53 protein-coding genes, 1 tRNA gene and 1 other RNA gene (1 of these 55 running past the window's edge) are annotated in these 57671 nt (G+C 52.2%); 7 read left to right on the top strand and 48 right to left on the bottom strand.

The genetic code is table 11. The features are described from left to right. Nucleotides 1-1130 carry the 5' portion of a SulP family inorganic anion transporter gene (locus tag KNP86_RS03845; protein ID WP_214752958.1) on the bottom strand. The gene continues 427 nt to the left of window position 1, outside the view, so only the first 1130 of its 1557 coding nucleotides appear in the window; it begins with the start codon at nt 1128-1130; the stop codon falls past the left edge of the window. 132 nt (nt 1131-1262) lie between these two features. Continuing rightward, nucleotides 1263-2675 (bottom strand): NAD-dependent epimerase/dehydratase family protein, encoded by a 1413-nt coding sequence (locus KNP86_RS03840; RefSeq protein WP_214752956.1) that lies wholly within the window; start codon nt 2673-2675, stop codon nt 1263-1265. A gap of 139 nt (nt 2676-2814) precedes the next feature. Between KNP86_RS03840 and KNP86_RS03835 the strand changes: the two genes are divergently transcribed. Beyond that, entirely contained in the window at nt 2815-3006 is a 192-nt protein-coding gene (locus KNP86_RS03835) for a hypothetical protein (protein WP_214752954.1), read from the top strand. A gap of 48 nt (nt 3007-3054) precedes the next feature. Here the strand turns inward: KNP86_RS03835 and KNP86_RS03830 are convergent, their stop codons facing one another. The 25 genes from KNP86_RS03830 to KNP86_RS03710 form a co-directional block, all read right to left on the bottom strand. Further along, nucleotides 3055-3702 (bottom strand): type IV pilus modification PilV family protein, encoded by a 648-nt coding sequence (locus KNP86_RS03830; RefSeq protein WP_214752952.1) that lies wholly within the window; start codon nt 3700-3702, stop codon nt 3055-3057. Continuing rightward, nucleotides 3699-4178: a GNAT family N-acetyltransferase gene (locus KNP86_RS03825; protein ID WP_214752950.1), complete on the bottom strand. Its 480-nt coding sequence runs from the start codon at nt 4176-4178 to the stop codon at nt 3699-3701. Before KNP86_RS03825 ends, KNP86_RS03830 begins: the two co-directional genes overlap by 4 nt. Before the next feature lie 185 nt (nt 4179-4363). Further along, entirely contained in the window at nt 4364-5236 is an 873-nt protein-coding gene (locus KNP86_RS03820) for an HNH endonuclease (protein ID WP_214752948.1), read from the bottom strand. 128 nt (nt 5237-5364) lie between these two features. After that, the gene (locus tag KNP86_RS03815; protein WP_214752946.1) at nt 5365-7899 is read right to left on the bottom strand and encodes a DEAD/DEAH box helicase; all 2535 of its coding nucleotides are present in this window, start codon (nt 7897-7899) and stop codon (nt 5365-5367) included. A gap of 7 nt (nt 7900-7906) precedes the next feature. Beyond that, the gene (locus tag KNP86_RS03810; protein WP_214752944.1) at nt 7907-8830 is read right to left on the bottom strand and encodes a HamA C-terminal domain-containing protein; all 924 of its coding nucleotides are present in this window, start codon (nt 8828-8830) and stop codon (nt 7907-7909) included. 178 nt (nt 8831-9008) lie between these two features. Next, on the bottom strand, nt 9009-9170 hold the full coding sequence (locus KNP86_RS03805; protein WP_214752942.1) for a hypothetical protein: 162 nt from the start codon (nt 9168-9170) through the stop codon (nt 9009-9011). Next, the gene (locus tag KNP86_RS03800) at nt 9142-10185 is read right to left on the bottom strand and encodes a hypothetical protein (protein ID WP_214752940.1); all 1044 of its coding nucleotides are present in this window, start codon (nt 10183-10185) and stop codon (nt 9142-9144) included. Before KNP86_RS03800 ends, KNP86_RS03805 begins: the two co-directional genes overlap by 29 nt. Before the next feature lie 98 nt (nt 10186-10283). Next, nucleotides 10284-10639: a transfer-messenger RNA gene (gene ssrA / locus KNP86_RS03795) on the bottom strand. Between the two features lie 49 nt (nt 10640-10688). Next, complete coding sequence (gene smpB, locus KNP86_RS03790) at nt 10689-11159, bottom strand: SsrA-binding protein SmpB (protein WP_029595066.1); 471 nt, start codon at nt 11157-11159, stop codon at nt 10689-10691. Nucleotides 11160-11208: 49 nt separating this feature from the next. Further along, entirely contained in the window at nt 11209-13611 is a 2403-nt protein-coding gene (gene rnr / locus KNP86_RS03785; protein ID WP_214752938.1) for a ribonuclease R, read from the bottom strand. Between the two features lie 15 nt (nt 13612-13626). Continuing rightward, a complete protein-coding gene (locus tag KNP86_RS03780) occupies nt 13627-14367 on the bottom strand; it encodes an alpha/beta hydrolase (protein WP_138859079.1) in 741 nt (246 codons plus the stop codon). Nucleotides 14368-14469: 102 nt separating this feature from the next. After that, nucleotides 14470-14694, bottom strand: coding sequence for a preprotein translocase subunit SecG (secG, locus tag KNP86_RS03775; protein WP_012726902.1), 225 nt, complete (start codon nt 14692-14694; stop codon nt 14470-14472). A 73-nt stretch (nt 14695-14767) separates the two neighbouring features. Beyond that, entirely contained in the window at nt 14768-15655 is an 888-nt protein-coding gene (locus KNP86_RS03770) for a YitT family protein (RefSeq protein ID WP_128124240.1), read from the bottom strand. 55 nt (nt 15656-15710) lie between these two features. After that, nucleotides 15711-17051 (bottom strand): glycosyltransferase, encoded by a 1341-nt coding sequence (locus KNP86_RS03765; RefSeq protein WP_214752937.1) that lies wholly within the window; start codon nt 17049-17051, stop codon nt 15711-15713. After that, nucleotides 17048-18256 carry a glycosyltransferase family 4 protein gene (locus KNP86_RS03760; protein WP_251130441.1) on the bottom strand — a complete coding sequence of 403 codons (1209 nt, stop codon included), beginning with the start codon at nt 18254-18256 and terminating at the stop codon, nt 17048-17050. The genes KNP86_RS03765 and KNP86_RS03760 overlap by 4 nt, the downstream gene beginning before the upstream one ends. A 21-nt stretch (nt 18257-18277) precedes the next feature. Then, nucleotides 18278-19159 carry a UTP--glucose-1-phosphate uridylyltransferase GalU gene (gene galU / locus KNP86_RS03755; protein ID WP_214752933.1) on the bottom strand — a complete coding sequence of 294 codons (882 nt, stop codon included), beginning with the start codon at nt 19157-19159 and terminating at the stop codon, nt 18278-18280. A gap of 255 nt (nt 19160-19414) precedes the next feature. Further along, the gene (locus tag KNP86_RS03750) at nt 19415-20212 is read right to left on the bottom strand and encodes an aminoglycoside phosphotransferase family protein (RefSeq protein ID WP_214752931.1); all 798 of its coding nucleotides are present in this window, start codon (nt 20210-20212) and stop codon (nt 19415-19417) included. Between the two features lie 298 nt (nt 20213-20510). Further along, nucleotides 20511-21803, bottom strand: coding sequence for a phosphopyruvate hydratase (gene eno / locus KNP86_RS03745; RefSeq protein WP_021065450.1), 1293 nt, complete (start codon nt 21801-21803; stop codon nt 20511-20513). 37 nt (nt 21804-21840) lie between these two features. Further along, the gene (gene gpmI, locus KNP86_RS03740) at nt 21841-23379 is read right to left on the bottom strand and encodes a 2,3-bisphosphoglycerate-independent phosphoglycerate mutase (protein ID WP_214752929.1); all 1539 of its coding nucleotides are present in this window, start codon (nt 23377-23379) and stop codon (nt 21841-21843) included. Continuing rightward, the gene (tpiA, locus tag KNP86_RS03735; protein WP_034778525.1) at nt 23380-24132 is read right to left on the bottom strand and encodes a triose-phosphate isomerase; all 753 of its coding nucleotides are present in this window, start codon (nt 24130-24132) and stop codon (nt 23380-23382) included. It lies immediately after the preceding gene. An 18-nt stretch (nt 24133-24150) separates the two neighbouring features. Beyond that, complete coding sequence (locus tag KNP86_RS03730; RefSeq protein WP_214752927.1) at nt 24151-25335, bottom strand: phosphoglycerate kinase; 1185 nt, start codon at nt 25333-25335, stop codon at nt 24151-24153. Between the two features lie 98 nt (nt 25336-25433). Further along, nucleotides 25434-26441, bottom strand: a complete 1008-nt coding sequence (gap, locus tag KNP86_RS03725) for a type I glyceraldehyde-3-phosphate dehydrogenase (RefSeq protein WP_034778529.1) — start codon at nt 26439-26441, stop codon at nt 25434-25436. Nucleotides 26442-26500: 59 nt separating this feature from the next. Further along, nucleotides 26501-27529, bottom strand: coding sequence for a sugar-binding transcriptional regulator (locus KNP86_RS03720; protein ID WP_251130422.1), 1029 nt, complete (start codon nt 27527-27529; stop codon nt 26501-26503). Nucleotides 27530-27638: 109 nt separating this feature from the next. After that, on the bottom strand, nt 27639-27896 hold the full coding sequence (locus KNP86_RS03715; protein WP_034778531.1) for a glutaredoxin family protein: 258 nt from the start codon (nt 27894-27896) through the stop codon (nt 27639-27641). A gap of 1 nt (nt 27897) precedes the next feature. Further along, complete coding sequence (locus KNP86_RS03710) at nt 27898-29043, bottom strand: RNA polymerase factor sigma-54 (protein WP_214752926.1); 1146 nt, start codon at nt 29041-29043, stop codon at nt 27898-27900. A gap of 122 nt (nt 29044-29165) precedes the next feature. On the opposite strand from KNP86_RS03710, the gene KNP86_RS03705 reads away from it, so the two are divergent. Further along, nucleotides 29166-29238: transfer RNA gene (locus KNP86_RS03705), tRNA-Arg, on the top strand. A gap of 151 nt (nt 29239-29389) precedes the next feature. Continuing rightward, a complete protein-coding gene (gene clpP, locus KNP86_RS03700; RefSeq protein ID WP_138859072.1) occupies nt 29390-29965 on the top strand; it encodes an ATP-dependent Clp endopeptidase proteolytic subunit ClpP in 576 nt (191 codons plus the stop codon). A gap of 39 nt (nt 29966-30004) precedes the next feature. Here the strand turns inward: clpP and KNP86_RS03695 are convergent, their stop codons facing one another. The 12 genes from KNP86_RS03695 to hprK form a co-directional block, all read right to left on the bottom strand. Beyond that, the gene (locus KNP86_RS03695; RefSeq protein ID WP_214752924.1) at nt 30005-30445 is read right to left on the bottom strand and encodes a hypothetical protein; all 441 of its coding nucleotides are present in this window, start codon (nt 30443-30445) and stop codon (nt 30005-30007) included. 64 nt (nt 30446-30509) lie between these two features. Beyond that, complete coding sequence (locus KNP86_RS03690) at nt 30510-31025, bottom strand: DUF2179 domain-containing protein (RefSeq protein ID WP_021065440.1); 516 nt, start codon at nt 31023-31025, stop codon at nt 30510-30512. A 95-nt stretch (nt 31026-31120) separates the two neighbouring features. After that, nucleotides 31121-31357, bottom strand: a complete 237-nt coding sequence (locus KNP86_RS03685) for a hypothetical protein (protein WP_021065439.1) — start codon at nt 31355-31357, stop codon at nt 31121-31123. Between the two features lie 86 nt (nt 31358-31443). Further along, nucleotides 31444-32397, bottom strand: coding sequence for a DNA-binding protein WhiA (whiA, locus tag KNP86_RS03680; RefSeq protein ID WP_034778536.1), 954 nt, complete (start codon nt 32395-32397; stop codon nt 31444-31446). Nucleotides 32398-32428: 31 nt separating this feature from the next. After that, nucleotides 32429-33424, bottom strand: coding sequence for a gluconeogenesis factor YvcK family protein (locus KNP86_RS03675; protein WP_214752922.1), 996 nt, complete (start codon nt 33422-33424; stop codon nt 32429-32431). 1 nt (nt 33425) lies between these two features. After that, nucleotides 33426-34298 carry an RNase adapter RapZ gene (gene rapZ / locus KNP86_RS03670; protein ID WP_029595053.1) on the bottom strand — a complete coding sequence of 291 codons (873 nt, stop codon included), beginning with the start codon at nt 34296-34298 and terminating at the stop codon, nt 33426-33428. 125 nt (nt 34299-34423) lie between these two features. After that, entirely contained in the window at nt 34424-35377 is a 954-nt protein-coding gene (trxB, locus tag KNP86_RS03665; protein ID WP_029595052.1) for a thioredoxin-disulfide reductase, read from the bottom strand. Between the two features lie 68 nt (nt 35378-35445). Beyond that, complete coding sequence (locus tag KNP86_RS03660; RefSeq protein ID WP_251130421.1) at nt 35446-36918, bottom strand: tetratricopeptide repeat protein; 1473 nt, start codon at nt 36916-36918, stop codon at nt 35446-35448. Nucleotides 36919-37213: 295 nt separating this feature from the next. Further along, the gene (locus KNP86_RS03655; RefSeq protein WP_029595050.1) at nt 37214-37696 is read right to left on the bottom strand and encodes an acyltransferase; all 483 of its coding nucleotides are present in this window, start codon (nt 37694-37696) and stop codon (nt 37214-37216) included. Next, nucleotides 37689-38339, bottom strand: coding sequence for a pyrophosphatase PpaX (gene ppaX, locus KNP86_RS03650; protein ID WP_034778540.1), 651 nt, complete (start codon nt 38337-38339; stop codon nt 37689-37691). Before ppaX ends, KNP86_RS03655 begins: the two co-directional genes overlap by 8 nt. Continuing rightward, nucleotides 38339-39157 carry a prolipoprotein diacylglyceryl transferase gene (lgt, locus tag KNP86_RS03645; RefSeq protein ID WP_029595048.1) on the bottom strand — a complete coding sequence of 273 codons (819 nt, stop codon included), beginning with the start codon at nt 39155-39157 and terminating at the stop codon, nt 38339-38341. Before lgt ends, ppaX begins: the two co-directional genes overlap by 1 nt. Next, nucleotides 39157-40095: an HPr(Ser) kinase/phosphatase gene (gene hprK, locus KNP86_RS03640; RefSeq protein WP_138859069.1), complete on the bottom strand. Its 939-nt coding sequence runs from the start codon at nt 40093-40095 to the stop codon at nt 39157-39159. The genes lgt and hprK overlap by 1 nt, the downstream gene beginning before the upstream one ends. 151 nt (nt 40096-40246) lie before the next feature. On the opposite strand from hprK, the gene KNP86_RS03635 reads away from it, so the two are divergent. Continuing rightward, nucleotides 40247-40603, top strand: coding sequence for a hypothetical protein (locus tag KNP86_RS03635; protein ID WP_029595046.1), 357 nt, complete (start codon nt 40247-40249; stop codon nt 40601-40603). 136 nt (nt 40604-40739) lie between these two features. On the opposite strand, the gene KNP86_RS03630 is transcribed toward KNP86_RS03635, so the two are convergent. From KNP86_RS03630 to uvrB, 3 genes are all read right to left on the bottom strand, one after another. Next, nucleotides 40740-41918 carry a DUF4097 family beta strand repeat-containing protein gene (locus KNP86_RS03630; protein WP_214752920.1) on the bottom strand — a complete coding sequence of 393 codons (1179 nt, stop codon included), beginning with the start codon at nt 41916-41918 and terminating at the stop codon, nt 40740-40742. Between the two features lie 66 nt (nt 41919-41984). After that, entirely contained in the window at nt 41985-44858 is a 2874-nt protein-coding gene (gene uvrA, locus KNP86_RS03625) for an excinuclease ABC subunit UvrA (protein ID WP_214752918.1), read from the bottom strand. Continuing rightward, a complete protein-coding gene (gene uvrB, locus KNP86_RS03620) occupies nt 44859-46835 on the bottom strand; it encodes an excinuclease ABC subunit UvrB (protein WP_251130420.1) in 1977 nt (658 codons plus the stop codon). It abuts the gene before it with no gap. Nucleotides 46836-46979: 144 nt separating this feature from the next. On the opposite strand from uvrB, the gene KNP86_RS03615 reads away from it, so the two are divergent. The 3 genes from KNP86_RS03615 (at nt 46980) to glpK (ending at nt 50191) form a co-directional block, all read left to right on the top strand. Next, a complete protein-coding gene (locus tag KNP86_RS03615) occupies nt 46980-47834 on the top strand; it encodes a sulfite exporter TauE/SafE family protein (protein ID WP_214752917.1) in 855 nt (284 codons plus the stop codon). Between the two features lie 101 nt (nt 47835-47935). Beyond that, the gene (locus KNP86_RS03610; protein WP_034778546.1) at nt 47936-48643 is read left to right on the top strand and encodes an MIP/aquaporin family protein; all 708 of its coding nucleotides are present in this window, start codon (nt 47936-47938) and stop codon (nt 48641-48643) included. A 30-nt stretch (nt 48644-48673) separates the two neighbouring features. Then, nucleotides 48674-50191, top strand: a complete 1518-nt coding sequence (gene glpK / locus KNP86_RS03605; protein ID WP_214752915.1) for a glycerol kinase GlpK — start codon at nt 48674-48676, stop codon at nt 50189-50191. Nucleotides 50192-50232: 41 nt separating this feature from the next. On the opposite strand, the gene KNP86_RS03600 is transcribed toward glpK, so the two are convergent. The 6 genes from KNP86_RS03600 to KNP86_RS03575 form a co-directional block, all read right to left on the bottom strand. Then, nucleotides 50233-51369 carry a PDZ domain-containing protein gene (locus KNP86_RS03600; RefSeq protein ID WP_214752913.1) on the bottom strand — a complete coding sequence of 379 codons (1137 nt, stop codon included), beginning with the start codon at nt 51367-51369 and terminating at the stop codon, nt 50233-50235. Between the two features lie 40 nt (nt 51370-51409). Beyond that, entirely contained in the window at nt 51410-52813 is a 1404-nt protein-coding gene (locus KNP86_RS03595; protein WP_214752911.1) for a S41 family peptidase, read from the bottom strand. 99 nt (nt 52814-52912) lie between these two features. Continuing rightward, a complete protein-coding gene (locus tag KNP86_RS03590) occupies nt 52913-54283 on the bottom strand; it encodes a murein hydrolase activator EnvC family protein (protein WP_214752909.1) in 1371 nt (456 codons plus the stop codon). Nucleotides 54284-54313: 30 nt separating this feature from the next. Next, nucleotides 54314-55216: a permease-like cell division protein FtsX gene (ftsX, locus tag KNP86_RS03585; protein ID WP_034778552.1), complete on the bottom strand. Its 903-nt coding sequence runs from the start codon at nt 55214-55216 to the stop codon at nt 54314-54316. Then, nucleotides 55206-55892, bottom strand: coding sequence for a cell division ATP-binding protein FtsE (gene ftsE, locus KNP86_RS03580; RefSeq protein ID WP_214707244.1), 687 nt, complete (start codon nt 55890-55892; stop codon nt 55206-55208). The genes ftsX and ftsE overlap by 11 nt, the downstream gene beginning before the upstream one ends. Before the next feature lie 510 nt (nt 55893-56402). Beyond that, a partial coding sequence (locus KNP86_RS03575) for an IS1182 family transposase (protein WP_214752907.1) occupies nt 56403-57671 on the bottom strand: 1269 nt, incomplete at its 5' end.

Genomic DNA, 57671 nt, shown 5'->3' with positions numbered 1-57671 from the left:
GTCAGCCCGAGCGTAATCAGCAGGACGAGCGATTCGGCCGACCGATGCTTGATCATCTCGAAGACGTGATGCCGCTCCGACATGTTCCAAGCGACGCGCATCAAGATTGGGGCGAGTGCGGCCAGCGGGACATAGCTCGCGAGCGGTGCCAATACGAGCACGGCGAGGAGCACCGTCAACCCGTGGATGACGCCGGAACGGCGGCTGACGGCCCCTGCTTGAATGTTCGTCGCCGTCCGGGCGATGGCGCCGGTCGCCGGGATCCCGCCGAAGAACGGGACGACGACGTTGGCGAGCCCTTGCCCGAACAGTTCCTTGTCCGGGTTCATCTTCGTACCGGCCATGCCGTCCGCGACCGCACCCGACAATAGCGACTCGAGCGCCCCGAGGAAGGCGATGGCGAATGCCGATGGCAACAGCGTCGCAATCAAATCGAGGTCGATCGCGAGCCAGTTGAACTCAGGCAGTCCGCTCGGGATGCCGCCATAGGCACTACCGATCGTCGCGACTTCCCCTGGGATGACAAGACTGACGAACGTCGGCACGAGCATCGCCATCAAGAGAAGCGGCAATTTTACAGGCAGTTTCGGTACGAGCCAGAGCGTCAAGAAACCGATGGCGGCAATGAAGACAGGCCATAAGCTCGCTTCATGTAACGACGTCACGAGCTTCAGTAAATTCTCGTGGAAGTGCGGCGCCTTTTGAAACGAGATGCCAAACAGTTCATCGAGCTGGTCGACGAAGATGACGACGGCGATCCCGGCCGTGAACCCGATTGTGACGGCGCGCGGCATGAAGCGGATGAGTCGTCCGACGCGGAGTACGCTCATGAGGAATAAGAGCAAGCCGGCGAGGAACGTCGTCACGAGCAATCCTTCATAGCCATGCGCGAGCATGACGCCCGAGACGATCGGGATGAAGGCGCCGGTCGGTCCTGCGATTTGGAACGTCGAGCCCCCGAACAGGCTGACGAGGATTCCAGCGATGATGGCCGTGTACAGGCCGTACACCGGTCCGACACCTGAGGCGATCGCAAACGCCATCGCGAGCGGCACGGCGACGACCCCGACGGTGATCCCGGCCGAGATGTCTTTTTGCCATCCTTGGCGTGATGTCATGAAGTTGTCCATTCTTGCATTCCTTCTTTCCATTATGTCGAAAACGAGTTCAGTGTACGCCTGTCCCTGCCCTTTGTAAACGATTCCGGCAAAACGTTAACATAATCGACAAAACAAAGACGCATCGCGATGGATGCGTCTTCGTTAATTCGTCGGTGCTTCGACGACTTGGTCGCCCTCGTCCGCATCTTCCCCAAGCAGACGGACGTGACGGCCGAACAGCCACATGACGACGAGGTGGGCTTTCGCCTGCGTCTTCGTATAGAACCACCACGGCAGCGCCGGCACGAACTCGTGGATGGCGACGAGCCCTTCTTCTGACTCCGGGAGCCGTCTGAACTCGAGCCGGCCTGTCTTGTCATCCTCACTCAACTTCGCGAACATGCCGCCGTCGATGGAATAGGACGCCATGTCGTCCGTCGCCTCGTCTTCGAGCGACAGATGGAGTGCGACGAGTGACGGACGGAGGAGCGCGATTTCCCAGTCATCGTCCTCTTTCGTCGTCTGGATGAGCGGATACGCGAGCCGGCCGAGCCACTCGAAATACGTGTCGGCCATCCATAGCGCCGACTTGTTCTCGGGCAGGCCGAACCGTTGAATCGAGCGGACCGTGTACTGTTGCGGCGCTTTTTTCTTCTTGCCGCCGCCTGACTTCTGTTTCTCTTCTTCCTCAAGTGCGTGCTCGACCGCTTCCTTGAACGGGATTTCTCCTTGTTTGACGCCGGTCGTGTCTTTCGCGACCATGGCGTGGCCCATGCTCTCGACGAGCGGATAGACCGTGTCTTTCGGTTCACCCGTCACGGCCATGACCCAGAGGCGGGACAGTTTGATCGTCGGGAACGGGAAGTCGATCATGACGCGACGTTTGCCCATGACGTCAGCCGTGTCTTCAATCATCTTGCGATACGTCATCACTTCCGGTCCACCGATATCGATATGATGGTCGTACAGCGCCTCGGCCCCAACGACCGAGATGAGCGCCTGGACCGCTTCGCGCAAATCGATCGGATGTGTCTCCGTCTTCGTCCAGTTCGGGAGAATCATGACCGGCAACCGTTTGACGAGCTTCGCGAGAATCGGGAACGATGAGCCTTCTGGACCGATGATGAGCCCGGCCCGAATCGTCGTCACCGGCACCCCTTGCCCGCCGAGAATCCGTTCGACTTCGAGCCGGCTCTTCAAGTGACGAGACAACGTCTTCGACTCTTTCGGAATGATGCCGCTCAAGTAGACGATTTGTTCGATGTCGTTCGCTTTTGTCGCACGGGCGAAGTTGTCGGCGATGAGCGCGTCCATGTCTTCGAACGTCGCCTGCGTCAATCCGCCGTCCGGAATCATCGAGTGGACGAGGAACATGGCGTAGTCCGCCCCCTCGCACGCCTCACGTGTCTGTTCATACGAGAATAAATCGCACGACCGCCACGTGATGTGGTCCTCGTTTTCCTTGTTTTTCGTTGAGCGGGACAAGGCGATGATGTCATATTCTTCTTTTAGATGGTCCATCACGTTCGAGCCGATATAGCCGCTCGCGCCCGCGATGACGATGGTTTTTCGCATAGTGGTCACTCTCCCCTTTATTTGCACATAGAGGTACTGTACCCGTCTTGGACTGAGATTAAATCAGTCTCACGCCCTACAGTATGTACTGGAAAATATATGTAAACTAGACTCAACTACAGGCAGAGGAGGAATGGCTATGGGGTTTTGGTATTTCTTGATGCTAGTGATCGGTGGAGGGCTCGTAATTCGCGGCTTATTCAAAAAGAACACGAACGGACTGATACGGTTCGGCAGCCTCGTCATCGGCGGTCTGTTAATCGCACTCGGCTTGTTCATGTTCCGAGACGGAAGTGATGCGATTGTGGCGGATTTGTTTAACTTGTGGTGACGATAAACTGAACAAAAACACTTCCTGCGCGCAGAAAGTGTTTTTTTATTAGAACGATAGAATTAACGGGGTCCCGTCATTGAGAATTTCTCCGTTTTTAGCGATATAGTCGACATGAACTTCCGCACGGCGTAACATGTCGCTCTCTTGTAGCGCCGCCATCCAAGTCCGAACGAGTGCCTCGTCTCCTGATGCTGGCTCCCGATGAATCGTCACCAAGATTGTCGGTACGACGTCGGCTGTTTTATAGGCGAGCGGGTTCGCCGCCGAGGCGTCGAGTTGTCGCACGGCTACTTCATCGTAAAAAACGTCGTACGTGACGTCGTGACCAAACGCCGTCATGACCGAATCTTCGATGGCATCCGTCACGTCGTCTTCCCATTTCGATGCGAGAAACGTGTCGACGACTTCCCCTGTCGTCTCATCCGCATAGACGAAAAACTCGGTCCCAGTCACGGAATCAACTGCAGTCGCCGCATATTCGAACGGGAAATTTCCCATGTTGTCGAACGTGACCTCTGTCGTCAATTCGGCATTGTCGAAACGCTCCGCTACATACGGCTCAGCGAGTTGGATTGCTTTTGCTTCTTCATCGGGATCTGACTGCATCGACTGATTGAACATAAAAGCGAGTCCTCCCATCCCTACGGCAAGCACCCCAATCGCAATTAATGTCCATTTCCAAAAGCGCCTCACTTCGACACCTCTCCCAAACGCTTATTCATCGCAATCGAAGCTTGTTGGAATCCGAGGCGTGCATAAAGTCGCTGAGCATCCGGATTTGAGCCAAATACACTCAGCCCAATCGAAGTCGCCCCAAGTTCGTGCGCTGTAATCGTCTCAAGTAGTTGCAATGCCGCCGTCGCATATCCGCGTCCGCGATAGGCTTCGTGCATCCAAACATGATAAATGTAGACACGTTTTGATTCTACCTGAAAGGCGTACCATAAAATCCCGACTCGCGTCGCACCGTCCATCACATGGACGACTGTTTGTTCCTCAGTCGGTTGATTGTCTGGAAACAGGCTACGAATCAATTGCGTCGACTCTTCTTGCGCCAGTGCAGCAGGTAATTGATAATTGCGGGCGACGTCGTTCGCATAATCATCAATCAACCACGTCAAATAAGAAGTAAGTTCTCTTTCGTCCATCTTTTCAAAATGAATATTCATCATTGTTCCCCTCACAATCTTCTTCCCTTCAGTTTATCATACAATTTATGGGAAAATTATCGGATTAAATACTCATCCAATCTCTGTATCCTTTTGGACGTGTTCTGAAAAAGATGTATGTAAAAAGGAATAATCAAAAAAATAAAATGAATCGAACCTTACTCATCAGGTTCGACTCATTTTAATTACTTCGGCATCCAATTGGCTTCAAACCCATTTTGCACCGCATAGTCATACAGGTGAATTAATTTCGTCTCTTTGTATGTCTCCATCTGCTCTGCCACTCGCAACTCATGGTTTCGTTCCACGAGCGCGTAAAGATAATCAACCTTCGCCATCCGATTGTTCTTGCTCGTATTACAAGTCGGACAAGCGAGGACAAAATTCCATAGAACATCATTCTGTATGTAAGACCACGGGATAAAATGGTCGACGTGAATCTGTTTGAGCGGCTTCATGCAATAAAAACAGACGGAATGACCGTGACTCAGTAAAATCTGTTTGAACTCGTCGAGCGATTGACGAGCCGAGACGAATTCGATTTTGTTCAAGATTCGCTCCATCGCTTCGCGTGTATTGTATTTTTCCAGAAAGACGGCGAGTTGATAATTCGTAACATTCATCAATACCCGTTTATATTTCTCAAAAAAGATGACGTAGCTCGGCACAAGTTTGACCCACTCTTCTTTCCGATTGAATGAATAGACGGTCCCCTCGAACGAGGCATAGAACGATCCGTACACGTACTTCTTATAGAACTGATTCACGTTTCGAATCAATTGTTGTTGCTGCTGAACCGGCAGACGATCAAAGTTCCAAGTGGACGGAATTTCATGTGTCGCTTGAAACGTGAGCATCGTTTTTTCGACCGAGCTCAATTTCTCAAGTTGATTCACTTGTCGCAATCCGTGTTTCACAATCAAATTCCAATACATCTTCGTCACGTGTCTTGAAATTTGCTCGAACGTCACTACACCGGAATCACTTAGTTCGGTCGTGCATTCGAGCAACGCCTTCATAAGCATATGCTTGTACGTCGTCGTATGTGTCGCATTCATTAAAAATTGTTGTATGGAGCGCCACAAATCTACTTATGTTAAATAAATGACCTTCAGCTACAAGCATCTCTTACTCTCGACTCACAATCTTTTACACGGTTTTAATAATTTTTCTTTTATTTTTTTAATTAAATGATTAAATCAATTTGTTTTCTATCCCAATAATTTAAAACGCTCTTATTCTTTATTAAAAATTGCTTCAATTCTATTTTTCTTGTAGGCCCAGAAAGATTTTTTTTAAAAGTTGGTGTTTTAAGTTGTTTTGTCACTCTTATAGCAAGCTCCCTATTCAAACCTAATTCAATTAACTCTCTTTCAAATAAACTAAATACACCCGTCTCCATAAAATATAGAATGTTATTTTCTTCACCATTTATATCAACCAGTGGTTTTAGGATAGTTGGTAAATTATATTGGACGTATTTGTTTACATCATCTAATGTAGTTTCAATATCCTCATTAGTGATTTCCTGTTTCCAAGAAATTATTTCATTTAAAGATTTACCTTGACTCCATGATTGAGCTTTAACAATCAATCTATAGAAGAATGTTCGATTCGTTAAGGGACTAGTTTTAAAATATTTATAAAACTGTATAGGACAATGTTTTTCCAAGAAGATTAAGCATTCGAATATCTTCCTCACGTATTCTTTATCAAAGGGTGTTGTTGGTATATTTGGAAACCTATTTCTTAAGTTTAATTCATGCAGTCTTGTAAGGGTCAACGGATCCCAATAACGATTAGAAGCGAGGGTGTGAATGTCTAAAGACAATCGGCTCATTGAGTCTTTAACACTATTTAAAACCGAAGGCGTCAAAAAAATTCCAACTTTCTGCAATATTTCATCAGATTCTTCCCCATATTTTATAACCATCTGTCTTATATAAATAATTATATCTTTATCAGGTATTGATTTTTCAACTTCTAAATTATTTATTAAAATGCTATTTAATTTTTTTTCGTTTCTTTTAAATCTAGTTTGATAACTAGGTTCAATAGTCCTTGTAGGGTTCACTGCAGGATTAATAGACTTTTCAAGAAACATTTCTTCGTCAAGAATAATTGTTCTTCCAAGAAAATCCTGCATCAATCTCCCTGCTCTCCCTCTCAAATTTCCAAATTCATATCCTGTTAAAGTTGGATTACTATGGTTGTTACTTCGTTTCGTGTACAAATTTGGATTTCTAGTAATAATGTTTTTAGCAGGGAGGTTTACCCCTTGTATTAACGTAGTGGTACACACTAAGTTACGAATATTAAATTCCTTGAAGGCAATCTCAATTACGTTTCTTAAATGAAGGGGCATTTTACCATGATGATATCCCACACCTTTTTTAACAGTTGTAACCAATTCATAATTAGGATGAATTGTTTCACTAATATAGTCAGAAAGTGAATCTACAGATTCATTTTTTTCTATATTTGACTTCTCTTCTGTTAATAACTTTGCAATTTTTGATGATTGCTTGGAAGTAGGTGAGAAAATGATTGTACCGGATTGATCACTATTCAAATTGTTTATTAAGTTGTTTACTAATTCAATTATGTTTTTATTGTAATTTTGTTTTCCAAATAAATTTTGTTTTATAAAAGTGTTTTCAAGCTCTAATTCGTGAACATCATTGACAACATAATTATATTGCTTCAATTTTAATTTTTTTTCGAAGTATGAAAATGAATAAGTCATATTTAACACAGGTGGTAATTCTGTAGTAATACTTATAGAATTTTCTCCAAACAATTTCTTAGTTAAGTCAGAAATATTATTTATTCTTGGGCCACTAATAATCATTTTTTTAGGTTTAAAATCATGTAATAAAGTCAGAATCGATTCGTGTAATCTTTTAGCCCTTTCATCCTCTTCCAAATGTGCTCTCTCAATATTTTGAATTTCATCAAAGATGGCAATATCTAAGTCATTCAAATTTATACTGTTACTGTTTATTCCCGACATTAAACGCTCTTGAGTTAGTATGTATATATTTTTAGACAAAAAATCGTTACTTTCTATCGGAATAAAATGATGAATGTCACAATCATCAATACTGAAATTTTTAAGTGCTTTTCTAAAATCATTTGATAATTGATTAATTAAACTTATAGTTGGTACTACAAATAAGAAATTTCTATTCTCGTTTAAAAGTGATTGAATGACTTTATTTACTAAGATATAGCTTTTACCTGCAGATGTTGGTGCTGAAACCCCCAAAAAATTGTACTTATCAATACTATCCCATAATTTTTTTTGGAAGTTAGATAAAATCAAATTTTTGCCCTCCGTTAAAGACACCTCAGCTTTATGAAGATTTGAAGAAAAATACAAATCATCAATCACACTACCCGTACTTTCAAAACTCTCATCCTTACTTAACATTTTCGTTACAGGTATCAAACCAATTCTTGCTAGTAATCTTGTTAAATAACTAGGTAATGCATCCCATTCAGAATTTTTATGCTCCCAAATCAGCGCACAAATTAATAAGCATCTTTGCTTAGCATCTTCGTTCAAATAATCTCTAGATAGTTTCTCAGCAATGTTTAAAGCTTCAACTGCCTCAGAAGTCTTTAAATGAGGGGGATTTTTAATTGCGCCAATTTTAAATGCAAATTTTTTTAAATCGTGCTCCAATAATCTATTAATTATATAAATTTCTTTTTCCATAGTCACTTCACCCTCTCAACTTCTCTGTGAATTTTTCGATAAGATTCTCTAAATCCTTTACTGGAAAGATAATATAATGAATTCTTGATAATAAATGTGTAGGAATACCTTTGAATGCTTTTGATGTCATGATGTTTGTTGTTCCTTTTTGAATATCATCAATCATAGACTGTAGAGCTGTGTCTCTCGTAGACAGATCAATATCAGATTTAAAATCATAAGAGACAATACATACCATGTGAACTTCATAATTTCCAGAAAAACTACCTTCTTTGTAGTTTTCGGCTATCTCCTCAAAATCTTTTGAAATAAAATCATCATAGACATATAAATTTAATTCTTCTCGATGACGAATATAATGTTTATTTATCATATCTTTAGTAGCATCTTTAAGAGCCTCTTTTAAACCAGAAGCAGAATTATTTCTGTTATAGGTTTTTGCTTCAGCTAAATAAATTAGATATTTATCATTTTCTTTCGCTATATGTATAGCATCTGCACCATTTCTCTCAAGTTCCGGATTTGTCGTAATTGCCATTTTTCTTAAAAGAGGAACAGCATTATAGTAATATTGCAATAAATTAAATATTAAAAGTTCAGAAAATTGCCCTTGCAATGAAGACTTTCTAAACTTACTTTTTGAATGTTGAAATAATTTGGAATATGCTGCCGAAATATTTCTTCCGGTTTTAAATTTTTTAATTAATTTCTCTTGCTTTGTTGAAGAATACACATATTCAATAATTGTATATATTAATTCATTTAAAAATTCATCTCTCATTTCAAGTAAATCAGCATAATTAATACAAGTTCCAATATGTAAATTGCCATTAGTAATAGAAAAATCATTCTTATAAACATACATAGTATTTAACAATTTCTCTAAATCTGTAATAAGCTCTTCATACTCATTTCCAGCTAAATTATTCATTAACTCTCCTCCAATATAAGTTGTAAAAAGTAATCATTATCCTTATTATACTTATTTGAATTTTATTTTGGTTTTATATTACTTAATTTTCAAAAAAATATATTCAATATATTATACAAAAAAAGAGTGATAAACACTTTATTAAGCGTCTATCACTCTTTTAAATTTGAGTTTTCAGTTATTTAATAATTAATAACTCTTTATCATGAAGCTCTTTCTTGGCTGGTTGAGTATTATTAATTTTTGCATTTTTAAATCCAGCTTCTTGTAACTTTTTAAGGAATGTTTTCTTTTGATCTAAACTAATGCCGTTAGAAGTTTGAACGAATTTTTTTTGCAATTGAATCAAGCCCCCATTCTGATTGGTCACTAATATTTAAACGTTTTTCAATAAGATTATTATTATTTAGAAAGTTCTTAAAAGAAAATAATATATGTTCTTCTAAATCACTAACTTCATTTTGATTCTTTGAATTTTCAATACGGTATACAATTAGGTACAGTTTTTTTTCACCTGTATAAGACTCAACTATATAAGTTAAATATCTTCTATCGTCTTTGTCTTTACTATTACCCGAATATCCAAAACTATAAGCAGTACTAATTTGAAAAAACTCAAAACTTAATATAGCTTTAGCAATTCCTAATCTTTTTTTTGAGCTAGGTCTTTTAACACCAATAACATTGTATAAATCGTCCTCTAATGAAATATCTAAGTGCTTTGTTAAATTTTCTTCCACAATACTTAAAAGTGCTAAATGTTCTTCCTTAGGAATAAATGAGTGATTTTTAACTTGAGAAATTTTAGAAAGAAAATACTCTTGGGCTCTTGAAGAATCTGAAAATATGATTAGTTTCTTCAAGCTTTTATCCACTATTTTTAAATCAGTTTTTTGAAAAGAATAGTAACTTTGAATTATGGCATTAATATCATGATTTTCTTCTGTGTAACCATTCTGATATTCTATCTTTATTTTATTTTTAAATGATGAAGAAGACAATGAATAAGAATATGTTTGCACACCAATAACCTGTTTTTCAAAATTTACAAACTTTTCGAAAATTTTATTATAACGTTCATCACTTTCGAATTTGGCTAATCTATCATAAGAAGATAACAATCCAACTATATTATTCTTTATGTCTTCTCTTAAGTCATTTATTTCTGAGTTTTTCAAATCTATCATAAAACTTAAAATAGTAGCAATTACTAAAATAACGGTAATTAAAATAAAGTTCAAATTTGATAAACCACTATATTTACTTAGAAAAAAGGATAGGAATGCCCAAACGAATGAAAGAATAGCAAGTGAATATCCAACAATTTTAGTTTTACCTATATTTTTTTCTTTCATCACTTCACCTCTAATGGAGTTATTATTTATACATATATCTATTTTGTTTTTAAAAATTAATTAGAAAAGACCTTTGAAGTCCAAAGGTCTTTTCTAATTAATGGAGACGGCGGGAGTCGAACCCGCGTCCGAAGGCATCGTAACGCATGCTTCTACGTGTATAGTTTATCTATTGAATCTCAATGTGACACTGCCGATAAACAGGCGTTGTCGCATCCAGTCTGATTCATCTCTTCTTCGCGCCCTCAGACGGCGAGGTTGAAGCGTAGCTTGCTTAGTTTGAGACCCTGAAAGTCATCCACACAAGCGATGGATGTCAGGATCCGCAGGGCACTTAGGCTGCTGCGAGTTGTGTGTTAGTTTTGCCAGTTATAGGCGTTTGCGTTTTAACGAGGCCGACCCCTCGACACGCCACATACGACCGACCTACCCCCGTCGAATCCATAACGTCCCCGAGGTGGTAATTGGTACTACAACAACTATACCACAATCAGGTCTCGCTGTCAGTATTTTTGCCGGTCCCGGAGTGCCCGGTCGACGTCACGCTTCGCGTCTTTCTTCTTCAAGTCGTCGCGCTTGTCATACTTCTTCTTCCCGCGCCCGATGCCGAGGAGACATTTGGCGAAGCCGTTCTTGAGATACACTTTGAGCGGGATGATCGTATACCCGTCACGCCCTTGCGCGCCGATGAGCTGATTGATTTGCTTCTTATGCAACAATAGCTTTCGGACACGAAGCGGCTCGTGGTTGAACCGGTTCCCTTGCTCGAACGGGCTGATATGACAGTTATGAAGCGTCGCCTCGCCACCATCAAAGCGGACATACGCGTCGGCGATGTTGATCTTTGACTGGCGCACCGATTTAATCTCGGTCCCCGTCAACACCATGCCGGCTTCAATCGTATCTTCGATCGCATAATCGAAGGACGCTTTTCGGTTTTGCGCGAGCGCGTTCGAATCTTTCTTCTTGGCCATAGACATTCAGTCCTTTACTTCAATATAGAGGAGGGGTCGCCCCCTCCCGTCAGCGACGCTTCTTCGCTCCGCGTTTGGCGTCGCCTTTACGTTTTTGACCGTCTTTCTTCTTCAAGTCGAGCGCCGACCGTCCTTGCGACGACTTCGGCTTCTCGCCTGGTTTCGACGGTTTCCCGGCTTGGCCCGGTTTCCCTGGTTTGCCCGGCTTGCCGCGCTTCGGACGTTTGTCGTCACGGCCGCGGCCTTTTTTGTCATCCTTCTTCGGACGACCTTCCGTCGCTTTAATCGTCGTCGGTTGGCGACGGCGCGACTGTTCCCGCTTCGGCATGCCGACGACGGTGAAGTCGATCGTGCGCTCGTCCAAGTTGACGGCGTCGACCTTGACGCGCACCGCGTCACCGATTCGGAACTGACGTTTCGTCCGCTCGCCGAGCAACATGAGCTGCGACTCGTCGAAGTGGTAGTAGTCATCCATCGACTGGAGACGAACGAGTCCTTCGATCGTGTTCGGAAGCTCGATAAACATCCCGAAGTTCGTGACACCGCTGACGACGCCATCGAACTCTTCACCGAGACGTGATTCCATGTACTCGGCTTTCTTCAAGGCTTGCGTCTCACGTTCGGCATCGACCGAACGACGCTCGCGTTTCGACGCCTGTTCGGCGATCGAACCGAGACGGTCCTCGTACTTGGCGATCGTCTTCTCTGACACGTCGCCGTTGAAAGCATACGTGCGCATGAGACGGTGGACGATCAAGTCCGGGTATCGACGAATCGGTGACGTGAAGTGCGTATAGAAGTCGGTCGCCAGGCCGAAGTGACCGAGCGAGACATCGTCGTACTTCGCCTGTTGCATCGAACGGAGCATGATCGTGCTGATGACCGGCTCTTCCGGTTCACCCGAGATCGCCTTCAAAATCTTCTGAAGCGTCTTCGGTTCGACCTTCTGGCCTTTGAACCGCTCGATATGCACGCCGAAGTTCGCGACGAAGTCGAAGAAGAAATCGAGCTTGTCCGATTTCGGGTTATCGTGCACACGATAGATGAACGGCACGTCCATCTTGTGGAAGTGTTCGGCGACCGTCTCGTTGGCCGCGAGCATGAACTCCTCGATCAACTTCTCGGCGACCGAGCGCGGACGCAAGACGATATCGGCCGGTTTGCCTTCCTCGTCGACGACGACTTTCGCCTCGGCGAAATCGAAGTTGATGGCACCGCGCGAGTTACGGCGCTTGCGGAGCACTTCCGCGAGTTCGGCCATGAGGTCGAACAACGGGATATACGGCTCGTAGCGTTCGAGCGTCGCTTCGTCATCGCGTTCGATGATCTCGCGGACGTTCATATACGTCATCCGCTCCGTCGTCTTGATGACACTCGGGAACAGCTCATGGTGGACGACCTTCCCGTTTTGCGGGGAGATCTCCATGACGCAGCTGAGCGTCAACCGGTTGACGTGCGGGTTGAGTGAACAAATCCCGTTCGAGAGACGGTGCGGCAACATCGGGATGACGCGGTCGACGAGATACACACTCGTCCCCCGTTCGAACGCCTCGACGTCGAGCGGTGACCCTTCCGTCACGTAATGTGACACGTCGGCGATGTGGACGCCGAGCTCATAGTTACCGTTGTCGAGTTTCTTGACGTGGACGGCATCGTCCAAGTCTTTCGCGTCTTCGCCATCAATCGTGAAGATCGTCTCGTTACGAAGGTCGACGCGGCCCATGAAGTCTTTCTCGTCGGCCTCGTCCGGTACGGCGTTCGCCTGGTCGATGACATCTTCCGGGAACTCCGTCGGGATGCCGTGCTTATAGACGATCGACAAGATGTCGACGCCTGGGTCGTTCTTGTGTCCGATGATGCGGACGACGTCACACGCTCCGGCGAAACGTCCGTCCGGATATTTCGTGATGCGGACGACGACTTTATGGCCATCGACGGCACCGAGCGATTTGTCCGGGTTGACGACCGGCCAGAAGTTGATGCGCTTGTCGTCCGGCTCGATGAAGGCGAACTGGTCGAGGCGTCCGCTCGGGAGCGTATACGTCCCGACGAACTCCGACAAGCCACGCTTCAAGACTTTGAGGAGCACGCCCTCGGTCTTGCCGCGGTTGTCCTCACGTTTTTTGACGAGAATCGTGTCCCCGTGGTAGACGTCTTTTAATTGGTCGGGCGGAAGGAACACGTCCTCCGTCTCCCCTTCGACCGACAAGAAGCCGAAGCCGCGTTGGTGAATCGAGATGATTCCCGCTGCTTGGCCGAGCACGGCGAGCGTCCCGTAACGGTTCGTCCGGGTGCGGCCGATTAAGCCCTCTTCTTCGAGGGTGTTCAAGGTGCGGATGAGCTCTTTAAAGGCATCCGTCGACTCGAGCGCAAGACGCTCGGTCAATTGGTCCACCGTCAGTGCTTTGTCACTGGCTTGGATGATTTCTAGTAGTTGGTCACGTAAATTCAACGTGACACCTCCTTTTTAGACTGACCAGTCTAACGTTTCGAGAAAATCGAGCACGTCCTGGTGCAGTTTCTCTTTTTCTTTATCGAGTGTGATCACGTGTCCCGACTCCTCATACATGAGCAGTTCTTTTTGGAACGCGTTGATTGCCTCGTAAATTTCGTGTGCAGATTCAGGATCGACCATTTGATCTTTCGCCCCTTGGACGACGAGCGCCGGGACGAAAATATCTTCGAGCTTCGTCGTCGTGTCACGGACGAAGGCACGGAGGTCCTTGAGCGTCGGCATCGGTTTGAAGTCCGCCATCTCCTGTTCGATCTGTTCAGGTGATTTGTCTTCTCGAGATTTATATTCTCGAGCGTAGGCTTTGACTCCTTTGTATAACCGGTCCTCGGCATCGATTCCGGTCGGGGCGCACATCGGGATGACGCCTTTGACGTTCTCCTGTGAAGCGAGGCGAAGCGACATGACGCCGCCGAGCGAGAGGCCACAGACGGCAATCTCCTCATAGCCTTTCTCTTTCAACGACTGGTAGGCGTTCAAGACGTCCTCCCACCAGTCCGCCGGTCCGTATTGAAGCAATTCTTCAGGCGGGACGGCATGGCCCCGGTACTGGGGACCCATACACGTATAGCCTTCTTTTTGCAGGAAACGACCGAGCATGCGGACATCCGCGCTCGATCCGGTAAAGCCATGTAACATCAACACGGCACGTGGTCCGCCTTCAAAGAAGAACGGTTTCGGTGCTGTAATCTTCATTGCTAACGTCATCTCCTCATACAATCCATTATTCCCAAAAAATAATTGAAAAAAACAAAAGCCGACCGCCTCACGTAAAAATCGAGAACGATCAGCCTTTCATCATAATGATGCGACTAGTAATCCTAAAATGAAAAACAATGTGCCTAGTACAGCTGCAGTTCGGTTCAAAACAGCGTCGAAGCCGCGCGCTTTCTGGCGGCCGAACAACTGCTCCGCGCCACCTGCAATCGCCCCAAGACCTTGCGACCGACCTGACATGAGCAGTACGACGACAATCAATAAAACAGCCACGACGAGCAGGCTGATTGTAGCGATCGTTTGCATAGTAGTCAGTTCCTCCTTCTTTTTACACGCTTCTTATTATATAGAAGTTGGCGTCAAAACACCAGCTTTCAAATTATCGGGACGGGTAGCTGAACCCTTCCCCGATGACTTCTTTCACTTGGTGGATGACGACGAAGGCACGTGGGTCTGTCACTTCGACGATTTTCTTGAGCGGGCCGACTTGGCGCTTGTCGACAATCATATATAGCATGTTCTTATCCTGCTTCGTATAGTAGCCGTGACCGTGGATAATCGTCGCCGAGCGGCCGAGCGTCTCCGTCAACACGACGGCGAGCTCTTCTTGTTTGTCACTGATAATCGTGACGGCCTTACGGATGTTGAGCCCTTCGGCGACGAGGTCGATGACCCACGAGCCGATGATGATGGCAATCAACGTATAGAGCACGACTTGTTCCCCGAGGATGAAGCCTGACGCCCCGACGACGATGGCATCGATGATGAACATCGACACGGCGACGCTCATGTGCAAATACCGCTCCATGAGGCGGGCGATGATGACCCCGCCCCCGGTCGTCCCGCCGACGCGGAGCACCATGCCGATGCCGACACCGATCATGATCCCGGCATACACCGCCGCGAGCAGTTTGTCCTCGGCCGGGCTGCCCCAGTCATGGGTCAAGCTGAGGAAGAACGACGTCGCGATGACAGCGACGACCGAATAGACCATCGTCCGGCGGTCGAGCAGCTTATAACCGACGATGAATAAAATCCCGTTCCCGATAATCGACGTGACCCCGAGGTCCCAGCCGAACAAGTAGTACAGAATGATGGTGACCCCGAGCAGGCCGCCTTCCGAAAAATCGTTCGGGACGGTGAAGTAGTTCACCCCGAACGCGAGAATGAATGAGCCGGCGACGATCCAGGCGATATCCTTCAAGGAAATCGATTGGAGCTTCTTCCAGACTTGTTGACGCAATAGATGTTGTTGTTGACGTTTCATTGGTTGTCCCCCTTCCATATAAAAAAGACCGCGGCACAAAGCCGCAGTCTAAGTCTTACTGTTGAACTGGCTTTGGCGCACCGTCTTTCATAATCGGCAACTTGCGGTCCACGACGTTCGTGTAGACGTTCAAGAGTGCCTCTTTTTCCAAATCCCAGTTATATTGCTCACGCGCCGTCTTCGTGTTCTCTTTGACACGGGCGTAGAGTGCTTGATCGTCGAGCAGGCGGTTGACGCCTTCGGCGATCGATTGTGGGTCGTGCGAATCGACGACGACACCGACGTCGTTGCCGGCGACGACACGTTCGATTTCCGGGAAGTCACATGAGACGACCGGTACTTCGGCCATCAAATATTCGAACAGTTTGTTCGATGACGCCGAGTAGTGGTTGAAGCAGACGTTGTTCAACACTTGGAAACCGAGATACGCGTTCATCGTATAGTACGGTAACGCCTCGACCGGTACTTTGTCAATCATCTTGACGCGGTCGCTGACGCCTTCGTCCTCGATCATCCGTTTGATGACTGGTTTGAGTTTTCCGTCCCCGATCATGACGAGCGTGCCTTCGTTGAAGTCCTTGACCGCGAGGATGAGCTGCTCGAGTCCGCGGCCGGCTTGAATGCCGCCTTGGTACAAGAGGATTTTCTCATCTTTCGGCAAGTCGAGGAGCGCATGCAAGTCTTTACGGAGCGAGAAGTCGAGCGGACGATAGAACGGATAGTTGTGGAGCACGTACGGATAGAAGCCGTAGAGCTCTTCGTTGTGCGCCGCGCGCGTGTGGTTCTCGACCATCATCGAATCGACATACGGCAAGAGCCAGCCTTCAAGGTTACTTTGGATATAGCCGTAACCGGTCCGGTCCGTCTGGACTTCATGCGAGTCGTAGACAATTTTGCCTTTGTTGACGATTTTCCCGGCGATCAACGCCTGCGGGAGCGTGTTCAAGTCGTTGGCGTGATAGAAATCGTACGACTTCTTCGTCGAAGTGAACACCATCTCAAGCATCGCGCTCGCATTGACGATGTTTTTACGCACCGGCGGGAACAAAATCGCACCTGCTGCCGCACCGAGTCCGAGCATCGTCAATGGTGCGAGGATGAACAATCCCGCGCCGACGAGTCCAGCCCCGAGCTGGCGTGTCTTCTTCTCAGACACCCATGTCCGAATCGATTTGAGCGCCTTCATCCCATTGGCGAGAATCGACGGCTGACGTTTGACGCGAATGACGCGGAACCCTTCCGGACGCATCTCTTCTTTCGGGAGCGACGGATTTTTCGGGTCTTGAAGCGCAATCAAATCGACTTCATAGCCCGCTTCGGCGAGCGCCGAGCATTCGCGCAAGACGCGCGCATCATTCGTAAAATGGTTCCATACAAACATACATACTGACTTCATCGTGTTTCCTCCATCGTTACTTTTTCGATCACGTCTTCGAGGACGTGTATATTGTTTTCCCAGCACAGATTCTCTTTCACATAACGGATCCCGTTCACACCGTATTTCTCACGCAACTCGGGACGTTCGAGCAATTTACGGAGCATGTGCTCGATCTCGTTGATGTCACGCTTCCGTGACACGTAACCGACCTCGGCCGCTTCGATGACATTCGCCGCATGGCCTGACACCGCCGCGACGATCGGTTTACCGACCGCCATGTAGTCGATCAGTTTGCCCGGGATGACCGTATCGAACACTTCTTGCTCGATCAGGCTGACGAACGCGACGTCCGCGTTCTTGATGGCTTGGAACGCCTCCGTCCGAGGCATCGCCTCGAGGAAGAGGAAGTTCTTGAAACCGCGGGCTTTAATCATGTCTTTCAACTCGTTCTTCCGGTACCCGTAGCCGATCAATTTGAAATGGACGCGCGGTTCGTCACGGAACCGCTCCGCAAGTTCAAGCAAGAGTGACACGTCTTGGGCGAGGCCCATGTTCCCGGCGTACAGGATTTCCATCCGGTCGTCCTCGGGGACCGTCCGCTCGAGATTGCGCTCGCTCTCACGAATCGAGTTCGGCATGTAGTGGATCATCTCGTTCTCGACGCCGCGCTGGCGAAGATAGCTGCGGAACCCTTCCGAGTTGATGATGATTTCATCGGCCGATTTGTAAAGACGCTTCTCGAACCAGAACGCCGGGGCGAGCATCCAGTCGTGTTTGAACACGCCGACGCCTTTCACCGACTCCGGCCAGAGGTCACGCACGTCCAAGATGAACGGGACGCCGTACTTGCGTTTCGCATACACGCCGACGAACGCCATAAAAAAAGACGGGGTCGTCGCAAAGACGACATCCGGTTTCGAGTCGAGCTTTTGGACGGCGGCGACGCCTTTGATCATCTGTTCCAAAAACAAAGCGAGCCGGCTCACCATGTTCGACGTATGTTTGCGCTTCTTCGTGATGAGCCGCTTGATGAACGGCTGATTGTTGAGCGCCTTGTCGTTCCAGAAGCGATCGTCTTTATACAAGTTGAAGTTCGGATACGATGGGGCGGCCGTGATGACCTCCACTTCGTATCCGCGTTCCTTCATGAGATGCGTGATATTTTGCATCCGGTTACCGGCACTGCCGATCTCCGGATAATAGTTTTGACAGACCATTAACATTGTTTTCAAAAATAACACACCTTACTGTTGTTCGAGTTCGTCCACGAAGCGCTTCAAGAGCGTGCGGACGTTGGCTTTTAAATCTGGGTCGCACAGCGCGTGGGCGATCGTCGCTTCGATGAAGCCGATCGGTTCCCCGACGTCATAGCGACGCCCGTCAAATTCATAGGCGAAGACGGTCTCCACCTCGTTCAAGCGGGCGATGGCGTCCGTCAATTGGATCTCGCCTCCCGTCCCGACTTCTTGCGCCGACAACGCCTCAAAGACGTCCGGCGTCAAAATGTAACGGCCGAGGATGGCGAGGTTCGATGGGGCTTCACCGACGGCCGGTTTCTCAACGAACGTCCGGACCGGGATGAGCTTTCCTTCGACGGCAAGCGGGTCAATTATACCATATCGATTCGTCATTTCATACGGGACGCGTTGCACCCCGATGATCGAGCGCTCATACTGCTCGTACTGGTCGATCAATTGCTTCGTCGCCGGCACGTCCGCCTCGATGATATCGTCCCCGAGCAGGACCGCGAACGGTTCGTCGCCGATGAACTTCCGGGCACACCAAATCGCGTGGCCGAGCCCTTTTGGTTCCTGTTGCCGTATGTAGTGGATGTTGGCGAGGTTCGACGAGTGGCGCACCGACTCGAGGAGCTCGGTCTTGCCTTTTGACTCGAGGTTCTGTTCAAGCTCGATGGCTCGGTCGAAATGGTCCTCGATGGCGCGCTTGTTCTTCCCAGTCACGATAATGATGTCCTCGATGCCGGAAGCGACGGCTTCTTCCACGATGAATTGAATCGTCGGTTTGTTGACGATCGGGAGCATCTCTTTTGGCATCGCCTTCGTCGCCGGCAAGAAGCGGGTACCGAGCCCGGCGGCCGGGATGATGGCTTTCCGTACGCGTGTCATGGACGTCTCTCCTTTTTGTAGTCTGTATCTGATTATACCCAATTTTCAAGCGTTCACGCACTCAAAAAAAACGGCCGTGACGCACGTCACGACCATTTCCGGTCTTCCATATACTTGTACAGGAAGTAACCACCGACACCGAGCGCAATGAGAAGAAGGAGAAAACCGCTGACCATCATGACGAACGCCTCCTTTCACCTACACTACTCTATTCCCGGAATGAACGGTCGGCAAGCCCTCGTCTGCCATCCTTTCTCAAAACCATTTCTTGCCGTTCGCCTCGATAAAACGATATTCTTCTTGATAATGCGTGTGGTGCCCTTCATCCATCATCGTTTGGAAAGCGACGTCCCCTTCTGAGGCGTTTCGTTCGATTAACCGATAGAGCGCCTCAATCCGCAATAGCAGCATGTCCAACAACTCCGATGTCGAACCTTCCCAGCCGTACGCTTCTAAGAAGAGCGCGACTCGTCGTTTGTATCTCACATCATCGCGCTCCGCCTCATAGTGGACGACCTCTCCCGACTCGGCTTGATGACGCCGGCTGAGCGGAACGAACGTATAGAGCGCGTAGACGATATCCCAGGCACGTGGTCCAGGTGCCGCCAAATCAAAGTCGATGACCCCTTCCATTTTGCCATCATGGAAAATCGTATTGTAGACGGCAAAGTCGTTGTGGCAAATCACGTCAAACGGTTCTGGCGTATCGTCGAGCGGTTGCCAGTCCGATGGCCATGCGACATCCGCCGTCGCGTCATGCAGCCGGCGCATCAGCCGAGCGGCATCCTGAATCGCCTCATCGGACCACATATAGGCTTTCAACGGATAATCAGCCGTCTCGCCTTCGAGGTACGTCAAGACCTCTCGGCCCTGTTCATCCACCCCGATAAATCGCGGCACGCCCGATATCCCCTTCGCCTCTAAGTGCTTTAACAAGCGATGGACATTCGCACTCCCCTCTTTCTGCGTCCGATAGACGTGATTCCCCTTTTTATAGACGATCGATACGTTCCCGCCGCTCAATCTTTCCTCTTGCTCATTTGATCGGTCCATCTAATCCCCCCTACTCTTCATCAGTCACGTTCAGTATACAGCAACAGGGGGTGTCGATGACGAGGAAGCTCGACACAGAGTCTTCACTCCCGTCAAAGCGGCACCGTGACTCTTGCAGGAAAGCAATCTAACGGAGACCCCGCAAGCACGAAGTGCGAGGAGGCTCCATGGATTGCCTGCAGAAAGCATCGGTGCCGCCAAGACGGGTTGACGATCACTCAGTCGTCCCGCCGTCTGATGAAGATAATCAAAACCACAAAAAAACAGGCCCGCACGAGGCGGACCTGAAAACAATCAATTATTTTTTGAGGTTGTAGAACGACTTGATGCCGTCGTATTTCGCTACATCGCCGAGCATGTCTTCGATGCGGAGAAGTTGGTTGTACTTCGCGATACGGTCTGTACGCGAGAGCGAACCAGTTTTGATTTGACCAGCGTTTGTCGCCACAGCGATGTCCGCGATTGTCGCATCTTCTGTTTCACCAGAACGGTGTGAGATAACAGCTGTGTAACCAGCTTTTTTAGCCATTTCGATCGCGTCGAATGTTTCTGTGAGCGTACCGATTTGGTTAACTTTGATGAGGATCGAGTTCGAGATTCCTTTTTCGATACCTTCAGCCAATTTCTCAGTGTTCGTTACGAAGAGGTCATCCCCAACGAGCTGAACTTTGTCACCGATTTTGTCAGTGAGCAATTTAAAGCCGTCCCAGTCGTTTTCGTCGCAACCGTCTTCGATTGAGATGATTGGGTATTTGCTTACGAGCTCAGCGTAGAAGTCTACGAGTTCTGCAGTTGTCATTGACTTGCCTTCGCCAGCGAGTTCGTACTTGCCAGTCGACTTGTCGTAGAACTCAGAAGACGCAACGTCCATTGCGAGGTAGATATCTTCGCCAGCTTTGTAACCAGCTTTTTCGATTGCTTCAAGGATAACTGTGATCGCTTCTTCGTTAGACTTAAGGTTTGGTGCGAAACCACCTTCGTCACCGACAGCTGTGTTAAGACCCATACCAGAAAGTACTGATTTGAGGGCGTGGAATACTTCTGCACCCATGCGGAGCGCTTCACGGAACGTTGGCGCGCCAACAGGCATGATCATGAACTCTTGGAAGTCAACGTTGTTGTCAGCGTGCGAACCACCGTTGATGATGTTCATCATTGGAGTTGGAAGTGTCTTCGCGTTGAATCCACCGAGGTACGTGTAAAGTGGAAGACCGAGCTCGTCTGCTGCTGCGTGCGCTGCTGCCATAGAGACACCAAGGATCGCGTTTGCGCCGAGTTTACCTTTGTTTTTCGTACCATCGAGCTCGATCATTTTCTTGTCGAGTGCGTTTTGGTCGAATACATCGTAACCGATGAGTTCTGGTGCGATTGTGTCGTTTACGTTAGCAACGGCTTTGAGTACGCCTTTACCAAGGTAACGTGACTTGTCGCCATCGCGGAGTTCGACTGCTTCGTGCTCACCAGTTGATGCGCCTGATGGGACGAGGGCACGGCCGAAACCGCCGTCTTCTGTGAAGACTTCTACTTCGATTGTTGGGTTACCGCGTGAATCCAAAATCTCGCGTGCGTAAATTTCTGTAATCATTGACATGAAAATTCGCTCCTTTTTGTTTGGAAAGTTTTTTGAGTTACTTCGTGACGATTGATGTGCCGGTCATTTCTGCCGGTTGCTCTCCACCGAGAAGGTGAAGAAGCGTCGGGGCGAGGTCGCATAACGCGCCTTGGAGAACTGGTTTCAGTTCCACCCCTTCTTTCGTGACGATACATGGTACAGGTTCCGTCGTGTGGGCCGTCATCGGTGAGCCGTCCGGGTTCGTGACGAGGTCAGCGTTCCCGTGGTCCGCCGTGATGATCGCCGCGCCGCCTTTGGCAATGAGTGCGTCCACTACTTTACCGAGGCATTCGTCGACGACTTCGACAGCTTTCTTCGTCGGTTCGAGCATACCGGAATGGCCGACCATGTCCGGGTTCGCGTAGTTGATGATATACGCGTCATATTCGTCAGATTCGATTCGCTCCAAGAGTCCTTCTGTGAGCTCATACGCGCTCATTTCAGGCTTCAAGTCGTACGTCGCCACTTTCGGTGACGGCACGAGGAAACGATCTTCACCTTCGAACGGTGTTTCTTGTTGTCCGTTCAAGAAGAACGTGACGTGCGGGTATTTCTCAGTTTCCGCGGCGCGGAGCTGTTTGTACCCTTGCGCGGCGAGAGTCTCACCGAGCGTGTTTTTCAAATCTTCCGGTGGGAAGACGATGTCCGTGTCGATTTCATCCGAGAACTTCGTCATCGAGACGAGCAAGATGTTCTCTGGATGTGTGTTCGAAAGTTCGAAGCCTTTGAAGCCGGTCTTCTCTTTGAACACTTTCGCGAGCTCGATGGCCCGGTCCGGACGGAAGTTGAAGAACATGATCGCGTCGTTATCTTTGATCGTCGCGACCGGTTGTCCGTCTTTCTCGATGACCGTCGGAAGAACGAATTCGTCCGTCAAGCCGTCTGCGTATGACTGTTTAAGCACGTCGACCGCATTCGTGCCGACTTCGCCTTTCGCGTTGACGAGCACGTCGTATACTTTCTCGACGCGTTCCCAACGGTTATCGCGGTCCATGGCATAGTAGCGTCCAGACACGCTAGCGACTTGACCGAGTCCGAGTTCAGCGAGCTTCGCTTCCGTCTGTTCGAGGAAGCCAGCGCCTGATTTCGGATCACAGTCACGGCCGTCCGTGAAAGCGTGAATGTATACTTTTTCGATGCCATGAAGTTTTGCGAACTCGACGATGGCGTACATGTGGTTGATGTGAGAGTGAATCCCACCGTCTGAGACGAGGCCCATGATGTGGAGGCTCGAATCATACTTTTTCACATGTCCGGCCAAGTGATTCATCGCTTGGCGGTCGAAGAGTGAACGGTCTTTGATGGCGTTGTTGACGCGTGAAAGTGACTGATAGACGACCCGGCCGGCACCGATGTTCAAGTGACCGACTTCCGAGTTCCCCATCTGACCTTCCGGAAGGCCGACGTACTCGCCTTTCGCGTTGAGGAGCGTATGTGGATACTGCTCCCAGTAGCGGTCGAAGTTCGGTTTGTTCGCCGCAGCGACCGCATTACCGAACGTTTCGTTCCGCATTCCAAAACCATCCAAGATGATGAGGGCGACTGGTCTTGCCATTTAAATCGCCTCCAACAACTTGAGGAACGAAGCAGCTTCAAGTGAAGCACCGCCGACGAGTGCGCCGTCGATGTCTTCTTGCGCCATATACTCCTTGATGTTCTCAGGTTTTACAGAACCGCCGTATTGGATGCGAACCGCAGCCGCCACGTCTTCACCGTAAAGACCTTTTACCACGTCACGAACATATTTGCATGAGCTTTGCGCATCTGCTTCGTCCGCTGATTTACCAGTGCCGATCGCCCAAACTGGCTCGTACGCGATGACGAGTTGTTTGACTTGGTCAGCTGAGAGGTCCGCGAGGCCACCTTCGACTTGCGTCTTGATGACTTCTTCGAACTTGTCGCCTTCGCGCTCTTCTAATGTTTCACCGACACAAACGATTGGCGTAAGACCGTGTTCGAACGCTTTTTTCGTTTTGCTGTTGATGAACGCATCAGATTCGCCGAAGTATTCGCGACGCTCTGAGTGTCCAAGGATGACGTATGTCACGCCGAGGTCAGCGACCATGGCCGGGCTGATTTCGCCTGTGTATGCCCCGCTGTCTTTGTCGTACATGTTTTGAGCACCGAGCTTAAGGTTTGACCCCTTCGCTGCTTCTACCATCGGTGCGAGAAAAAGTGCTGGTGCACCAATCGCCGCGTCAACTTTGTCCGTTGACGGGATGTTATTTTTAACTTCCTCTACGAAAGCGACAGCTTCCGAGAGTGTTTTGTTCATTTTCCAGTTACCTGCAATAATCGGTTTACGCATCGATAACCCTCCTCTATTTTACTTGTCGTTCAACGCTTCGACGCCTGGAAGTTTCTTGCCTTCCATGAATTCGAGTGAAGCGCCGCCACCAGTCGAGATGTGGCTCATTTGGTCAGCAAGGCCGAACTTGGCTGCTGCCGCGGCTGAGTCACCACCACCGATGATTGAGTATGCGTCGCTGTCTGCGAGTGCTTGAGCGACACCTTTCGTTCCGTTAGCGTACTTATCGAGTTCGAATACGCCCATCGGTCCGTTCCAAACGACAAGTTTCGATTCGCGAATCGCTTCCGCGTAAATTTCGACTGTCTTCGGTCCGATATCAAGACCCATGTGATCCGCAGGGATCGAGTCGATATCGACTGGTCCGACGTATGTCTCTTCGCCGAATTCTTTCGCAATGACACAGTCGACCGGCATCAAGAACTTCACGCCTTTGTCTTCTGCTTTTTTCATGAACTGACGAGCGAGGTCGAGCTTGTCTTCTTCAAGGAGTGACGTTCCGACTTCGTGCCCGAGTGCTTTCGAGAACGTGTACGAGAGACCGCCACCGATGATGAGTGTGTCAACGATGTCAAGAAGGTGGTCGATGACCCCAATCTTGTCAGCAACTTTCGATCCGCCGATAATCGCCGTGAACGGACGGTCTGGATTCGAGAGTGCCTTCCCGAGGACTTCAAGTTCTTTCTCCATCAAGAGACCAGCCACCGCGTGGTCCACGTTTTGCGCGATACCTTCTGTTGAAGCGTGGGCACGGTGAGCCGCACCGAACGCGTCGTTGACGAAGATATCCGCGAGTGCCGCGAAACCTTTCGCGAGTTCTGGATCGTTTTTCGTTTCACCAGGGTAGAAACGGACGTTCTCGAGAACGACGACGTCACCTTCACCAAGTTTTGAAACGGCTTCTTCTGCGACTGGACCGTACGCCTCTTCAACGAGGGGCACATCTTTGCCGAGAAGTTCAGCGAGACGTTTAGCGACCGGTGCGAGTGAGTACTCGAGGTTCTTCTCGCCTTTTGGACGGCCGAGGTGGCTCGCCAAAATGACTTTCGCGCCGCCTTCGATCAAGTGTTTGATCGTCGGAAGAGCCGCTTGGATCCGCGTTTCATCTTGAATGACGCGATCTTTGAGTGGAACGTTGAAGTCAACGCGGCAAAAGACGCGTTTCCCTTTTACATCGATGTCACGAATAGACTGTTTGTTCATAACCTTCGCCTCCATATGTCGTGCGTGTCAATTTCATAAATAGAGCGGAGAACAATCTCTTGTTTCCGCTCCTATTTGATTCTATTTAGTTCACGAACTTACTTCGCGATTTCAGCGAAGTGCTTGAGTGTGCGAACCAATTGTGCAGTGTAAGACATTTCGTTGTCGTACCAAGAAACTGTCTTAACGAGTTGCTTGTCGCCAACTGTCATTACTTTAGTTTGTGTCGCATCGAAGAGTGAACCGTAAGTGATTCCGACGATGTCAGAAGATACGATTTCGTCTTCAGTGTAACCGAATGACTCGTTCGCTGCTTTTTTCATTGCTGCGTTGATTTCGTCAACAGATACAGTTTTCTCAAGAACTGTTACGAGCTCTGTGAGTGAACCTGTAGCAACTGGTACACGTTGTGCCGCACCGTCAAGTTTACCTTGAAGTTCTGGGATAACGAGGCCGATCGCTTTAGCCGCACCAGTTGTGTTCGGTACGATGTTTGCTGCTGCCGCACGTGCACGACGGAAGTCGCCTTTCGGGTGTGGAGCGTCAAGCGTGTTTTGGTCGCCTGTGTAAGCGTGGATTGTTGTCATGAGACCTTCAACGATTCCGAACTGGTCTTGGAGAACTTTCGCCATTGGCGCCAAGCAGTTTGTCGTACAAGAAGCACCAGAGATTACTGTCTCAGTACCATCAAGGATGTCGTGGTTTGTGTTGTAAACAACAGTCTTCATGTCACCTGTAGCCGGAGCCGAGATCACAACTTTTTTCGCGCCAGCTTTCAAGTGAAGCTCCGCTTTTTCTTTTGCTGTGAAGAAACCAGTACATTCGAGAACGATGTCAACACCGAGCTCGCCCCATGGAAGTTCTTCTGGGTTGCGGTTAGCAAGTGTAACGACTTTCTCGCCGTTTACGAGGAAGTGACCGTCGTGTACTTCTACTTCTCCGTCGAAACGACCTTGTGTCGTGTCATACTTGAGAAGGTGAGCGAGCATCTTCGTGTCAGTCAAGTCGTTGATTGCAACAACTTCGACTCCTTCGTTTTTGATGATCTCGCGGAATGCCAAACGACCAATACGTCCAAATCCGTTAATACCAACTTTTACTGCCATAGTTAATTTCCTCCTTAGGGTAGAAGCTATTTATTGAAGAGCCAACGGGGGTCAACTCTTTAATAACGATTTAATAATTCTGTCGCCGCACCTTCGTCTGTGACGAGGATGATGTTCGGCGTGTGTTTCGCATATGCGGCAATCGCTTGTGCCTTCGATTTCCCTCCGGCGACCGCGATGACGGTGTCCATGTCGTCAAGCTCCTCTAATTGGATCCCGACCGTCTTGACCCGATGAACGATTTCACCTTCGGCGTTGAAGTAATATCCGAACGCCTCGGCGACGGCATCATGCCGTTCGATCATCCACAAATGCTCTGGTGACGCGTGACGGCGTTTCGCCATCGTTTCCGCCTCACCAATTCCATGTACCACAATTCGCGCCGCTCTAATCATTTCCAGGACATTTTTTATGCTAGGTTCCTCCACCATCCGCTCGAACGTCTCTTGCGAAACCTCGTCCGGAATGTGGAGTAAATGATAGTCGGCATGGGCCCGGTCGGCCATTCGAGAACAGACGGTGTTCGCCTGTAACTCAAGCGTCTCCCCGAGTCCGCCGCGTGCCGGCACGAAATGCATCGGCCGTTCTTTTTTATCGGGCGACATCATGGCCGCAACCGATGCCATCGTCGTCCCGCCTGTGACCGCGATGATATTGTCGTCAGGCGCCAGTCGCGCTTTCAGCTGCGTGACGGCGGCCCGACCGATATCTCGCTGGACCCAGAACGTCTCGTCGGAATCACCCGGTACGATGACGACTTGGCGAACGCCTAGTTTTCGCTCGAGTTCTCGTGCGACTTCCGAGATTCCTAGGATCTCTCCCATGACCTCGTGCAAGTCTCTGAGAACGTTTCGGCCCGATTCCGTAAGGGAAATACCTTGAGTAGCGACCATCAATAGACCTTGGTCTTTCAAAAAGTCGACTTCTCGTCTTAGGATTCGTTCCGTCAGCCCGAGGCTTGTGGCGAGTGTCCGGCGGCCGATTGGCTGCATCAACCGGACGTAATGTAAGATGTCGTAACGATGTCGGAGCGTATCGAGCATGTCGGGAACGATTTGCTTCTGAACTTGAATCAGCTGCTGGATCATACTCATTCCCCCTCGACTTAAAGCATGGACAATTTTTGTCCCACTTTTATATTTGCGTCCCGCCGCTACGACTTCATCTTATCAATGACCTTTCCGTCTTGCAACCCCTTCAAACGTTTTTTTTCGATGTAAGCGTATACTTAACAAAATCTTCAACTTTACTGTCATCGTATCGCCCTTGACTAATGACGCGCCCCTCGTGTAAGACGACGGGGATCTCGAACAAGTACTTCGCCTCGAGTTCTTCGTTGCCCGTGATGTCGACCTGCTCGAGTTCGAACGGATAGTCTTCCATGAGCCATTCGAGCATGACGAGTGCCTCCTCGCAGAGCGAACAGTTGGCACGCCGGTATAATGTCAGCACCATGTCAGTCCCCTCCTTTCCATAGTTGTCGTTCCCGCTCCCGCGAGTTCCCAAAACCGAGCGCTTCCCGATAGTTCGCCACGGTCCGTCGTGTCACCGTATAGCCGATCCGGGCCAACTCTCGCATGAGTGCGGCGTCACTCAAAGGTGACGTCTCTTGTTGAATCAGTTCGGCGAGCGCCTTTTTCACCATGAACGGCGATTGCCCATGATCCGTGGACCTGACGAAAAAGTGGCGCCACGCCATGACACCGCCCTCGGTCGCCACATACTTTCCTTGGATGGCCCGTCCGACGGTCGACTCGTGCTTGCCGATCCGTTCGGCGACTTCTTTCCGCGTCAACGGATGCAAGACGAGGTTGCCGTCGAGCCAGTCCGCCTGACGTTCCGCGATGACCGTCCATACTGAATGAAGCGTCGCGTTCCGCATCTCGAGCGTCTCGTGCCACCACTTCGCCTCGCGGTCGTCCCCGATTCGAGTCGCATCGAGCGTTGGGCTGAACCATGTTGTCACAAGCTCACCGTCACGCCGGACGACTTCGAGTTCCGGTACGATATGCTCGGTTCCTTCATATAATATTGGTGTTTTCGGTAACGTCGCCACGATACGGGTCACCCGGTCGAACTCGGCCACCGAGATGTCGAGTCGGCCCGGGATGTCATCAACGTTCGCGTCGAGCGCCTCGAACACGTCCAAGACGAGCGGGTCGTCATGTTCAATCGCATGCCGGTATTGGCAGTCACGCTCATTCTTCGCCCCGATCCCCGTCGGTTCTAAAAACAAGAGCGCCTGGCGTGCCGCCTCAATGTCCGCCACATCGACCTCGAACCGATGGGCGAGCACGAAGTCACTATCAGGTAAGAGGCCGCGGTGGTCTAGCGCGAGGACGAGCCGCTTTTGAAGCATACGTTGGACCTCGTTCCCACTTCCTTCCTCGATCTGTTCGAACAGACGCGACTCGAACCCGCTCGCCGTGTCCTCCACCCATTCGACCGCGCCGCTGCCGATGGCGATGTTCGGGTTCCGCTTTGACAAGCGGCCAAGCTGAAAAGCGATCGCGGTCCGGTCTGCTTCGAGAACCGGAAGACGCCTGACCATGTCCTGGGTCAGCTGTTGCTTTTGAAGTTGCTGTTGTTCTTGGCGTTGCATCGGTCACACCCCTCTCATTTCCTATTGTAGCGAAAGGCGGGAAAACGCGCTCAAAAAAAGTGAGACGAACAGGATTGCTTTTTTAAAAAAACAAATGTATAATAAATCGTGTCAGAGAACATGCACCCGTAGCTCAGGGGATAGAGCACTGGTTTCCGGTGCCAGGTGTCGGGAGTTCGAATCTCTCCGGGTGTATCATAGCAAGAGGTCAGGCAGATGCCTGGCCTCTTTTGTCGTTTTAGAATCGTCAAACCGTGGAATAGGTCAAAAACGATGACTATCGTTTGACCAACATTGACTATAGCGGTATGATATGTTTACAACCTACATAAAGGAGGCAGATTCAATGTTAATTCCAACAGTTATCGAACAAACAGGTCGCGGGGAACGCGCGTACGATATTTACTCACGCTTGCTCAAGGACCGCATCATCTTGCTCGGAAGTGCGATCGACGACAACGTCGCCAACTCGATCGTTGCCCAGCTCCTCTTCCTTGCAGCCGAGGACCCAGATAAGGACATCTCACTTTACATCAACAGCCCGGGTGGTTCGATCACTTCCGGAATGGCGATTTATGACACGATGAACTTCATCAAACCGAACGTGTCGACGATTTGTATCGGAATGGCCGCATCGATGGGTGCCTTCTTGCTCCAAGCCGGTGAAAAAGGCAAACGCTTCGCGCTTCCAAACGCGGAGATCATGATTCACCAACCGCTCGGCGGTACGCAAGGTCAAGCATCGGACATCAAGATCCATGCTGAACGCATCATCAAAATGCGCGAGAAATTGAACCAAATCATGGCCGACAACACAGGCCAGCCGCTTGAAGTCATCGAGCGCGACACAGAGCGCGACTACTTCATGTCAGCTGAACAAGCGAAAGACTACGGTCTCATCGACAAGGTCATGACGCGTTAATGACGCAACCCCATCCTCCTCAGAGGATGGGGTTTTTGTTTACTCTTCGACCTCGACCCCGAACACATAGCGGCTGTCCCCACGCGGCCACTCCCCGCCCGTCTCGAACAAATAGACACCCGGTTCGTCTGGGACGACGGGTTCAGACCGTACGAGCTCACCATCGATGATTTGATGGAATGAGGCGTTCGACGGCTCGGCATGGAACTCGACATCAATCTCGGCACCCGGTTCGACGGGCACGAGCTGCAAGTCGTCCGCTTCCGGCAACCCATGGTCTTCACATACCGCCTCGTCCCCATTGGACCAGCAGAACGTCGACTGCTTCACCTCGGCCGTCACCGACCCGACCCGTACCGTCGGGAGCGGTGGTTTGATCGAGGACTCCGACTTCCAAAACGAGGTGGCGAACAACGCGCCGCCGACGAGAATCAACCCAACCACGACGATCCATAACCCTTTTCGTCTCAATTCGCTCATCTCCTTTGTATTTTGTATTCCCGTTCCACGAAAAAGAACGACCCACTTTTGTGAGTCGTCCCGTTCATTTCGGGCGTCGGAGCCCTTTCATCATATAGCCGCCTTTAAAGTCGATCGGGTCAAATGCGACGAGGAACGCCTTCGGCTCATACTCCTCGACCATTTGCCGCAAATCTTTCATCCGTGTCCGCGCCGCCAACACGTCGAGACGATAACGGATACCGTCACGTCCTTGCCCTTGGTAGTGCGTCACGCCATAACCGCTGTCGCGCATCTTTTGGATGAGCTCGGCCGGAAACTCTTGCGTGTGGACCTGGATCATATTGTAGCCGATGGCAAGCTTCCGCTCGACGTAACCGCCGACGAGAATCCCGAGCCCGAATCCGACCGCGTAGACGATCATGCCGAGCGTCGTCAAATCTTGGAACACGATACCGAGCGCAAAGATATAGATGAGCGTCTCAAGCGTCCCGAACAACCCCGCAATCATCGTTTTTCCTTTGACGAGCATGATGGTCCGAAGCGTCAGCACCGGTACGTAGACGAGTTGTAATACTAGGATGAGCAAGATTTGCCCCATAGGATCGACCTCCATTCGAATTCAATATAACCACTATTCCAAATTTTAAGGCCGGATGCAACCAAAAAAGGCTGACCGCAGTCAGCCTTTCGCAATTATTTGTCTAAGTTATCCACGCTCGTGAGCAGTTCATAATCTTTGCGGATGACCTGATAGATGGCGTTCGTGTCACCTGACAATACTTCTTCCGCGCGCAATTGGTTGAGGAAGAGGCTTGTCGCGAACGTGACGAGGGCGCTTTTCGGGATCCCGATTTGTTTCGCACGCTCCGTGATGACCTGGTCTAAATCAGCGTCGATCGTGAGCGAGATTCTTTTCTTTGCATTCGACATAATCATGAAGCTCCTTTAAGTTACATTTCTAAGTCCTATACACAATTGCTAATTATATAGGAAGAATGGTTTTGGTGCAACCGGGGTCACGATGAGCTGATTTCTTCACCGTTTCGCACCTTGTCCGCGATCTGGTCGATCTTGCGGAGCCGATGGTTGATCCCCGATTTCGAGATCGGTCCCGTCTCGAGCATCTCGCCGAGTTCTTGGAGCGAGACGTCTTGATGGGTGACCCGGAGCTCGGCGATTTCCCGGAGTTTGACCGGTAAGATTTCAAGCCCGACCGTGCGCTCGAGGAACTTGATGTTCTCGACTTGGCGGAGCGCCGCCCCGACAGTCTTGTTCAAGTTCGCCGTCTCACAGTTGACGAGCCGGTTGACCGAGTTGCGCATGTCTTTGATGATACGCGCGTCCTCGAAGTCGAGCATGCCGCGCGTCGCCCCGATGAGTTTCAGGAAGTCCGAGATCTTTTCACTCTCTTTGATATAGAGGATGTGCCCTTTCTTCCGCTCGAGCGTCTTCGCGTTCAAGCCGAAGCGGTTGGCGAGGTCACGGAGCGCCTGGTTATGGTTCTCGTACAGGCTGTACACCTCGAGGTGATATGACGACGTCTTCGGATGGTTGATCGACCCGCCGGCAAGGAACGACCCGCGTAAATAGGCACGGGCGAGGTTCTCGTCACGTGTCATGTCCGAGTTGAGCGTGCGGATCATCTCGTAGTTCTCCCCGAGGATTTCAAGGTCTCGAAGCATCGTCTCGGCACGCTGGGCGACCCGGACGATATAGACGTTGTTCTTCTTCAACCGCATTTTCTTCCGTACGAACAAATCGAGATGATGGTCGTACAGCCGTTTCATGAGGGAATAGATTCGACGTGCGATGGCGGCGTTCTCGGTCGAGACGTCGAGCGTCATCCCTCGCCCTAAAGCGAGCGAGATGACGCCGTTCATCCGGACGAGTGCGGATAGTTCCGCTTTCGCCTCGGCATCGGTCACGACGAGTTGCGTCAATTCTTTTTTGACGTCAGAGGCAAAGCTCATGCCGGTCCCCTCCTTTCTGTTCAATCACAACTTATTTCAGCTCAAGTTCTTGGAACGAGCGTGGTTTCTTGATGCGCAGGACGCGTTGCATGACGAGTCCGGCGATGGCGTCCGAGTCGTGGCGGATATAGTCACGGTTATAGTCGACGATGTCCCCCGCGAGCACGTTCGTGCCGTAATTTCGAAGCTTCTTCCGATCGAAGCGGACTTCTTCCGAGCCGTCCTCGAGGTAACGCTCTAAATAGATGTCCTCGATCGGCTCGTTGTTGACGACGATCGTGTCGACCGTCGACTTGCCGAGATATGCCTCGATCGATTTCAAATGTTTCATCGCGTCATACCCTTTCGTCTCACCAGGCTGCGTCATGACGTTGCAGATGTAGACGACCGGTTTACCCGAGCGGACGATGGCGTCACGCACTTCTGGAATCAAGAGGTTCGGGATGATGCTCGTATACAAGCTCCCTGGACCGAGCACGATCAGATCGGCGTCCTCGATCGCCTCGACGACACCAGCCGCCGGCTTGATGCCTTCCTCGAGCAAGAACAGACGCTTGATTTGTTTCTCGACGAGCGGGATCTTTGATTCACCTTTGACGATCGTCCCGTCCTCGAACTCGGCGGCGAGCGTCATGAGTGTCTCCGTCACCGGGAGCACCTTGCCTTGGGCGTTCAACAGCTGCGACAAGACGTCGACCGCCTTGACGAACGAGCCTTCACAGATGTGCGTCGCCGCCGTCAACATGAGGTTGCCGAGCGAGTGCCCTTCGAGCCCGTAACCGCTGTCGAACCGATACTGCAAAATCTTGTCCATGAGTGGCTCGACCTCGGACAAGGCGAGGATGACGTTCCGGATGTCGCCCGGCGGTAACATATGGAACTCGTCACGGAGGCGCCCCGAGCTGCCCCCGTCGTCCCCGACCGTGACGATGGCCGTGATGTCGAGCGGATAATGCTTCAAGCCCCGGACGAGCGTCGAGAGGCCCGTCCCTCCACCGATGGCCACCACTTTTCTATCGCGTCTCATCTTATTTCTCCTTCGTCGCATGCGCGAGATCGCGATGGACGGTTTTGACGTTATAGCGCTCGGCGAAATGGGCCGACACTTTCTCGGCGAACGTGATCGAACGGTGCTTCCCGCCCGTACAGCCGAAGGCGACGACGACTTGCGTCTTCCCTTCGCGCTTGTACTGCGGCAACAGGAATTCGAGCATGTCGATCAGTTTTTTATAGAACGCCCGCGCCTCGGGGTGCGACATGACGTAATTCTGGACTTCTTCCGTCTGCCCGGTGAGCGGACGGAGTTCCGGGATATAGAACGGGTTCGTGATGAAGCGGACGTCGAACAACAGGTCGATGTCGAGCGGGACGCCGTGTTTGAACCCGAACGACATGAAGTTGACCGTGAACGGGATCCGTTCTTCGTTGAACTGGAGCAAGATGCGGTCTTTGAGCATCTGCGGCTTCAAATCGCTCGTATCGTAGAGCGTATGGGCCCGGTCACGGAACCCTTCGAGCAACGAGCGCTCCATCCCGATGCCGACGAGCGGTGCGTCTTCCGGGGCGAGCGGATGCGACCGGCGCGTCTCCTTGTAGCGGCGCACGAGCACTTCGTCCCGTGTGTCGAGATACAACAAGTGCGGGTGTACGTTCTTCTGTTCCAAGTCGTCGATGACGATGAACAGGCTGTCGATGAAGTCGCGCGTCCTTGTGTCGATCGCGACGGCGATCTTCGGCCGGACCGAGCTGATGACATCGATCAATTGCGGCAAGAGCACCGGCGGCAAGTTATCGACGCAAAAATAGCCGAGATCCTCAAAGCTATTCATTGCGACCGATTTCCCGGCCCCGCTCATCCCGCTGATGATGATCAATTCTTCTAATCCTTTAAAGTCTTCCATGTCACTGACGCCCCCTTAAAATTGACAACCGAGCCGTGTGTGCAGCTCTCTTCTGTCCTTAGTATAACGAACGTCCGAAAAAAAGAGAAGGGATTGCGGTCGCCCGCAATCCCTTCTGCCTCATGTCACGCGTTTTGTTCGTGCAACGCCTCGAGGAGCCCCTCGATATAGTGTTGCGCGTTTTGAGCGGCAATCGATCCGTCGTTCGTCGCGGTGACGACTTGACGGAGCGTCTTGTCGCGTACGTCGCCGGCTGCGAAAATCCCTGGGATCTTCGTCTCCATCGCTTCGTTCGTGACGATATAGCCTTGCTCGTTCGTGATGCCGAGGTCTTTGACGAAACCAGTGATCGGGTTCATACCAATATAGATGAACACACCGTCGATTTCGTGGTCCGACTCGGTCCCATCGACCGTGCTTACGAGACGTGCCCCACCGACTTTACCATCCGCTTCCACGATCTCTTTGAGCGTGTGGTTCCAGATGAAGTCGATTTTCGGGTTGTCGAACGCCCGTTTTTGAAGAATCTTCTGCGCGCGAAGCTCGTCGCGACGGTGAACGATTGTCACCTTGTCAGCAAAACGTGTCAAGAACACGCCTTCCTCGACAGCTGAGTCGCCGCCGCCGATGACGAACAAGTTCTTCCCTTTGAAGAACGCCCCGTCACAGACCGCACAATACGATACACCGCGGCCGCCGAGCTCTTCTTCGCCCGGGACACCGATTTTCTTGTATTGTGCGCCAGAAGCGAGGATGATCGCCCGTGCTTTATAGTCACGGTTGTGCGCGTGGACGACTTTATATTCCGTCTCGTCCGAGATGCTTTGGACGTCGCCATAAGCGTACTCCGCCCCGAATGCTTTCGAGTGGTCGAACATTTTTTGAGACAAGTCTGGGCCGAGGATGCTGTCATAGCCCGGATAGTTTTCGATATCTTCCGTGTTCGCCATCTGTCCACCTGGGATACCGCGTTCGATCATAAGTGTCGATAAGTTGGCACGCGACGCGTAAAGTGCCGCCGTCATTCCGGCTGGGCCGGCCCCGATGATAATGACGTCATAGATTTTTTCTTCTGTCATAATGATTCCACCTCTGCATGAAATTGATTGACTTCAGTATAAGAAACCTAGGGAGGTATCGTCTATCTTTATGCTTGTTCGAGTGTCTGTTTGAACGAACGGATCGTGCCCGTGAGCGTCGCGACGTCGATTCCGAACGTGTCGGCGCAGTCATCGAGGATGAGGGCATCCCGTTTCGCATAGAACATCCAGACGAGGGCCGCGGCCGATGCCGTGACGTCCTCGAACGATGCCCCGGCAAGGAGCAGGAGTGAGAACCGTTCATAGAAGTCGCCGTCGAGGCTCATCTGTTCCGCTTCCGTCACTTCCGTCTCGGCGAGCACGAGGGCCTCATACGCCCGAGCGATCCGGGCGTCACCGGTGAACGGTGCCCCGCAAATCTCAGCACGACATTTCTCGGCGAAGGCGAGCACCGTCTCGTTGTCGGTGATCCCGTTCGTCAACGCGAGTGCTTCAAACGCCTCGTCGTCGGCAAGTTTCGAGATGATTCGGATGATTTCGATGCGAGCCGCGTCTTCTTCTTGGCGCAACCCTTGGACGAGTGCCGAACGGAACTCGAGGTTGTCGCGGATGTCATACGGGCTCGCTTCTTCGAATTGTTTCAACTCGTCACTGTTCAAATAGGTGGCCGCTTCTTCAAGACGCCCGGTCTTGTAGGCGGACACGCTGAGCCAATGCCCGAACAGTGAATCCCCACGGAATCCGCGGTCTTTCAAGAGGCGGAGTTCTTCGTACGCGCGGTCGTATTGACCGACGAGCGCGAGTGTCGTGGCGAGTTTGTAGCGTAAGTCGAACTGGAGCGGGCGGACCCGTGTCAGCGGGACTGACAGTTGGAGCGCCGCTTCTGATTGTCCGGCCTCATGCAACAACAAAATCGTGTTCAAAATCGCATGCAAGTTGCCCGGATTTTCATCGAGCACATACTCGAGCGTCTCGAACGCCGCTTCATCGTTGCCGAGATAAAAGTTAACGACGGCCAAGTTGTTGAACGCCGGCCAAAAGCGCGGATAGCGGTCGATTAACCGTTCGAGCGTCGACTTGGCGGCGAACAAGCGGCCTTTGTCGATATGCTGCTGGGCCTCGGTGTGCCACGTGATCAACTCGTCTTCATCTTCGTCCTCGAGTTCTTGTTCGAGTTCGATCAGTTCTAACAGCGATTGGACCGAGTCCGCATAGCGCCCGTGTGCCTCGACTTCGAGGTAACGTTTCGCATACATCGCTGCTTCTTCATATAAAGAGATATAAGCGCAATTGCTCGCAAGGTGATACAAGGCCTCGGTTGACGTCTCATCGAGTTCTAGCACCCGTTTCCACACGTCATTGGCGTGATAGATCTCCCCTACTTCAAATAACAGTTCAGCGTACTGTTTGTGATAGTCGACGCGGTGCGCTGCAGCGGCAGTGGCTTCAGCCATGAAAAAAGTCGCTTCATCTAGGCGACCTTCACGTAACGCACGACGACCTCTATAGTAGTGGAGCTCCGCGGCGAGCGGAGATTCTGGTTCGGGTAGCGTCATTACTGCTTCATAGTTCGCTTCCATATTCTAAATCCTCCACATCATCTCTAAATCTATTTTTAGTTGCAGGGTTAAGAATACCGCACTCAAACAACGAGGGCAACTGAAAAACTTAAAAAAAATCGGGACTATATTCCTTCTATAATGAATATATTTTGCTAGGTCGTTCAAATGCTTTTCGACAAAAATATGGAGGTTTCATGTCAGCGCCCATAGACACAAAAAAGCGGTATCGCCTTTAAAAAAAGTGATACCGCCCTAGTAATTTTATGAGGCCCTACATGTCTTGACCTCAAAATGATTTCGCACTAAATTGTGTCTATTTTGTGTCGATGGTATGGAGCTTTGCCCCAACGACGCGCTCTCCGGGCGCGACGTCACGATGGACGACGGCCCCGGCACCGATGACGGCCCGATCGCCAATCGTCACGCCAGGTAAAATCGTCACGTTCGCCCCAATCAACACCTCGTCCCCGATGTGGACGTCGCCGATCCGATACTCGTCGACGAGATACTCGTGACAGAGGATCGTCGAGTTGAACCCGATGACCGTGTTACGGCCGATCGAAATCCGCTCCGGGAACATGACGTCTGGCGTCACCATGAGTGCGAGCGCACTATAGTCCCCGATTTTCATACCGAGGAAGTTTCGATACAACCACCGCTTCGCCTTGACGGACGGGAAATACCGCCCGATCAAGACGACCGTCGTATTTTTGAAGACACGCAGGAAGCGAATCGTCCGGTACATCTGCCAAAGCGGGTTTGGCCCGTCTAGACGAAAGCGTTCCGTCTTACGCATGGACGGTAACCTCATCGAGCCACGCCTCGAAATGTTCCATCGAGTCGATGATGACGTCCGGTTCGAGCGCTTCGAGGAACGCACGGCCTTTAATGGCCCAGCCGACAGCGACCGTCTTCGTCCCGGCGTTCTTGCCGCTGAAGATGTCCGTGTCGTTGTCCCCGACCATGACAGCGCGGTCCGCCGTCGATCCGAGCGCACGGAGCGCCCGTTCGACCGGTTCGGCGTGCGGTTTCTCATATTCCACATCGTCGGCCGTGACGACCACATCGAACAGATGGTCGATCTTGAACAGACGCAAGCCTTGCTCGACGACGGGACGGCCTTTCGAGGTGACGACGCCCATCTTGTAGCCTTTGGCGTGGAGGCGATACAGCCCCTCGATCACACCCGGATATTCGGCGACGAGCTGGTCGTGCATCGCGATATTGAAGCTGCGATAGAACGCCTGCATCTCTTTCCATTCCGGCTCATTGAGCGCCTTGAACGACTTCTCGAGCGTCGGTCCGATGAACGGGAAGATGTCCTCATCGCGATACGTCTCGTCCGGGAAGTAGTACCCGAGCGTGTGACGGAAACTCGCGATGATGAGCGGGTTCGTATCGAGCAACGTGCCATCCAAATCGAATAGAAGTGTATCCATCAATCAAACAGTCCTTTCTCTGAAGGGTCGTCGTATCGTTTCGCTTTGCGGCGGACGATCATCATGACGACACCGAATACGATCATCGCGATCGAAACGAGTTGTGCCGTCCGGAGATCGCCGGCCATGAGGCTATCCGTGCGGAGCCCTTCGATATAGAAGCGTCCAATCGAATACCAGACGAGGTAAGATAAGAAGATGTAGCCGCGCGGCGGGTTACCGACCATACGCCAGACGACGAGCAAGATGACGCCGAGGATGTTCCAGACGCTCTCGAACAAGAACGTCGGCAAGTAATAAGCGCCGTCGATATACATCTGATTGACGATCCAATCCGGGAGGAAGAGCGTCTCTTTCAAGAAACGGCTCGTCGTCTCGGCACCGTGCGCCTCTTGGTTCATGAAGTTCCCCCAACGTCCGACCGCTTGCCCGAGCAGGAGCGACGGAGCGAGGATATCGGTGATCTTCCAGAACGACATCGACTTGCGCATGCAATAGATGATGACGACGAGCAGCGCTCCAAAGATGGCACCATGGATTGCAATCCCGCCTTGGCGGATGTCGATGATCTGTCCAAGGTTCTCACTGTAGTAGTCCCATTGGAAGATGACGTAGTAAATCCGGGCGAAGACGATACTGATCGGAATCGACCAGATGATGACATCGACGACCCGTTCTGAATCATAATTGAGGCGCTTCGCCTCGAACAAGGCGAGAACGAGGCCGAGCATCGCACCGAAGGCGATGATCATGCCGTACCAATAAATCGGGAGCGACCCGATTTCAAACGCGACGCGGTCAAACGTTGGCTCTACCATTATTCCATGTCCCCTTCGTTGTCATGGATGGCGTTCGCGAGACGTTCCGCGAACTCTTCGGCCGTGTTGATGCCCATGTTCTGCAGGCGATAGTTCATCGCCGCGACTTCGACGATGACGGCCAAGTTTCGTCCCGGACGGACCGGGATCGTGAGTAACGGCACTTCGCTATCGATGATTTTCATCGTGTTGTGGTCGAGCCCGACGCGGTCGTATACTTTGCCCGCATCCCAGTTCTCGAGGTTGATGATCAAGCTGATCTTCTTGTGCGAGCGGACGGCGCCAGCGCCGAACAACGTCATGACATCGATGATGCCGATCCCACGAATCTCGAGCAAGTGACGAATCAATTTCGGTGCCGAACCGACGAGCAACTGGTCCCCGGTCTGACGAATCTCGACTGAATCGTCGGCGACGAGGCGGTGACCCCGCTTGACGAGTTCGAGCGCGGTCTCAGATTTCCCGACACCGCTCTGTCCTTTGATGAGCACGCCGACGCCGTAGATGTCGACGAGCACGCCGTGCATCGCGGTCATCGGTGCGAGTTCCATCTCAAGGAAGTTTGTGATCTGTGACTCGATCGATGTCGTCATCGCGTTCGTGCGCATGAGCGGGACGTTCGCCGCCTCGGCTTCTTGTTCAATCTCTTTCGGGATGTCGAAGCCGCGCGTGATGAGGATGCCCGGTGTCAATTCCGTGCATAAAATCTTCGCCCGCTCGCGGCGGCTCTCTTCCGACAAGCTCGCGTAGAACGTGAGCTCGGTCTTCCCGAGCACTTGCAGCCGATTTTTCGCATAGTGGGTATAGTAGCCGGCAAGGACGAGTCCCGGTCGACTGAGGTCCGGTGTGGCGACGGGACGATGGAGTCCCTCTTCCCCGGCGATGACTTGAAGTTTGAAGCGCTCAACGAGTTGAGCCGTGCGTACGATATTTTGCATGAGTATCTGCCCCTTTCACGCTCATTATTGTATCATAGCTCTTCTGGAGAAGCGTCAACGAAAGTGAGCGAAACGTGTCGAAAAAAAGAGATGAAACTAATTCGTGGCGATTCCGTAGAACGGGTATAGAGGATTAGGGAGGTGAAATCACATGAATTCACTATTTTGGATTGCCATTGTCTTTATTTTTATCGTCGGGATCGCGGCGCTCGTCTACTTGGTCAAATCACTGTTTGACATGTGGCGCGAATATGCCGCGACGAAAAACGAGACGGTGTTGCTGTTGTTCATCTTGAACATCGTCGGCTTGTTCTTGTCCGGGTCGCTGTTATCGATGATCGTCGCCATCATCTTCTATTGGAAACGGTCGAAGACGATGCGGAACCTCGGGATTTTCTTACTCATCGCCGGACCGGTCCTGTTCATCCTGTTCATCATCGGCTCATTCACGCTGTATGACGGTCAAATGATGGATTGGGAACAAATGGAGTATCAAATGAATCTATGACATGACAAAAACCCGGAGGCAACCGCCTTCGGGTTTTGTCATGGATGTCTCATTCGCCCGGTACATAGCCGACCATGGTGTTCGTTTCCGTTGATGCTAAAACAAACCCGAAGGCGAGAGGCCTTCGGGTTGTCGGTCATTGCTGATGGAACGGGTTGTTCAAGTCGGCCGGATTGACCGGGTCGACTGGGTCGATTGGTTCCGTCGGTTCGTGTTTGTCCTCTTCGAGGAACGTCGACGGTGTGTGGAGCGAACCGTGTTCGAGGTCGATCGTGCCAGTACGCGTCCCGGCCTCGACTTCGATGCGCGGTGTTTGACCACGGCCCGACAAGAATTCAAGACGACGTTGAGCGACGTCTTTCCGGTCGCGGATGATCTCGAGCTCGTCCAAGTTACAGTGGAGACCACCGAAGTTCGTCTCGAGTTCTCCTTCGACCTCGACGCCGTGCGGCAAGACGAGACGGACGTTTCCGGCGAGCGATGCGAGCTCGAACTTGGCCGGACGTGCCGTCGCGAGTTCGGCGCGGATGTTCCCGTTGCCGGTCTTGAGCGACGCCTTGTCGTATTTGCCGTTCACGATGACGGCTCCGTTGCCGGTCCGGACGTGGACGAGTTCCGATTCGACCGCTTCGACTTCGACTGTTCCGTTCCCCGTGTTGAGGAGCAGCTCCGAGGCATGTACTTCATGAAGTACGACCCGGCCGTTCGCCGTCTGGATACGAACGCTCTCGACGTCGAGGCCGTCGGCACGGACCTCACCGTTGAGCGTCTGTACGTGTAGGTGATCGAAATGATGATGCGGGACGTACAGTTCGACGTGCGCCCGGACGAGCTTGTCGCGGAGTGACACGACGAGACGGTCACCGATGACCGAATGCTTGACCGCTGACTGGAGCTGTTCGAGCGCCTTGTCCGCGTCCTGCTGACGGAGCGGACGTCCGGTGACAATCAGTTCACACTCGTCGTTGTCCGACGAGACGATCGTCGCCGAGGCGTTGAACAAGTCGAGCGAGATGTCTTTCCCGGTGAACGGGAACGATTTCGAATACGTCACTTCCGGCCCGAAGTTCGAGCTGAACGTGAAGTCGCTGTCACGAAGTTTCGTCACGAGCCCTTCGACCGCCGACGTCAGTTTCGTCGTGAGCGACTCGACCGAATAGGCATCGACTTTCTCCGTATCTTGACGTTCCTCGAGCGCTTGGACACGCTCCGGCTCCAACTTCTCGAGCCGTTCGAGCTGGGTCATGCCTTCTTCAATCGTCAACTTCCCGTCTTTCACTTGCTGGAGAATCAGTTCACGCATTTCTTGTTTCACTGTTCGTTTCCCCCTTCGATTTGGTCACACGTCAATCATGTTCCCGTTTCTCATCATTTCTATACCTTACTTCCGTTTTCCTGCTTTCGGTTTCGCTCGGGCCGCATCCCGTTCTAACACCGGTTTCAAGTACTTGCCGGTATACGAGGCCGCGACTTCGGCGACTTCTTCCGGGGTCCCGGTCGCGACAATCGTCCCGCCGCCGTCCCCACCTTCCGGTCCGAGGTCGATCAAGTAGTCGGCCGATTTGATGACGTCGAGGTTGTGCTCGATGACGAGCACCGTGTCCCCGTTCTCGACGAGGCGTTGCAACACTTTCAACAACCGGGCGATATCGTCGACATGGAGTCCCGTCGTCGGCTCGTCCAAGATGTAAATCGTCTTGCCGGTCGAACGTTTATGGAGCTCAGAGGCGAGCTTGACGCGCTGCGCTTCCCCGCCGGACAGTTCCGTCGCCGGTTGTCCGAGTTTCATATAGCCGAGACCGACGTCAAAGATCGTCTGAATCTTGCGCTTGATTTTCGGAATCTTGTCAAAGAAGTCGAGCCCTTCCTCAATCGTCATATCGAGCACATCGGCAATCGTCTTGCCTTTGTATTTCACTTCGAGCGTCTCACGGTTATAACGTTTCCCGTGACACACTTCACACGGGACGTAGACGTCCGGCAAGAAGTGCATCTCGATTTTGATGATTCCGTCCCCACGGCACGCTTCACAGCGGCCGCCCTTGACGTTGAAACTGAAGCGGCCTTTCTTGTACCCGCGCATCTTCGCTTCGTTCGTCGAGGCGAACACGTCACGGATATCATCGAACACGCCGGTGTACGTCGCCGGGTTCGACCGCGGCGTCCGTCCGATCGGGGACTGGTCGATATCGATAACTTTGTCGATATGGTCGAGTCCTTCGATTTTCTTATGTTTGCCTGGCTTCGCCTTGGCCCGGTTGATGTGGTGGGCGAGCGATTTATACAGGATCTCGTTGATGAGCGTCGACTTCCCGGAACCAGAGACACCGGTGACGGCGATGAACATACCGAGCGGAATCGAGACGTCGACTCCTTTCAAATTATTCTCTTCCGCCTTCAAGATCTTCAAGAAACGCTCGTCCGGCACTTTCCGTTCGGCCGGTAGCGGGATGAATTTCTTGCCGGACAAGTATTGGCCCGTCAATGAGCTCTTGTTTTTCATGAGCTGCTTCGGCGTCCCGGCGGCGATGACTTCTCCGCCGTGTTCGCCGGCACCCGGTCCGATGTCGATCAAATAATCGGCTGCCATCATCGTGTCCTCGTCGTGCTCGACGACGATGAGCGTGTTACCGATGTCACGCATCTGTTTGAGCGTCGCAATCAAGCGGTCGTTGTCACGCTGATGCAATCCAATCGACGGTTCATCGAGGACGTATAGGACGCCCGTGAGCCGTGAGCCGATTTGGGTCGCGAGACGAATCCGCTGCGCTTCTCCACCCGAGAGCGTCCCGGCGGCGCGTGACAACGTCAAATAGTCGAGACCGACGTTGTTCAAGAAGCTGAGCCGCTCACAAATCTCTTGCAAGATGAGACGGGCGATGGCGATATCTTTCTCGCTCAACTCTGTCATGATCGAGTCGAACAACTTGATGGCGTTGACGACGGACAGAGAGGTCACTTGCCCGATATGGTGGCCCGTGATTTTGACGGCGAGCGTCTCTTCTTTCAACCGATAACCGCTACATGTCGGACAAGCGTGTGTCGCCATGTACGTCTCCATCTGTTCACGGATGTAATCGGACGTCGTCTCTTTATAGCGGCGCTCGATGTTGCGGAGCACCCCTTCGAAGAAGATCGTGTTCGTCCGGACTTGTCCGAAATCGTTCTCGTAACGGAACAAGAACGACTCTTCGTCCGTCCCGTGCAAGACGAGGTCTTGGTCACGCTTCGACAGACGTTCGAACGGCACGTCCATATCGATGTCAAAGTGTTTGCACATCGAGGCGAGCAGTTGCGGATAATATTGCGAGCTTGTCGGCTGCCAGGCGACGACGGCGCCTTCCTTCAGCGTCTTCGACGGGTCCGGGATAACGAGTTCCGGGTCGACATCAAGCTTCGTACCGAGCCCGTCACACGTCGGACAGGCACCGAACGGCGAGTTGAACGAGAACATACGCGGCTCGAGTTCGCCAATGGAGAAGCCACAAATCGGACAAGCGTGATGTTCGCTGAATAGGAGCTCGGTCCCGTCCATCTTGTCGATGATGGCTCGGCCGTCGGCGAGGCGAAGCGCCGTCTCAAGTGAATCAGCAAGACGGCCTTCGACGTCAGGGCGGACGACGAGGCGGTCGACGACGACTTCAATCGAATGTTTCTTATTCTTATCGAGGTCGATCTCATCGGTCAGTTCGATCGTCTCGCCGTTGACACGGACGCGGACGAACCCTTCCTTTTTGAGCGAGTCGAACACTTTGACGTGCGTCCCTTTGCGGCCCGAGACGATTGGCGCCAGGATTTGCAGGCGCGTCTTCTCCGGCAGTTCCATCACTTGGTCGACCATCTGTGAGATGGTCTGGCTCGAGATTTCGATACCGTGACGCGGACAGACCGGTTTCCCGATGCGAGCGAACAAAAGACGTAAGTAGTCATAGATTTCCGTCACCGTTCCGACGGTCGAGCGCGGGTTACGGCTCGTCGTCTTCTGGTCGATCGAGATGGCCGGGCTCAGCCCTTCAATCGTATCGACGTCCGGTTTGTCCATCTGTCCGAGGAATTGACGGGCGTAGGCCGATAGACTCTCGACGTAACGGCGCTGCCCCTCGGCGTAGATGGTGTCGAACGCGAGTGACGATTTACCGGAACCGGACAAGCCCGTCAAGACGACGAGCTGGTCCCGTGGAATATCGATATCAATGTTTTTCAAGTTGTTGACGCGCGCCCCTTTGATGACGATCGCATTTTTCTTTTCAGCCATTTAATTCCCTACCTTCAACTCCAAGATTAAGTCACGCAATTCGGCCGCCCGTTCGAACTGGAGGTCGCGGGCCGCTTGTTTCATTTCTTCTTCTAGCTTGGCGATGGCTTCCTCACGTTCAGCCGGCTTCATCGAGCTGAGTGATTCGAGCACATCCTCCTCGGCGTCGACCGTCGCGCGGATGACGCCGCGTACTTCTTTACGGATCGTCTGCGGCGTGATGCCGTGTTCTTCATTATAGGCTTGTTGAATCGAGCGACGACGATCGGTCTCTTCAATCGCGCGCGTCATCGAGTCGGTCATCTTATCAGCGAACAAGATGACGTGCCCGTTCGAGTTCCGCGCCGCCCGCCCAATCGTCTGAATGAGCGATCGGTCCGAACGGAGGAACCCTTCCTTGTCGGCGTCTAGAATCGTGACGAGACTCACTTCCGGGATGTCTAGTCCTTCCCGCAGTAAGTTGATTCCGACGAGGACGTCGTATTTTCCGAGACGCAGGTCACGGATGATCTCAATCCGCTCGAGCGTCTTGATTTCAGAGTGCATATAGTTGACCTTGATGCCCGCTTCACGCAGATAGTCCGATAAATCCTCGGCCATCTTTTTCGTGAGCGTCGTCACGAGGACGCGTTCGTCCTGTTTGATGCGGTCGCGAATTTGGTCCATCAAGTAGTCGATTTGTCCTTTGATCGGATGAATCTCGATCGTCGGGTCGAGCAGTCCTGTCGGCCGGATGATCTGTTCGATCATGTGCGGGGTATGCTCGAGCTCGAACGGACCTGGTGTCGCCGAGATAAAGATCGCTTGCGACAACTTCTTCTCGAACTCGTCGAACTTGAGCGGACGGTTATCTTTAGCTGAAGGCAGGCGGAACCCGTGGTCGACGAGCACTTGCTTCCGGGCCTGGTCACCGTTATACATGCCGCGTACTTGCGGGAGCGTCACGTGCGACTCATCGGCGACGAGTAGGAAGTCTTTCGGGAAGTAGTCGATGAGCGTGTAAGGCGTCGCCCCTGCCTCGGTCAAGTTCAAATGACGCGAATAGTTTTCGATGCCTGAACAGTAGCCCATCTCACGCATCATCTCGAGGTCATAGTTCGTCCGCTGTTCAAGCCGTTGCGCCTCGAGCAGCTTCCCTTCCTCGCGGAACTTCTCGAGCTGTTGTTCGAGCTCGGCCTCGATGTTGACGATTGCTTTTTGCAGCTTCTCGTCGCGGGTGACGAAGTGGGATGCCGGGAAGATCGAGACATGCTCGCGATCGGCGATAATCTCGCCGGTGAGCGGGTCCATCTCGCGGATCCGGTCAATCTCGTCTCCGAAGAACTCGACGCGCAAACACTGCTCGTCGCGTGACGCCGGGAAGATCTCGACGACGTCACCTCGGACACGGAACCGCCCGCGTTGGAAGTCGATATCGTTCCGCTCATATTGGATGTCGATCAACTTGCGGAGCATCTGATCACGGCCCAACTCTTTACCGACGCGGAGACTTAAGACGAGGCTGTTATATTCTTCCGGGTTACCGAGACCGTAGATGCACGACACGGAGGAGACGATGATGACGTCATCGCGCTCGAACAAGGCCGACGTCGCCGAGTGACGAAGTTTATCGATCTCATCGTTGATCGAGGCGTCTTTCTCGATGAACGTGTCCGTCGATGGGACGTACGCCTCTGGCTGATAGTAGTCATAATAACTGACGAAATATTCGACGGCGTTGTTCGGGAAGAATTCCTTGAACTCCGAATAGAGCTGTCCGGCGAGCGTCTTGTTGTGGGCCAAGACGAGCGTCGGCTTCTTCACTTCTTGGATGACGTTCGATACGGTGAACGTCTTCCCGGTGCCGGTCGCCCCGAGCAACGTCTGGTACCGGTCGCCGCGATTGACGCCCTCGACGAGCTGTCGAATCGCCTCCGGTTGGTCGCCGGCCGGCTTATATTCTGATTGTAAGTCGAACGGAACGCTAATCTTATCCATATATATTCCTCGCTTTCTGTTCCTTGCATATTGACTTGATTATAGCACATACACGAACAAATATTCGCTTCTGACACGCTTCCCAAATCGTTCCGCTTTTCGTTATCATGGAGAGTGAATCTAAGTAGAAACGAGTTGGTCGTCATGTGGTCACTTCTCTTCATCCCGCTCGGTGCCATCGTCGGCGCCTTGTCCGGATTCTTCGGCATCGGCGGCGGGGTCATCATCGTCCCAGTGCTGCTCTTTAGTGGTTATTCGGCAGCAGAGGCCGTCGCCACGTCGCTCTTGTTCGTCGTCGGGACGAGCCTGTCCGGCGCGAAGAAACATACGTCGCTCGGCAACGTGTCTTGGTCGACCGGCATCACGGTCGGACTGACCGGCGCCGTCACGGCACAGCTGTCGAGCCGCCTCGTCCTCTCGATCTCGGGGACGTATGATTGGTTACTGAACTTATTTTATCTGGCTATCCTATCTTATTTTGCCGTTACGCTATTAAAGAAAACATCGAAACCGCAGAAGCCGAAAAAATCGACCGTTCTCGCGGGGATGATGATCGGAGCGATGGCCGGACTATTGTCCGCCCTCCTCGGCATCGGCGGCGGGTTCATCATCGTCCCGCTCCTCGTCAGTTGGCTCGGCTTCACGACACATCGCGGGGTCGGGACGAGCCTCGCTGCCGTCCTGTTCATCTCGCTCGGCGGACTCGTCGGCTATCTGCCGTCGCTATCGCTCGATTATGTGACGCCGCTTGCCCTCGTCCTCGGGGCGTTCATCGGCGCGCCGATTGGGGCATCCCTCACGGACCGTTACGACGATAAAGAGATTTCGTTGCGCCTCGCTTGGCTCTACCTCACCGTCATCGCTTCGATCCTCCTCGACCTCGGAGCCACGTGGTTTCCCCCGCTCGCGTACGTGAGCTTGATGGTCCTGCTCGTCTTTCTCGTCGGGATCACCCTCGACTTCAGACGCCGGATTACCAATCAAAACCACTTTTCATGAGAAAAGTGGCTTTTTTTGCATATTCGGTTTTGAAACGCTTTCATTTGGGGCATATAATGAAGTGGTAAGCCAAATTTAATATGGAAGGAAGGGAGTATCACATGTCAGCATTCGTCAGCGAAATTATTGGTACAATGCTACTCATCTTGCTCGGTAACGGTGTCGTCGCCGGCGTCGTCCTCCGTCATTCGAAAGCGGAGAACGCAGGTTGGGTCGTCATCACGTTCGGTTGGGGCTTCGCCGTTATGATCGGGGTATACGCGGCCGGAATCTATGGAGGGGCTCACTTGAACCCTGCCGTGACGGTCGGTCTCGCGACAGCAGGCTCATTCCCTTGGGCTGATGTGCCAGCGTATATTTTGGCACAATTCATCGGGGCGTTCATCGGGGCCGTCCTCGTGTATGTCCATTACAAGCCGCACTATGATGCGACCGACGACCCGGGCGCCAAATTGGCGACGTTCTCGACCGCACCTGGGATTCGTAGCACGCCGTTCAACGTGATCGGAGAAATCATCGGTACGTTCGTCCTCGTCTTCGGAATTTTATCTTTCGGGGCCAACACGTTCACGGACGGTTTGAATCCGCTTATCGTCGGTTTCCTCGTCGTCTCGATCGGTCTCTCGCTTGGTGGTACAACGGGATATGCCATCAACCCGGCGCGTGACCTCGGACCGCGGATTGCACATGCGATCCTTCCTATCAAAGGCAAAGGCACGTCGGACTGGGGCTACTCATGGATCCCGGTCGTCGGACCGATCATCGGGGCGGTCATCGCCGCATTGCTATACGGTATTCTCGTACCATAATCTTTCTAATTTCTAAGGAGGCTCTCTCATATGGAGAAAGAAAAACGCTACATCTTAGCACTTGACCAAGGAACGACAAGCTCACGGGCGATCATCTTCGACCACGACGGAAAAATCGTCACGACCGCTCAGCGTGAGTTCAAACAGTACTTCCCTAAGCCAGGCTGGGTCGAGCATAACGCCAATGAGATTTGGGGTTCTGTCCTCGCCGTCATGGCCGAGGCGTTCGGTTCGGCCGACATCGATCCAAAAGAGATCGCAGCTATCGGGATCACGAACCAACGGGAAACAGCCGTCGTCTGGGAGAAGTCGACAGGACGTCCGGTCTATAACGCCGTCGTCTGGCAATCGCGTCAAACAGCCGGTATTTGTGATGAGTTGAAGGAAGCCGGTCATGCCGACTTGTTCCGCGATAAGACAGGCCTCTTGATTGACGCCTACTTCTCAGGCACGAAAGTCAAATGGATCCTCGACAACGTCGAAGGCGCCCGTGAGAAAGCCGAAGCCGGTGACCTCCTCTTCGGAACGATCGACACTTGGCTCATCTGGAAACTGTCAGGCGGCCACGCCCACGTCACGGACTACTCGAACGCGTCACGGACGCTCATGTACAACATCTATGAGCAGAAGTGGGACGATGAGTTGCTCGAGATCTTGACGGTACCGAAGTCGATGCTCCCGGAAGTCAAACCGTCGAGTGAAGTGTACGCCAACACGATCCCGTACCACTTCTTCGGCTTCGAAGTTCCGATCGCCGGCGCGGCCGGTGACCAACAGGCTGCCCTCTTCGGTCAGGCCTGCTTCGAGTCAGGAGAAGGTAAGAACACGTACGGAACAGGTTGCTTCATGCTCATGAACACGGGCGAAGAAGCCGTCAAGTCGGACCATGGTCTGCTCACGACGATTGCATGGGGATACAACGGTAAAGTAGAATATGCGCTCGAAGGTTCGATTTTCGTCGCCGGTTCGGCCATCCAATGGCTCCGTGACGGGCTCCGTATGCTCAAGTCGGCGAAAGACACGGAACAGTACGCCAACCGCGTCGAGACGACAGACGGCGTCTACGTCGTCCCAGCCTTCGTCGGACTTGGTGCCCCGTATTGGAACTCGGACGTCCGTGGTGCCATCTTCGGCCTCACGCGCGGGACGGAGAAAGAACATTTCGTCCGGGCGACGCTCGAGTCACTCGCCTATCAGACACGCGATGTCTTGACGGCGATGGAACAAGATTCTGGCATCGAGTTGAAGACGCTCCGCGTCGACGGCGGTGCGGTCAACAACAACTTCCTCATGCAGTTCCAAGCGGACATCTTGGACGTCCCGGTCGAACGGCCTGAAGTGAGCGAGACGACGGCTCTCGGTGCCGCCTATCTCGCCGGTCTCGCCGTCGGGTTCTGGAAAGACCAAGCAGAGATCAAACAACAGTGGAAACTTGACCATCAATTCGAACCGAAGATGGACGAATCACACCGCGAAAATCTGTATAAAGGCTGGCAACACGCAGTCGAAGCGACAATGGGCTTCAAACCATCAAAACTTGAACTTTAATTGAACGCACGAAAGGGAGCATCCACCAAGGATGCTCCCTTTTATAGTTTCCGTAACCGCAAACGCGGGCTTGCCGGCTCGGCGACGAACAAGATGCCGAGCTCGTGCGGGTCGGTCTCATACATCGCCCGTTGCACGAAACGGATGTCCCCGTTTAAGTTGAGCACCTCGAGCTTGATGTACGGTTTATGCAACTGGAGCGCCTCATAGAAGCTGCTCCCGCCCGTGATGACGGTCCCGTTCACTTTGTAGATCGATTCGCCCGGGATGAGCTGCATCGCCTCGCCCGGTGAGCCCGGGAGCGTGTCGATGATGACCGCTCCTCGGTTGCCGTTGATGAACACCGGCGTCGTCCCTCGATTCTCTCGCTTGATGAGTTGTAGCGCCAACTCATACAAGACGAACAGACCGAGCAAGATGTAGGCCGCGTACGGGACGTCGATGGCGTAGGAAGCTCCGAACAAACCGATGGCGATGAGCGCGAGCAGGCCTCGATATAGGCTCAAGCGGCCGAGGAGCGTCCCTGGGAGTGCTCCCGTCGACAGCAGGCTGACCCCGATCGGGATCGGCAAGATGATTGGCACTGGGCCGTCGAGACCGAAGGACGGGGGTAGGAAGACGACAAGCGGGAAGAACCAGAGCCGTTTGACGACGTGCCCGCCGATGAATTGGCCCCGTTTGGACAAGATGAGCGTCGGTGATGTCTCGACCGGACCGTTCCACCGTAAGAGGATCGCCTCCGCGAGCGTCACGACACCGAACACGAGCGCATACACCGGCCAGTCGACCTCGGCCAATCGATCCATCCACCCTGTCAGTCCCCCATACTCGATGACGTCACGAAGCGCGACTGCCGTCAGCATGATCAAAAACGGGAACGCTGGGCTGCTGAAACGCGGGTGCATCGTCAAGACGATAAGCGCGTACAGCACGCTGAACGTCACGACCCATTCCCAGTTGACGGTCGTCTCGAGCAGAATCAGCGCCGCCGAACCGATGACGGCGAGGAGCAGGCTCGGCCATAGAAAATGGCGCCAGTCCGATTTCGGCGAACGCCGACGCGAGCGAAACATGCCCCGCTCCCGTTTGATACGCGTCGTGGATATGTAAGCGAGGGCGACGAGCGTCGCCCAGAGTAGCGGACTACCGATCAAGGTCAACAAAGCAGTAAAACTCATTCGTAGAACGTCCACACTTGTCCAATCCTTTCCCTAATCCTTATTTTGCAGCTTCTTCGAGCGCGCGATTCAATTGGGCATCGTTCGCCTCGTCTTGAATCTCCTCGAGCAAGCGTGACTCGAGCGCCGACGCCGTCGCTTCATTGACGATCCCGTCTTCCGGCAAGTTGTTGTCGGCTTGGAAGGCACTGACGGCACGGCCCATCGTATCACCGAAATAGCCCGGCTGTCCGCCCGGCTCATAGCCGATGCCCGTCAACACGGTATGCAAGTTCGAGACCGCTTCCCCGTAGTCCCCGACTTTGAGCGTATCCGCGTCGGCGAGGATGCGGGTGACATTGAAGTAATCCGGTTGATTGACCTCGACGTCCGGTTCGATGCCTTTCTCGTTGATCCAGTTCCCGTCCGGTGTGAGCCATTTGCTCGTCGTCAGCTTCAAGTTGCTGCCGTCCTCTAAATCGAACGCCGTCTGGACGACGCCTTTCCCGAACGTCTTGTTGCCGATGATCGTGGCCCCGGCACCTTCTTTGAGGGCCCCGGCCAAAATTTCAGATGCCGATGCCGACCCTTCGTCCGTCAAGACGAACAAGTCGTATGGCTTCGCTTCCCGGGCACGGCCGCTCTGCGACTCACGGTCCCCATCCGCATTCTCGATTTGGACGACCGGTTTGTTCGTCGAGACGAATCCTTCGGTCATCTCGATGACGGCAGGGAGCAATCCACCCGGGTTGCCTCGTACGTCGATGATCAGGCTATCGATCCCTTCCGATTCGAGCGTCTCAAGCTGCTCCAAAAACTCATCGGCCGTCGGTTCGGAGAACTGGGTCACCTCGATATAACCGATTTTCTTTCCATCTTGCTCTTTCACTTCCGAGTAGACGGTCTCAATTGGAATCGTATCGCGTGTAATCTCGTAGTCGGCCTCTTGGCCGCCGCGCTGAATCGTCAGCGTGACGACGGTCCCTTTCTCGCCCCGGATGAGTTGAACCGCCTCTTCGACGGCCATCCCTTCAATCGATTCCCCGTCGACCGCTGTGATGACATCACCGGACCGAAGACCTGCCGCTTCGGCTGGTGCGCCTTTGATTGGAGCGACGATTAAGATGTCTTCTCCTTTCTTCTCCAAAGTCGCGCCGATTCCTTCAAAGCTCGACTCGATTGAGTCGGTGAACTGTGACGTCTCTTCGGCATCGAGGAAGTCCGAGTACGGGTCGTCGAGCGCTGCCGTCATCCCGTCGAGGGCACCGGTCAATAAATCCTCTTCCGAAATATCCTTCAATGAATGCGTCTCGATCAATTGCCGGACTTGGTCGACCTTGTCCCAGCCTTCTGCCTTCGGTTGAATCGGCAACGCCGTATCCGTAAACGCCATCGTCGCGAGCCCTGCACCGGCCCCGGCGACGAACGTAGCGCCGGCTAGTAATCCTGCGGTTGTATTTTTCACGGGTGATTCCCTCTTTTCTCTTTGTCAGTCTTTCATTCAGTATAGCAAAAAGTTCAGAAAAACGGACGCGTTCCACAAATTTGGAACACGTCCGTCTCATCAGTAACCGATATAAGGACCCGGGTCGACCGCATTCGGTTGCCCTGGCGCCCATTGTCCGCGATGTAATTCGAAGTGGAGATGCGGTCCCGTCGACCAGCCCGTGTTGCCGAGCGTACCGACGGTCTGGCCAGCGGACACCGTTTGCCCAGACGAGACCGTGATCGAGTCGAGATGGGCATATACGGTCGTCCAGACGGCCCCACCGATGATGTGGGAGACGAAGACGACGTTGCCGTATCCTGTCGCCGGCGCCGCCTTGATGACGATGCCTGGTGCCGCCGCGACGATCGGGGTCCCGGTCGCATTGACGAGATCGATGCCGCGATGCGACTCCGCCACGCCTGTCAATGGGTTTTGGCGAGGACCGAACGGGCTCGACACGTAACCGGACACCGGACGGACGAACGAGGTCGCCGGCCCCGACACGTTCGTCGGGGCTTCCGCAGGCGGTGGGGGCGTCGGTGCTGGTGAGGCCGTGGCCTTCTCGTCCGACTGTCCTTTCGCTTCCGCTGCAGCTGCAGCTGCGGCTTTGGCCTCGGCCTGTGCTTTCGCCTCGGCTTCCGCCTTCGCCCGTGCTTCCGCTTCGGCTCGGGCCTGCGCTTCGGCCGCTTCTCGTTCCGCCGTGGCGATCGCTTCGAGCTGTCCGGCGATGATGCGGCTCTGTTCGTTCATGAGCGCCTGCTCTTCGGCACGGCTCATTTTTTCAAGTTCGAGCAGTTCGACCTGTTCGTTCAGCTCCGACAACAAGTCGCGCTTCTGTTCGGCGGCGACGTCGAGCGCTTGTTTCGTCACGACGAGCTCGCGTTCTTTTTGTTTCAAGAATGACAGCTGCGTCCGTTGCCGCGCCTCGAGCGTTTCGAGCCGCTCGACTTCATTCATGTAGGTATGTATGAGGTCCCGGTCCTGCTCCGCGATCGTCTGCGCGGTCAACAGCCGCGTCACGAAGTCTCCGAACGAGCGGGACTCAAAGACGACTTGGAGATAGGACCGGTCCTCGTGTACTTGAAGCACACGAAGACGCTCACTAAGGAGCGCCTTCTGGCTTTCGAGGTATTGCCCTTGGGCAGCGAGTTGATCACGGGTTTCCTCGAGCTCAGTGCGCGCCGCGTCCGCTTCTTCCTGCTGGACGGCGATCTGTTCACTTAATCCCTCGAGACGTTCATTGACGACGCGAATCTCTGTCGATACCGCGTCGCGTTCCGCCTCGGTGATGTCGAGCTCGGCATCCGTCTCGTCTTGCGCTTTCTTGGACTCCTCCAATTGATTGGATAGACGATCTTGTCGTGCTTTCAGCGTGTCTTTCTCCGTCGCCATGACCGGCGAGGCAAGTAGCGTCAAACTTAATCCAAGCGCAAGCGAACGTTTCATCCGCCAACTCCTCCTCATATTTAAATTAGATTAAACTTTCAAGAACCGACCGAGTGATGTCGTCGAACCCCAGATCCCGATGAAAGCACCGAGCGCCAAGAGGACGAGCGACACTTGTGTCGTCAGTACCGATGGATCAATCAATTTAAATATATCACTATTCAGTTGATCTAGCGATGGTTGTAAAGCACTATATGCGACGTCATAACCGAAGTAGATGACGGCGATCGGGATGAGCGCGCCGAGCACACCGAGGAGAAGTCCTTCGATGAAGAACGGCCAGCGGATGAAGCTGTTTTTCGCCCCGACGAGACGCATGATCTCAATCTCGCGACGGCGTGAGAAGATCGTCATCTTGATCGTGTTCGAGATGAGGAACATCGCCATGAGTGTGAGACCTACGATCAACACGAGTCCACCGATGCGAATCCCGTTGAAGAAGGCGAACATCTTGTCGATATAGTCCTGTCCGTATGTGACCTTATCGACGTTGTCGAGTGATTGCACTGCGTCGGCGACCGTCTCCGTGTTGAGCGGGTCTGACGCCTTGACGATATAACGGTCGTGGAGCGGGTTGTCTTTCTCGACCGTTCCATAGGCGTTGGCGTCTTCTCCGAGCTGGTTACGGAAGTTTTCCAGTTCATCTTCTTTCGAGCTGAACGTGACCGACGCGACGCCAGGGATTTGTTCTAAGTTCTCCCCTAGCTTCTCGACTTTCGCTTCCTCCGCGGTCCGGGTGACGAAGACTTGGATCTCGACGTCGTTCTCGACGTTCTCCGAGATCTCATTGACGTTGAACATGACGAGGGCGAACACCCCGACGAGTAACAAGGTGATGGTGACGGCACTGACAGCCGCAAACGTCATCCACCCGTTGCGAAGTGTTCCCTTGAACCCTTCGCGCAGATGACGGATTCCACTTTTAAATATCATAGCCATATGCTCCTTTCTCTTCATCGCGGACGACTTTCCCGTTCTCGATCGCGATGACGCGATGACGGATCTTGTCGACGATATCACGGTTGTGCGTCGCCATGACGATCGTGGCCCCGCGACGGTGAATCTCTTCAAATACTTCCATGATGCCCCAAGCCGTGTCCGGGTCTAAGTTACCGGTCGGCTCGTCGGCGATGATGAGCTTAGGCTTATTGACGATGGCACGGGCGATCGACACACGTTGCTGCTCCCCACCCGACAGTTCGTCCGGATAGTTGCGCGCCTTGTGCTTCAGGCCGACGAGGTTCAACACGTCCATGACCTGTTTGCGCATCGTGCCCGTGTCGGCTTGAACGACCTCGAGTGCGAACGCGACGTTCTCATATACCGTCAAAGACGGCAACAACTTGTAGTCTTGGAAGATGACGCCGAGTTGACGGCGCAGTTTTGGGACGTGGCGGTTTTTCAGTTTGCCGACGTCAATCCCGTCAATCATGAGCTGACCGCTCGACGGTTTTTCCTCCCGATAAATCATTTTCATGAACGTCGATTTCCCGGCGCCGGATGGTCCGACGACGTATAGAAATTCGCCGTCTTCGATCTTCAAATCGAGGTCGTCGACTGCGACGACGCCGTTCGGATATACTTTGCTGACTTTTTGCATCGATATCATAACGTATTCCCTACCCTTTTTATATATTTTCCATGCATCTATGACGAATTCTGAATTGGTTTCATCGAATTGATTCGTTAAGTGAATATTTTCGCCTAGCCTCTGTTCTACACGATAAGCACTCGTCCTGTCAAGGGACCCTGTTCGTGCCCACCTATCCAAAAAAGGCGACAGGCGATATTCTTCAAGCGCCTACAATTATAGCAATCGGACTTTTAAATAACCATTACAGGAATGTTTCAGTTGGATGGAGTTCGGTGTGAAATTGTCGCGTTGAAGAATGATTTCACGACTCGGACACAGATGATGAAACGCACATTCAAAAGATACCTGCATCTGTGAATGCTTCCACTGAATCATGGGCGCTTCATATTTAGTTAAAGGAAATGAAGACAAAAAAAACCACGAGTCGCCTCGTGGTTCCAGATTGTAGACAAAGTCACGTTTCAGGCGAACTGAAACGTGACTTTGTCGTTTTCGGGCCTTGAGGCGCTCTGCCCGAGCCCCTTTTCAGGCGGGCTGGGCGTTCTTCCATGCCCAGCCCGCCATCTTCTTGAGATTGAGGGCAGCAAAAGTAAGCATCGCCTGCATTGAAACTTTTTCAAGTCCCCGATAACGGGTCCAACGCATGCCATGCTTCTCTTTTGCGTCCGCGAACACGCGCTCGACCGTCTGTTTACGACGGTCATAGATGTTGCGGTTCAATTCCGTGTGGCGGAGGTCTTCGACCTCGTCCATATAGGGTTGCCAGAGGTGTCGCTCGATTATCCGCTGGTGCTTCTGGCTCTTCGTGCACTGCTCGAGCAGCGGGCAGTTCACACAAACCTTGGGATTCGAGACGTACTTGCGTTTCCCCTCGCGCATCGTCGTGCTGTACGTTAATAACTCGTTGTTTGGGCAGATGTAGACGTCATGGTGCTCGTCGTAGATGAAATCCTTGGTCTTGAAGGCGCCCTTCTTACCCTTCGGGCGGGTGTATGGGAAGACCGGCAGGATTCCACGGTCAATCAGCAGCTTGGCAATGGCCGGATTTTTATAGGCGGAGTCGGCGGCGACGGCGAACGGTTGAATCAGGCGGTCGGAGACCTTGTCGAGCAGATCGGGGAACGCTACACTATCGTGCACGTTACCCGGTGTGACGATAGCACCGAGCACGAACCCATGGGCGTCGCTCGCCGCATGGACAGAGTAAGCGAACTGCTTCTCACGCTCACCTTTTACGTAATATCCACTCTCAGGGTCTGTCGTGCTGACCTTGATTTCCTTCGTCTCCTCCGCCTGATTCTTTTTTGGCCCTAAGGGCTTCTTTCCACTTTCTTCGCGGTCTCGCTCGACCTCGGCATCGAGTTGTTCCTGATAGTGTTTCACCTCTTGCCGGACGGTCTTCTTGACGAGCTTCCGCTTGTTTGCGTTCGCTTTGACGTGTGTCGAGTCGACGAATAGGACGGCGCGATCGATGAACCCTGCGTCCGCAGCCTGTTCAAGGATATGAAAGAAGATGTCGTCGAATAAGCTCGTGTACTGGAATCGACGCACATAGTTCTTCCCGAACGTCGAGAAATGTGGCACCTTGTCCGTGAATCCGAACCCGAGAAACCAACGGTATGCGACGTTCGTCTCGATCTCACGAATCGTCTGTCGCATGGATCGGATACCGAACAGGTACTGAAGGAAGGCCATCTTGATCAGGACGACAGGGTCGACGCTTGGCCGGCCACGGTCCTCAGAATATAAGTCCTCCACGAGCGGATAGATGAACTCAAAGTCGATCACCGCCTC

Origin of the sequence: Exiguobacterium sp. s16, from assembly GCF_018618115.1 — a bacterium.
Classification (GTDB): Bacteria; Bacillota; Bacilli; order Exiguobacteriales; family Exiguobacteriaceae; genus Exiguobacterium; species Exiguobacterium mexicanum_A.
The sequence above is the reverse complement of the archived record's forward strand: the minus strand, read 5'-3'. Positions and strand labels throughout refer to the sequence as shown.

What these genes read in the sequence shown, in the direction of transcription:
- KNP86_RS03840 (WP_214752956.1), bottom strand. Translation starts at nt 2,675, where the DNA reads ATGCGAAAAACCATCGTCATCGCGGGCGCGAGCGGCTATATCGGCTCG.
- uvrA (WP_214752918.1), bottom strand. Translation starts at nt 44,858, where the DNA reads ATGGCTGAAAAGAAAAATGCGATCGTCATCAAAGGGGCGCGCGTCAAC.
- KNP86_RS03685 (WP_021065439.1), bottom strand. Translation starts at nt 31,357, where the DNA reads ATGTCGAATGCAAAGAAAAGAATCTCGCTCACGATCGACGCTGATTTA.
- secG (WP_012726902.1), bottom strand. Translation starts at nt 14,694, where the DNA reads ATGCAAACGATCGCTACAATCAGCCTGCTCGTCGTGGCTGTTTTATTG.
- tpiA (WP_034778525.1), bottom strand. Translation starts at nt 24,132, where the DNA reads ATGCGTAAACCGATTATTGCAGGTAACTGGAAAATGAACAAAACACTC.
- KNP86_RS03600 (WP_214752913.1), bottom strand. Translation starts at nt 51,369, where the DNA reads ATGAGTTTTACTGCTTTGTTGACCTTGATCGGTAGTCCGCTACTCTGG.
- gpmI (WP_214752929.1), bottom strand. Translation starts at nt 23,379, where the DNA reads ATGGCAAGACCAGTCGCCCTCATCATCTTGGATGGTTTTGGAATGCGG.
- hprK (WP_138859069.1), bottom strand. Translation starts at nt 40,095, where the DNA reads ATGCAAAATATCGTACGCACGGCTCAACTCGTTGAGCGCTTCAAACTT.
- uvrB (WP_251130420.1), bottom strand. Translation starts at nt 46,835, where the DNA reads ATGGATAAGATTAGCGTTCCGTTCGACTTACAATCAGAATATAAGCCG.
- gap (WP_034778529.1), bottom strand. Translation starts at nt 26,441, where the DNA reads ATGGCAGTAAAAGTTGGTATTAACGGATTTGGACGTATTGGTCGTTTG.
- KNP86_RS03765 (WP_214752937.1), bottom strand. Translation starts at nt 17,051, where the DNA reads ATGAAGTCAGTATGTATGTTTGTATGGAACCATTTTACGAATGATGCG.
- KNP86_RS03820 (WP_214752948.1), bottom strand. Translation starts at nt 5,236, where the DNA reads ATGAATGCGACACATACGACGACGTACAAGCATATGCTTATGAAGGCG.
- KNP86_RS03730 (WP_214752927.1), bottom strand. Translation starts at nt 25,335, where the DNA reads ATGAACAAACAGTCTATTCGTGACATCGATGTAAAAGGGAAACGCGTC.
- KNP86_RS03660 (WP_251130421.1), bottom strand. Translation starts at nt 36,918, where the DNA reads ATGGAAGCGAACTATGAAGCAGTAATGACGCTACCCGAACCAGAATCT.
- trxB (WP_029595052.1), bottom strand. Translation starts at nt 35,377, where the DNA reads ATGACAGAAGAAAAAATCTATGACGTCATTATCATCGGGGCCGGCCCA.
- KNP86_RS03750 (WP_214752931.1), bottom strand. Translation starts at nt 20,212, where the DNA reads ATGGACCGATCAAATGAGCAAGAGGAAAGATTGAGCGGCGGGAACGTA.
- KNP86_RS03825 (WP_214752950.1), bottom strand. Translation starts at nt 4,178, where the DNA reads ATGAATATTCATTTTGAAAAGATGGACGAAAGAGAACTTACTTCTTAT.
- KNP86_RS03590 (WP_214752909.1), bottom strand. Translation starts at nt 54,283, where the DNA reads ATGAAACGTTCGCTTGCGCTTGGATTAAGTTTGACGCTACTTGCCTCG.
- ftsE (WP_214707244.1), bottom strand. Translation starts at nt 55,892, where the DNA reads ATGATATCGATGCAAAAAGTCAGCAAAGTATATCCGAACGGCGTCGTC.
- KNP86_RS03675 (WP_214752922.1), bottom strand. Translation starts at nt 33,424, where the DNA reads ATGAGACGCGATAGAAAAGTGGTGGCCATCGGTGGAGGGACGGGCCTC.
- eno (WP_021065450.1), bottom strand. Translation starts at nt 21,803, where the DNA reads ATGTCAATGATTACAGAAATTTACGCACGCGAGATTTTGGATTCACGC.
- KNP86_RS03615 (WP_214752917.1), top strand. Translation starts at nt 46,980, where the DNA reads ATGTGGTCACTTCTCTTCATCCCGCTCGGTGCCATCGTCGGCGCCTTG.
- KNP86_RS03770 (WP_128124240.1), bottom strand. Translation starts at nt 15,655, where the DNA reads ATGAAACGTCAACAACAACATCTATTGCGTCAACAAGTCTGGAAGAAG.
- glpK (WP_214752915.1), top strand. Translation starts at nt 48,674, where the DNA reads ATGGAGAAAGAAAAACGCTACATCTTAGCACTTGACCAAGGAACGACA.
- KNP86_RS03635 (WP_029595046.1), top strand. Translation starts at nt 40,247, where the DNA reads ATGAATTCACTATTTTGGATTGCCATTGTCTTTATTTTTATCGTCGGG.
- KNP86_RS03835 (WP_214752954.1), top strand. Translation starts at nt 2,815, where the DNA reads ATGGGGTTTTGGTATTTCTTGATGCTAGTGATCGGTGGAGGGCTCGTA.
- clpP (WP_138859072.1), top strand. Translation starts at nt 29,390, where the DNA reads ATGTTAATTCCAACAGTTATCGAACAAACAGGTCGCGGGGAACGCGCG.
- KNP86_RS03710 (WP_214752926.1), bottom strand. Translation starts at nt 29,043, where the DNA reads ATGCAACGCCAAGAACAACAGCAACTTCAAAAGCAACAGCTGACCCAG.
- KNP86_RS03760 (WP_251130441.1), bottom strand. Translation starts at nt 18,256, where the DNA reads ATGTTAATGGTCTGTCAAAACTATTATCCGGAGATCGGCAGTGCCGGT.
- KNP86_RS03655 (WP_029595050.1), bottom strand. Translation starts at nt 37,696, where the DNA reads ATGCGTAAGACGGAACGCTTTCGTCTAGACGGGCCAAACCCGCTTTGG.
- KNP86_RS03715 (WP_034778531.1), bottom strand. Translation starts at nt 27,896, where the DNA reads ATGGTGCTGACATTATACCGGCGTGCCAACTGTTCGCTCTGCGAGGAG.
- smpB (WP_029595066.1), bottom strand. Translation starts at nt 11,159, where the DNA reads ATGGCCAAGAAGAAAGATTCGAACGCGCTCGCGCAAAACCGAAAAGCG.
- whiA (WP_034778536.1), bottom strand. Translation starts at nt 32,397, where the DNA reads ATGAGCTTTGCCTCTGACGTCAAAAAAGAATTGACGCAACTCGTCGTG.
- KNP86_RS03610 (WP_034778546.1), top strand. Translation starts at nt 47,936, where the DNA reads ATGTCAGCATTCGTCAGCGAAATTATTGGTACAATGCTACTCATCTTG.
- KNP86_RS03780 (WP_138859079.1), bottom strand. Translation starts at nt 14,367, where the DNA reads ATGAAGATTACAGCACCGAAACCGTTCTTCTTTGAAGGCGGACCACGT.
- KNP86_RS03690 (WP_021065440.1), bottom strand. Translation starts at nt 31,025, where the DNA reads ATGGGGCAAATCTTGCTCATCCTAGTATTACAACTCGTCTACGTACCG.
- KNP86_RS03695 (WP_214752924.1), bottom strand. Translation starts at nt 30,445, where the DNA reads ATGAGCGAATTGAGACGAAAAGGGTTATGGATCGTCGTGGTTGGGTTG.
- rapZ (WP_029595053.1), bottom strand. Translation starts at nt 34,298, where the DNA reads ATGGAAGACTTTAAAGGATTAGAAGAATTGATCATCATCAGCGGGATG.
- lgt (WP_029595048.1), bottom strand. Translation starts at nt 39,157, where the DNA reads ATGGTAGAGCCAACGTTTGACCGCGTCGCGTTTGAAATCGGGTCGCTC.
- KNP86_RS03810 (WP_214752944.1), bottom strand. Translation starts at nt 8,830, where the DNA reads ATGAATAATTTAGCTGGAAATGAGTATGAAGAGCTTATTACAGATTTA.
- galU (WP_214752933.1), bottom strand. Translation starts at nt 19,159, where the DNA reads ATGACACGCGTACGGAAAGCCATCATCCCGGCCGCCGGGCTCGGTACC.
- ppaX (WP_034778540.1), bottom strand. Translation starts at nt 38,339, where the DNA reads ATGGATACACTTCTATTCGATTTGGATGGCACGTTGCTCGATACGAAC.
- KNP86_RS03720 (WP_251130422.1), bottom strand. Translation starts at nt 27,529, where the DNA reads ATGATCCAGCAGCTGATTCAAGTTCAGAAGCAAATCGTTCCCGACATG.
- ftsX (WP_034778552.1), bottom strand. Translation starts at nt 55,216, where the DNA reads ATGATATTTAAAAGTGGAATCCGTCATCTGCGCGAAGGGTTCAAGGGA.
- KNP86_RS03815 (WP_214752946.1), bottom strand. Translation starts at nt 7,899, where the DNA reads ATGGAAAAAGAAATTTATATAATTAATAGATTATTGGAGCACGATTTA.
- KNP86_RS03800 (WP_214752940.1), bottom strand. Translation starts at nt 10,185, where the DNA reads ATGAAAGAAAAAAATATAGGTAAAACTAAAATTGTTGGATATTCACTT.